55 protein-coding genes and 2 tRNA genes are annotated in these 52,204 nt (G+C 66.4%); 35 read left to right on the top strand and 22 right to left on the bottom strand.

From position 1 onward, the window contains the following. The 6 genes from AC3WJI_RS14210 to AC3WJI_RS14185 form a co-directional block, all read left to right on the top strand. Positions 1-614, top strand: a 614-nt coding sequence (locus AC3WJI_RS14210; RefSeq protein ID WP_492757929.1) for a carbamoyl phosphate synthase small subunit, incomplete at its 5' end; no start/stop codon positions are given. Next, entirely contained in the window at positions 611-1,390 is a 780-nt protein-coding gene (locus tag AC3WJI_RS14205) for a hypothetical protein (RefSeq protein WP_492757928.1), read from the top strand. The genes AC3WJI_RS14210 and AC3WJI_RS14205, both read left to right, overlap by 4 nt. Continuing rightward, positions 1,390-4,716 carry a carbamoyl-phosphate synthase large subunit gene (carB, locus tag AC3WJI_RS14200; RefSeq protein ID WP_492757927.1) on the top strand — a complete coding sequence of 1,109 codons (3,327 nt, stop codon included), beginning with the start codon at positions 1,390-1,392 and terminating at the stop codon, positions 4,714-4,716. Before AC3WJI_RS14205 ends, carB begins: the two co-directional genes overlap by 1 nt. 291 nt (positions 4,717-5,007) lie before the next feature. Beyond that, complete coding sequence (gene greA / locus AC3WJI_RS14195; protein WP_492757926.1) at positions 5,008-5,484, top strand: transcription elongation factor GreA; 477 nt, start codon at positions 5,008-5,010, stop codon at positions 5,482-5,484. A 5-nt stretch (positions 5,485-5,489) separates the two neighbouring features. Beyond that, the gene (locus tag AC3WJI_RS14190) at positions 5,490-6,119 is read left to right on the top strand and encodes a rhomboid family intramembrane serine protease (protein WP_492757925.1); all 630 of its coding nucleotides are present in this window, start codon (positions 5,490-5,492) and stop codon (positions 6,117-6,119) included. 7 nt (positions 6,120-6,126) lie between these two features. Beyond that, entirely contained in the window at positions 6,127-6,774 is a 648-nt protein-coding gene (locus AC3WJI_RS14185) for a rhomboid family intramembrane serine protease (protein ID WP_492757924.1), read from the top strand. Here the strand turns inward: AC3WJI_RS14185 and AC3WJI_RS14180 are convergent. The 5 genes from AC3WJI_RS14180 to AC3WJI_RS14160 form a co-directional block, all read right to left on the bottom strand. Beyond that, complete coding sequence (locus AC3WJI_RS14180) at positions 6,763-6,990, bottom strand: DUF4170 domain-containing protein (protein WP_492757923.1); 228 nt, start codon at positions 6,988-6,990, stop codon at positions 6,763-6,765. The two genes, AC3WJI_RS14185 and AC3WJI_RS14180, sit on opposite strands and share 12 nt — an antisense overlap. A 75-nt stretch (positions 6,991-7,065) precedes the next feature. After that, positions 7,066-7,428: a hypothetical protein gene (locus AC3WJI_RS14175; RefSeq protein WP_492757922.1), complete on the bottom strand. Its 363-nt coding sequence runs from the start codon at positions 7,426-7,428 to the stop codon at positions 7,066-7,068. Between the two features lie 69 nt (positions 7,429-7,497). Then, positions 7,498-7,773 (bottom strand): DUF3618 domain-containing protein, encoded by a 276-nt coding sequence (locus AC3WJI_RS14170; RefSeq protein ID WP_492757921.1) that lies wholly within the window; start codon positions 7,771-7,773, stop codon positions 7,498-7,500. Continuing rightward, the gene (locus tag AC3WJI_RS14165; protein ID WP_492757920.1) at positions 7,770-8,108 is read right to left on the bottom strand and encodes a phage holin family protein; all 339 of its coding nucleotides are present in this window, start codon (positions 8,106-8,108) and stop codon (positions 7,770-7,772) included. Before AC3WJI_RS14165 ends, AC3WJI_RS14170 begins: the two co-directional genes overlap by 4 nt. A gap of 14 nt (positions 8,109-8,122) precedes the next feature. After that, entirely contained in the window at positions 8,123-8,686 is a 564-nt protein-coding gene (locus AC3WJI_RS14160; RefSeq protein WP_492757919.1) for a hypothetical protein, read from the bottom strand. A 146-nt stretch (positions 8,687-8,832) separates the two neighbouring features. Between AC3WJI_RS14160 and eno the strand changes: the two genes are divergently transcribed. Next, the gene (gene eno, locus AC3WJI_RS14155) at positions 8,833-10,110 is read left to right on the top strand and encodes a phosphopyruvate hydratase (RefSeq protein WP_492757918.1); all 1,278 of its coding nucleotides are present in this window, start codon (positions 8,833-8,835) and stop codon (positions 10,108-10,110) included. Positions 10,111-10,204: 94 nt separating this feature from the next. Next, entirely contained in the window at positions 10,205-10,522 is a 318-nt protein-coding gene (locus AC3WJI_RS14150; RefSeq protein WP_492757917.1) for an FtsB family cell division protein, read from the top strand. A gap of 1 nt (position 10,523) precedes the next feature. On the opposite strand, the gene AC3WJI_RS14145 is transcribed toward AC3WJI_RS14150, so the two are convergent. After that, positions 10,524-11,327 (bottom strand): DUF1206 domain-containing protein, encoded by an 804-nt coding sequence (locus tag AC3WJI_RS14145; protein ID WP_492757916.1) that lies wholly within the window; start codon positions 11,325-11,327, stop codon positions 10,524-10,526. Between the two features lie 257 nt (positions 11,328-11,584). Here AC3WJI_RS14145 and pdhA point away from each other — a divergent pair, with 257 nt between their 5' ends. Together pdhA and AC3WJI_RS14135 are read left to right on the top strand one after the other, a co-directional pair. Beyond that, positions 11,585-12,634 (top strand): pyruvate dehydrogenase (acetyl-transferring) E1 component subunit alpha, encoded by a 1,050-nt coding sequence (gene pdhA, locus AC3WJI_RS14140; protein ID WP_492757915.1) that lies wholly within the window; start codon positions 11,585-11,587, stop codon positions 12,632-12,634. 1 nt (position 12,635) lies between these two features. Then, positions 12,636-14,045, top strand: coding sequence for a pyruvate dehydrogenase complex E1 component subunit beta (locus AC3WJI_RS14135; RefSeq protein WP_492757914.1), 1,410 nt, complete (start codon positions 12,636-12,638; stop codon positions 14,043-14,045). Between the two features lie 43 nt (positions 14,046-14,088). On the opposite strand, the gene AC3WJI_RS14130 is transcribed toward AC3WJI_RS14135, so the two are convergent. The 3 genes from AC3WJI_RS14130 to AC3WJI_RS14120 all read right to left on the bottom strand — a co-directional run bounded on the left by AC3WJI_RS14130 (position 14,089) and on the right by AC3WJI_RS14120 (position 17,428). Beyond that, the gene (locus AC3WJI_RS14130) at positions 14,089-14,682 is read right to left on the bottom strand and encodes a TadE/TadG family type IV pilus assembly protein (protein ID WP_492757913.1); all 594 of its coding nucleotides are present in this window, start codon (positions 14,680-14,682) and stop codon (positions 14,089-14,091) included. Positions 14,683-14,771: 89 nt separating this feature from the next. Next, positions 14,772-15,386, bottom strand: a complete 615-nt coding sequence (locus tag AC3WJI_RS14125; protein ID WP_492757912.1) for a TadE/TadG family type IV pilus assembly protein — start codon at positions 15,384-15,386, stop codon at positions 14,772-14,774. Next, the gene (locus tag AC3WJI_RS14120; protein ID WP_492757911.1) at positions 15,386-17,428 is read right to left on the bottom strand and encodes a TadE/TadG family type IV pilus assembly protein; all 2,043 of its coding nucleotides are present in this window, start codon (positions 17,426-17,428) and stop codon (positions 15,386-15,388) included. Before AC3WJI_RS14120 ends, AC3WJI_RS14125 begins: the two co-directional genes overlap by 1 nt. Before the next feature lie 101 nt (positions 17,429-17,529). Here AC3WJI_RS14120 and AC3WJI_RS14115 point away from each other — a divergent pair, with 101 nt between their 5' ends. Together AC3WJI_RS14115 and AC3WJI_RS14110 are read left to right on the top strand one after the other, a co-directional pair. Further along, entirely contained in the window at positions 17,530-18,204 is a 675-nt protein-coding gene (locus tag AC3WJI_RS14115; protein ID WP_492757910.1) for a squalene/phytoene synthase family protein, read from the top strand. Positions 18,205-18,266: 62 nt separating this feature from the next. Beyond that, positions 18,267-18,749, top strand: coding sequence for an EF-hand domain-containing protein (locus AC3WJI_RS14110; RefSeq protein WP_492757909.1), 483 nt, complete (start codon positions 18,267-18,269; stop codon positions 18,747-18,749). Here AC3WJI_RS14110 and trmFO read toward each other — a convergent pair. After that, the gene (gene trmFO / locus AC3WJI_RS14105; RefSeq protein WP_492757908.1) at positions 18,746-20,059 is read right to left on the bottom strand and encodes a methylenetetrahydrofolate--tRNA-(uracil(54)-C(5))-methyltransferase (FADH(2)-oxidizing) TrmFO; all 1,314 of its coding nucleotides are present in this window, start codon (positions 20,057-20,059) and stop codon (positions 18,746-18,748) included. The two genes, AC3WJI_RS14110 and trmFO, sit on opposite strands and share 4 nt — an antisense overlap. Positions 20,060-20,121: 62 nt before the next feature. Here trmFO and AC3WJI_RS14100 point away from each other — a divergent pair, with 62 nt between their 5' ends. The 3 genes from AC3WJI_RS14100 to AC3WJI_RS14090 are packed head-to-tail and all read left to right on the top strand — an operon-like array spanning position 20,122 to position 21,587. Further along, positions 20,122-20,769 (top strand): lysoplasmalogenase family protein, encoded by a 648-nt coding sequence (locus tag AC3WJI_RS14100; protein WP_492757907.1) that lies wholly within the window; start codon positions 20,122-20,124, stop codon positions 20,767-20,769. After that, positions 20,744-21,175, top strand: a complete 432-nt coding sequence (locus tag AC3WJI_RS14095; RefSeq protein WP_492757906.1) for a DUF488 domain-containing protein — start codon at positions 20,744-20,746, stop codon at positions 21,173-21,175. Before AC3WJI_RS14100 ends, AC3WJI_RS14095 begins: the two co-directional genes overlap by 26 nt. A 22-nt stretch (positions 21,176-21,197) precedes the next feature. Further along, complete coding sequence (locus tag AC3WJI_RS14090; protein WP_492757905.1) at positions 21,198-21,587, top strand: VOC family protein; 390 nt, start codon at positions 21,198-21,200, stop codon at positions 21,585-21,587. 146 nt (positions 21,588-21,733) lie between these two features. Here the strand turns inward: AC3WJI_RS14090 and AC3WJI_RS14085 are convergent, their stop codons facing one another. After that, positions 21,734-22,795: a carbohydrate porin gene (locus tag AC3WJI_RS14085; RefSeq protein WP_492757904.1), complete on the bottom strand. Its 1,062-nt coding sequence runs from the start codon at positions 22,793-22,795 to the stop codon at positions 21,734-21,736. Between the two features lie 315 nt (positions 22,796-23,110). Between AC3WJI_RS14085 and AC3WJI_RS14080 the strand changes: the two genes are divergently transcribed. Beyond that, positions 23,111-24,994 carry a methyl-accepting chemotaxis protein gene (locus AC3WJI_RS14080; protein WP_492757903.1) on the top strand — a complete coding sequence of 628 codons (1,884 nt, stop codon included), beginning with the start codon at positions 23,111-23,113 and terminating at the stop codon, positions 24,992-24,994. A 26-nt stretch (positions 24,995-25,020) separates the two neighbouring features. Here AC3WJI_RS14080 and AC3WJI_RS14075 read toward each other — a convergent pair whose 3' ends face one another. Next, positions 25,021-26,385 carry a class II 3-deoxy-7-phosphoheptulonate synthase gene (locus tag AC3WJI_RS14075; RefSeq protein ID WP_492757931.1) on the bottom strand — a complete coding sequence of 455 codons (1,365 nt, stop codon included), beginning with the start codon at positions 26,383-26,385 and terminating at the stop codon, positions 25,021-25,023. Positions 26,386-26,719: 334 nt separating this feature from the next. Between AC3WJI_RS14075 and AC3WJI_RS14070 the strand changes: the two genes are divergently transcribed. Continuing rightward, entirely contained in the window at positions 26,720-27,046 is a 327-nt protein-coding gene (locus AC3WJI_RS14070; RefSeq protein WP_492757902.1) for a hypothetical protein, read from the top strand. Here AC3WJI_RS14070 and AC3WJI_RS14065 read toward each other — a convergent pair. From AC3WJI_RS14065 to cysS, 3 genes are all read right to left on the bottom strand, one after another. Then, positions 27,040-27,975, bottom strand: coding sequence for a D-2-hydroxyacid dehydrogenase (locus AC3WJI_RS14065; RefSeq protein WP_492757901.1), 936 nt, complete (start codon positions 27,973-27,975; stop codon positions 27,040-27,042). The genes AC3WJI_RS14070 and AC3WJI_RS14065 overlap by 7 nt on opposite strands. Then, positions 27,975-28,427 (bottom strand): TM2 domain-containing protein, encoded by a 453-nt coding sequence (locus AC3WJI_RS14060; RefSeq protein WP_492757900.1) that lies wholly within the window; start codon positions 28,425-28,427, stop codon positions 27,975-27,977. The genes AC3WJI_RS14065 and AC3WJI_RS14060 overlap by 1 nt, the downstream gene beginning before the upstream one ends. A 90-nt stretch (positions 28,428-28,517) precedes the next feature. Beyond that, on the bottom strand, positions 28,518-29,942 hold the full coding sequence (cysS, locus tag AC3WJI_RS14055; RefSeq protein ID WP_492757899.1) for a cysteine--tRNA ligase: 1,425 nt from the start codon (positions 29,940-29,942) through the stop codon (positions 28,518-28,520). 223 nt (positions 29,943-30,165) lie between these two features. Here cysS and AC3WJI_RS14050 point away from each other — a divergent pair, with 223 nt between their 5' ends. The 4 genes from AC3WJI_RS14050 to AC3WJI_RS14035 all read left to right on the top strand — a co-directional run bounded on the left by AC3WJI_RS14050 (position 30,166) and on the right by AC3WJI_RS14035 (position 33,074). Further along, positions 30,166-30,321, top strand: coding sequence for a hypothetical protein (locus AC3WJI_RS14050; protein WP_492757898.1), 156 nt, complete (start codon positions 30,166-30,168; stop codon positions 30,319-30,321). 10 nt (positions 30,322-30,331) lie between these two features. Next, a complete protein-coding gene (locus AC3WJI_RS14045) occupies positions 30,332-30,880 on the top strand; it encodes an SRPBCC family protein (protein ID WP_492757897.1) in 549 nt (182 codons plus the stop codon). A 109-nt stretch (positions 30,881-30,989) separates the two neighbouring features. Beyond that, entirely contained in the window at positions 30,990-32,174 is a 1,185-nt protein-coding gene (locus AC3WJI_RS14040) for a zinc-dependent alcohol dehydrogenase (RefSeq protein WP_492757896.1), read from the top strand. Between the two features lie 105 nt (positions 32,175-32,279). Beyond that, positions 32,280-33,074, top strand: coding sequence for an SDR family NAD(P)-dependent oxidoreductase (locus AC3WJI_RS14035; RefSeq protein WP_492757895.1), 795 nt, complete (start codon positions 32,280-32,282; stop codon positions 33,072-33,074). 39 nt (positions 33,075-33,113) lie between these two features. On the opposite strand, the gene AC3WJI_RS14030 is transcribed toward AC3WJI_RS14035, so the two are convergent. After that, positions 33,114-33,389 (bottom strand): hypothetical protein, encoded by a 276-nt coding sequence (locus AC3WJI_RS14030; RefSeq protein ID WP_492757894.1) that lies wholly within the window; start codon positions 33,387-33,389, stop codon positions 33,114-33,116. A gap of 75 nt (positions 33,390-33,464) precedes the next feature. Further along, a complete protein-coding gene (locus tag AC3WJI_RS14025; protein WP_492757893.1) occupies positions 33,465-33,680 on the bottom strand; it encodes a hypothetical protein in 216 nt (71 codons plus the stop codon). A 224-nt stretch (positions 33,681-33,904) separates the two neighbouring features. On the opposite strand from AC3WJI_RS14025, the gene AC3WJI_RS14020 reads away from it, so the two are divergent. Both AC3WJI_RS14020 and AC3WJI_RS14015 read left to right on the top strand, forming a co-directional pair. After that, complete coding sequence (locus tag AC3WJI_RS14020; RefSeq protein WP_492757892.1) at positions 33,905-34,294, top strand: glycine zipper 2TM domain-containing protein; 390 nt, start codon at positions 33,905-33,907, stop codon at positions 34,292-34,294. Positions 34,295-34,393: 99 nt separating this feature from the next. Beyond that, complete coding sequence (locus AC3WJI_RS14015; protein ID WP_492757891.1) at positions 34,394-35,227, top strand: alpha/beta hydrolase; 834 nt, start codon at positions 34,394-34,396, stop codon at positions 35,225-35,227. A gap of 8 nt (positions 35,228-35,235) precedes the next feature. On the opposite strand, the gene AC3WJI_RS14010 is transcribed toward AC3WJI_RS14015, so the two are convergent. Beyond that, positions 35,236-35,309 (bottom strand) — tRNA-Cys (locus AC3WJI_RS14010). Positions 35,310-35,472: 163 nt separating this feature from the next. On the opposite strand from AC3WJI_RS14010, the gene AC3WJI_RS14005 reads away from it, so the two are divergent. From AC3WJI_RS14005 to AC3WJI_RS13985, 5 genes are all read left to right on the top strand, one after another. Next, positions 35,473-36,156 carry a protein-L-isoaspartate O-methyltransferase family protein gene (locus AC3WJI_RS14005; protein WP_492757890.1) on the top strand — a complete coding sequence of 228 codons (684 nt, stop codon included), beginning with the start codon at positions 35,473-35,475 and terminating at the stop codon, positions 36,154-36,156. A 16-nt stretch (positions 36,157-36,172) separates the two neighbouring features. Then, positions 36,173-37,759, top strand: a complete 1,587-nt coding sequence (locus tag AC3WJI_RS14000; protein WP_492757889.1) for a TolC family outer membrane protein — start codon at positions 36,173-36,175, stop codon at positions 37,757-37,759. 34 nt (positions 37,760-37,793) lie between these two features. Next, entirely contained in the window at positions 37,794-38,270 is a 477-nt protein-coding gene (locus tag AC3WJI_RS13995) for a DUF2497 domain-containing protein (protein ID WP_492757888.1), read from the top strand. 68 nt (positions 38,271-38,338) lie between these two features. Further along, complete coding sequence (locus AC3WJI_RS13990; RefSeq protein ID WP_492757887.1) at positions 38,339-40,378, top strand: S9 family peptidase; 2,040 nt, start codon at positions 38,339-38,341, stop codon at positions 40,376-40,378. Between the two features lie 156 nt (positions 40,379-40,534). Continuing rightward, positions 40,535-43,225, top strand: a complete 2,691-nt coding sequence (locus AC3WJI_RS13985) for a valine--tRNA ligase (protein WP_492757886.1) — start codon at positions 40,535-40,537, stop codon at positions 43,223-43,225. Positions 43,226-43,370: 145 nt separating this feature from the next. On the opposite strand, the gene AC3WJI_RS13980 is transcribed toward AC3WJI_RS13985, so the two are convergent. After that, positions 43,371-44,252 carry a diacylglycerol/lipid kinase family protein gene (locus AC3WJI_RS13980; RefSeq protein WP_492757885.1) on the bottom strand — a complete coding sequence of 294 codons (882 nt, stop codon included), beginning with the start codon at positions 44,250-44,252 and terminating at the stop codon, positions 43,371-43,373. Between the two features lie 68 nt (positions 44,253-44,320). Between AC3WJI_RS13980 and hemB the strand changes: the two genes are divergently transcribed. From hemB to AC3WJI_RS13955, 5 genes are read left to right on the top strand one after another with little or no spacing between them, the layout of a single operon-like run. Next, positions 44,321-45,307, top strand: coding sequence for a porphobilinogen synthase (gene hemB / locus AC3WJI_RS13975; protein ID WP_492757884.1), 987 nt, complete (start codon positions 44,321-44,323; stop codon positions 45,305-45,307). Next, positions 45,304-45,834 (top strand): GNAT family N-acetyltransferase, encoded by a 531-nt coding sequence (locus tag AC3WJI_RS13970; RefSeq protein ID WP_492757883.1) that lies wholly within the window; start codon positions 45,304-45,306, stop codon positions 45,832-45,834. The genes hemB and AC3WJI_RS13970 overlap by 4 nt, the downstream gene beginning before the upstream one ends. After that, positions 45,831-46,367 (top strand): GNAT family N-acetyltransferase, encoded by a 537-nt coding sequence (locus tag AC3WJI_RS13965; RefSeq protein ID WP_492757882.1) that lies wholly within the window; start codon positions 45,831-45,833, stop codon positions 46,365-46,367. Before AC3WJI_RS13970 ends, AC3WJI_RS13965 begins: the two co-directional genes overlap by 4 nt. Beyond that, positions 46,364-46,903: a GNAT family N-acetyltransferase gene (locus tag AC3WJI_RS13960; RefSeq protein ID WP_492757881.1), complete on the top strand. Its 540-nt coding sequence runs from the start codon at positions 46,364-46,366 to the stop codon at positions 46,901-46,903. The genes AC3WJI_RS13965 and AC3WJI_RS13960 overlap by 4 nt, the downstream gene beginning before the upstream one ends. A gap of 37 nt (positions 46,904-46,940) precedes the next feature. Beyond that, a complete protein-coding gene (locus AC3WJI_RS13955) occupies positions 46,941-49,175 on the top strand; it encodes a spermidine synthase (RefSeq protein WP_492757880.1) in 2,235 nt (744 codons plus the stop codon). On the opposite strand, the gene AC3WJI_RS13950 is transcribed toward AC3WJI_RS13955, so the two are convergent. Beyond that, on the bottom strand, positions 49,172-49,675 hold the full coding sequence (locus AC3WJI_RS13950) for a hypothetical protein (protein WP_492757879.1): 504 nt from the start codon (positions 49,673-49,675) through the stop codon (positions 49,172-49,174). The genes AC3WJI_RS13955 and AC3WJI_RS13950 overlap by 4 nt on opposite strands. A gap of 84 nt (positions 49,676-49,759) precedes the next feature. Here AC3WJI_RS13950 and AC3WJI_RS13945 point away from each other — a divergent pair. Further along, positions 49,760-49,836, top strand: a tRNA-Arg gene (locus AC3WJI_RS13945). Between the two features lie 30 nt (positions 49,837-49,866). Further along, positions 49,867-50,580, top strand: a complete 714-nt coding sequence (locus tag AC3WJI_RS13940; RefSeq protein ID WP_492757878.1) for a DUF72 domain-containing protein — start codon at positions 49,867-49,869, stop codon at positions 50,578-50,580. 23 nt (positions 50,581-50,603) lie between these two features. Here AC3WJI_RS13940 and AC3WJI_RS13935 read toward each other — a convergent pair whose 3' ends face one another. Together AC3WJI_RS13935 and AC3WJI_RS13930 are read right to left on the bottom strand one after the other, a co-directional pair. Next, entirely contained in the window at positions 50,604-50,816 is a 213-nt protein-coding gene (locus tag AC3WJI_RS13935; RefSeq protein ID WP_492757930.1) for a hypothetical protein, read from the bottom strand. 66 nt (positions 50,817-50,882) lie between these two features. After that, complete coding sequence (locus AC3WJI_RS13930) at positions 50,883-52,136, bottom strand: N-succinylarginine dihydrolase (protein ID WP_492757877.1); 1,254 nt, start codon at positions 52,134-52,136, stop codon at positions 50,883-50,885. Positions 52,137-52,204: the final 68 nt, after the last annotated feature.

Below are 52,204 nucleotides of genomic sequence, written 5' to 3'. Positions count from 1 at the left end.
CCCCCGACCCCTCCCGCTTGCGGGAGGGGAGCGCAGACGGCGAGGCCGACGCCAAACCCCACATCGTCGCGATCGATTACGGCTCGAAGCACAACATCTTCCGCAACCTTGCCCGTGCCGGCGCGCGCGTCACCGTGCTCCCCGCCACGGCCACCTTCGAGCAGGCGATGTCCTTCGCTCCAGACGGCTTCTTCCTGTCGAACGGCCCCGGCGACCCCGCCGCGACCGCCGAATATGCCGTCCCGGTGATCCGGCAGATGCTTGACAGCGGCAAGCCGGTGTTCGGCATTTGCCTCGGCCACCAGCTAATGGCGTTGGCGGTGGGCGCGCAGACCTCGAAAATGTTCCAGGGCCATCGCGGTGCCAACCACCCGGTCAAGCGGCTCGCCGACGGCGCGGTCGAAATCACGTCTATGAACCACGGCTTCGCCGTGCTCGGCGAGACGCTGCCGGCGAATGCGCGCGAGACGCATGTGTCGCTGTTCGACGGGTCGAACGCAGGCTTCGAACTGACCGATCGGCCGGCCTTCGCGGTGCAATATCACCCCGAGGCCAGCCCGGGGCCGCAGGACAGTCTGTATTTGTTCGAGCGGTTCGTGGGGATGATGAAATGAGCGTCGATAAGTACGCAGAATTTCTCTTTTTGAACCATATCATGTCTGGTGACTTTGACCGGCAAGCGGCTGACCGGTGGATGTTAGCTTCAGAGTTGCGACAGCAATTTATCGACGCCCTAGATATTGCTTTTGAGAATCGCGGGTATGACATCGGTGGCCGATACCACGAGATGGTCGATCTACATCTGAAAGGGATGGGCGAGGCAGGTGTCATCGCCAGAGAGGGAGACCGATATACAGGCGAGTTTTCTTCTATCGGTATCAACTCCAAAGATGAATATGCGAAAAGAGTATTGAAGGATAGTGAAGTTGCGAAACGCATTTCTCGGCTGGGTGACGAGGCATTATCACGCGCACTGGCGAGCCTAAGTCTTGAAGAGGGGTGGCGCAGCTCGCTGGAAAATGACTTACCAGGTGCCGCCAAGGAGGGCGCTGCCACCATTGCGCAAATCGAGGTGCCTGCAGCAGACCGAGTTGTACGACTAGATCACAATCAAATTGGGGAGGCAAACGCATCCCTTTCTGAGATTGTTGAGGCATTGGAGCAAGACAATGGTGATCCTGACCAGCCCGGCCTGAGAGAGCGTCTATTGGGACAGATCAAGGCTGGCAGAGAATTGATCCGCGCCGGCGAGTACAAAGCTTATTTGCTGTATGAGGTTCTCGTTCGCGCTCTAGGAGAACTTATCAAACGTTATACCAATCCAGCGATCGTTGCGTTGGCAAATGCTTTGCTCGGCGCCGTCGTTTCACAACTTCTTCAGGCGAGCTAATGCCCAAACGCACCGACATCTCCTCCATCCTCGTCATCGGCGCGGGGCCGATCGTTATCGGCCAGGCGTGCGAGTTCGATTATTCGGGCACGCAGGCCATTAAAGCCCTCAAGGAAGAGGGCTATCGCATCGTCCTGGTCAATTCGAACCCGGCGACGATCATGACCGATCCCGAGCTCGCCGACGCGACCTATGTCGAGCCGATCACCCCGGCGATCGTCGCCAAGATCATCGAGAAGGAGCGCCCCGATGCGGTGCTCCCGACGATGGGCGGGCAGACCGCGCTCAACACCGCGCTGGCGCTGGCCAATGACGGCACGCTGGAGAAGTTCGGCTGCATCATGATCGGCGCCGATGCCGAGGCGATCGACAAGGCCGAGGACCGGCTGAAGTTCAAGGACGCGATGACCAAGATCGGGCTCGAAAGCGCCCGCTCGGCGATCGCGCACACCGAAGCCGAAGCGCTGGCCGGGCTCGAGCATGTCGGGCTGCCGGCGATCATCCGCCCGAGCTTCACCATGGGCGGATCGGGCGGCGGCATCGCCTATAATCGCGAGGAATTCATCGCGATCGTCCGCTCCGGGCTCGACCTGTCGCCGACCACCGAAGTGCTGATCGAGGAATCGCTGCTCGGCTGGAAGGAATATGAGATGGAAGTGGTCCGCGACCGTGCGGACAACGCCATCATCATCTGCAGCATCGAGAATGTCGATGCCATGGGCACGCATACCGGCGACTCGATCACCGTCGCGCCGGCGCTGACGCTGACCGACAAGGAATACCAGATCATGCGCAACGCATCGATCGCGGTGCTTCGCGAAATCGGCGTCGAAACCGGCGGCTCGAACGTGCAGTTCGCAGTGAATCCGAAGGACGGCCGGCTGATCGTCATCGAGATGAACCCGCGCGTGTCGCGCAGCTCGGCGCTGGCATCGAAGGCAACCGGCTTCCCGATCGCCAAGGTCGCGGCCAAGCTGGCGGTCGGCTACACGCTCGACGAGATCACCAACGACATCACCGGGGCGACCCCGGCGTCGTTCGAGCCGACGATCGACTACGTCGTCACCAAGATCCCGCGTTTCGCCTTCGAGAAGTTCAAGGGGGCCGAGGCGACCCTCGGCACTGCGATGAAGTCGGTCGGCGAAGTCATGGCGATCGGCCGCAACATCCATGAATCGATGCAGAAGGCCTTGCGGGGGCTCGAAACGGGCTTGAGCGGGTTCAACAATGTCGATCGCCTCGCCGGCGCGCCGCGCGACGAGATCGAGGCGGCGCTCGCGATCCGCTCGCCGGACCGGCTGCTGATCGCCGCGCAGGCGCTGCGCGAGGGCTTCACCGTTGCCGAAGTCCAGGCGCTGACTGCCTACGATCCCTGGTTCCTTGAGCGGATCGCCGAGATCGTCGAGGCCGAGGAGCAGGTGTGTCGCGGCGGCCTGCCGCAGGACGCCGCGGGGATGCGTAAGCTGAAGGCAATGGGGTTCAGCGACAAGCGCCTCGCCTTCCTCGCGCTCAAGTCGGTCAACATGCGTGCGGGCTCCGAGCGTATGGCGCGCAGCCACGGACTGATCGGCGAGGTCGCCAAGGCGATGTCGGGCGGGGTGACCGAGGGCGACGTGCGCAAGCTGCGCCACAAGCTCGGCGTGCGCCCCGTCTTCAAGCGGATTGACACCTGTGCGGCCGAGTTCGAGGCGAAGACGCCCTACATGTACTCGACCTACGAGGCGCCGAGCTTCGGCGAGCCGGAGAACGAGTCCAATCCGACCGACCGCAAGAAGATCGTCATCCTAGGCGGCGGTCCGAACCGGATCGGGCAGGGAATCGAATTCGACTATTGCTGCTGCCACGCCTGCTTCGCGCTGGCCGACGCCGGCTATGAGACGATCATGGTCAATTGCAACCCGGAGACGGTGAGCACCGACTATGACACTTCGGACCGGCTCTATTTCGAGCCGCTGACCGCGGAAGACGTGCTCGAGATCCTCGAAGTCGAGAAGTCGAACGGCACGCTGGTCGGGGTGATCGTCCAGTTCGGCGGGCAGACCCCGCTCAACCTCGCCAAGGCGCTCGAGGATGCCGGCATCCCGATCCTGGGCACCAGCCCCGACGCGATCGACTTGGCCGAGGACCGCGAGCGCTTCGCCGATCTCGTCGCCAAGCTCGGGCTCAAGCAGCCCGCCAACGGCCTGGCGCGCAGCCGCGACGAGGCGGTGGCGGCGGCCGAGCGGATCGGCTTTCCGGTGCTGATGCGCCCGAGCTACGTGCTCGGCGGGCGCGCGATGGAGATCGTCGACACCCTCCAGCAGCTCGACGATTATATCCAGACCGCGGTCCAGGTCTCGGGCGACAGCCCGGTGCTGATCGACCAGTATCTGCGCGACGCGATCGAAGTCGATGTCGACGCGATCTCGGATGGCGAGGACGTGGTGGTCGCTGGCGTGCTCCAGCATATCGAGGAAGCCGGCGTCCATTCGGGCGACAGCGCCTGCTCGATCCCGCCCTACAGCCTCTCGGCCGAGATCGTCGCCGAGATCGAGAAGCAGACCGAGGCGCTTGCCCGGGCGCTCAAGGTCAAGGGGCTGATGAACATCCAGTTCGCAGTCAAGGATGGCCAGGTCTACCTCATCGAGGTCAACCCGCGCGCCAGCCGCACGGTCCCATTCGTCGCCAAGGCGATCGGGACGCCGGTCGCCAAGATCGCCAGCCGGGTGATGGCGGGGGAGAAGCTTCGCGACTTGCCGAAGATCGATCGAAACATCGACCATATCGCGGTCAAGGAAGCGGTGTTTCCCTGGGCGCGCTTCCCAGGTGTCGATCCAGTGCTCTCGCCAGAGATGAAGTCGACTGGCGAAGTGATGGGGATCGACAGTGATTTCGCCACCGCTTTCGCCAAGTCGCAGCTCGGCGCCGGCACAGTGCTGCCGTCGTCGGGGACCTTGTTCGTCAGCGTCAAGGACAGCGACAAGCCGGTGGTTCTGCCGGGGGTGCAGATCCTCGCGCGGCTGGGCTTCAAGATCATCGCGACCGGCGGGACCGCGGACTATCTCGAGGCCGAGGGCATCGCGGTCGAGCGGGTCAATAAGGTCGCGCAGGGGCGGCCGCACATCGTCGACCGGATCGCCGACGGCGACGTCGCCCTGATCTTCAACACCACCGAAGGCTGGCAGTCGCTCAAGGATTCGTCGAGCATCCGGGCGACCGCGATGGCACAGAAGATCCCATATTTCACCACTGCACCGGCGAGCGTTGCCACCGCCCGCGCGATCGAGGCGCTCGGCAAGCACAGCCTTGGCGTCCAGCCGCTGCAGGCGTTTTACGGGAGCCGGTGACAGGTTCTCCTCCCGCTTGCGGGAGCGGCTAGGGGAGGGTGCGACGAGGCGGTTCTATCCGACCCACGCACGTCAGGCCCTCCCCCGCCCCTCCCGCAGGCGGAAGGGGAGCGAAGGCGGCGCCCGATGGGCTCGACGAATTACGGCATCAATCGGGCGGACGCTTGAAGTTTGCCCTTCGCAGCCTTATTATTCGCAATCGCACAATTGAACTCCCCCAATCGATGTTAATGTGCGGGCGTACCCCATGTGGGACGCTTGGGGATCGAGGCGTTTGAAGGGCGGAATGGAATGGCGACGGTCGATAAGATGCCGATGCTCAAAGAGGGCTATGAGAAGCTCACTGCCGAGCTGAAGCGCCTCAAAACGGAACGCCCGCTGATCGTGGATGCGATCGAGGAAGCCCGCGCGCACGGCGACCTTTCGGAAAACGCCGAATATCATGCCGCCAAGGAGCAGCAGGGCCAGAACGAAGCGACGATCGCGGATATCGAAGGCAAGCTCAGCCGTGCCCAGATCATCGATCCCAAAGACCTGTCGGGCGACAAGGTCGTGTTCGGCGCGACGGTGACCCTGCTCGACGAGGACGACAAGCCGATCAAATATCAGATCGTCGGCGAGACCGAGGCGGACGCCAGCAAGGGCCGCATCTCGTACAATTCGCCGATCGGCCGCGCGCTGATCGGGCGCAAGGTCGATGAAGAGGTGGAGGTCTCGGTGCCCGCGGGCGACCGCTATTACCTCGTCTCCAAGATCGAATTCATCTGAGCGGAGTGCATCTCCCCCGCGGCCGCTTCACCGACGCGCTGATCGCGCTGTCGGCGTTCGTGCTGCTGTTCGTCGGGGTGCTCGTCGGGTTTCGGAACGCCGCGATCACCTTCGGCTTCCTGCCGCTCGAATTCTCGACCGGCGCGTGGCAGAGCCATGTGCTGGGTGCCGCGCTCTCGCCGCTCGCCTCCGCGTTCATCCCGACCGATCCGCTGTCGGCGATCTTCAACCTCGTCTTCCTGCTGATCGCGGGGCGCTTCGTCGAGCGCGCGATCGGCCCGGTGGGGCTGGGGATCACGTTCGTCCTGGCCTGCTATTCCGGCGCGATCGGGCGGCTGCTGTTCACGCCGCAATCGCCGATCCCGAGCGCAGGGCTCGAATCGGCGCTGTTCGGCGTGGTGGGCAGCTATTTCATGCTCTACGGTGTGCCGGCGACCTTGCCGATCTCGCGGCGCTTCGGGCGGGTCGGCCAGATCGCGATCCTCGCCTTGATCTGGATCGGGTTTCAGCTGGTGTTCGCGCTTGCCGCGGGCAGCTTCGATCCGTCGACCGCGGTGGTCGCGCCGGTGTTCGGGCTGATCGCGGGTATCGCGCTGGCGAAGCCGCTGCTGGCGTGGCGCTATCGCGGCGCGTGAGCGTCGAATGCGCACGCCCCCGCTGACCGCTACCGCGACGATCGCGTGTGTCACGATCGTCCTCAGCGTCGCGGCAATGCTCGCGCCGGACTGGGTCGATGCGCCGATGCGCGCCGGTTTCATTCCCGCCCGCGCAAGCGGCACTGCCACCGATTATGCCGCCGTCCCGATGCTGCTCACCCCGCTGAGCTCAGCGTTCGTCCATGCCGGCATGCTGCACCTCGTCAGCAACTTGCTGATCCTCGTCTTCACCGGCTTGCAGTGCGAGCGTGCGATCGGGGCGTGGCGGGTTGCGGGCCTTTATCTCATCGGCGCCTATGCGGCGGCCTTCGCGCAGTGGCTTCCCGACCCGATGGCGGTCACCCCGATGGTCGGCGCGAGCGGCGCGGCGTCGGCGCTGTTCGGCGCTTATTCGCTGTTGTTCGGACGGCCGCGCGCAATCGTGATTCCGCCGCTAAAAGCATGGCAGGTCCACGCGTTGTGGCTCGCGGCGGCGTGGATCGCGATCAGCCTGCTGACCGCTTATGCCTTCCGGCTGGAAGGCGTGGCGGTCGCGGCTGCGGCGCATATCGGCGGTTTCCTCGCCGGGCTCGTGCTCGCACGGCCGCTGCTGCGCTGGCGCAGGCGGCGCGTGCGGCGTGCCTCAGTCGGCTGAGCCGGGCAGCTTGGGTTCGAGCATCCGATGGAGATGGACGACGACATAGCGCATTTCGGCGTCGTCGACGGTGCGCTGCGCGGCGGCGCGCCATGCCTTTTCGGCACTGGCATAATCGGGGAAGATCCCGACGACGTCGAGCTTGGAGGGGTCGACGAAGTCGAGCGTCTGCGGATCGGTCACGCGACCGCCGAAGACGAGGTGCAGCTTGCTCATGGAAACTCCTGGGGAGAGCGATTTGGCGCCGCCCTTAACGGGCAAAGCCGCAACCGCTCAACCCCGAAGTGACCCTTAGGCTTTTTGACCCGAGGTCTTGGCGGCCTCGATGATGTTGCCGAACAGCGCGCCCACGCGCTCCTTGGTGGCATCGCGGTCCGGGATCAGCGAGTCGATCTCCTGCCGTCCGGCATCCTTGGCGGCCTGGACAGCGGCAGTGGCGCGCTCGGCCAGCTGGCGGCCGACCGGCGCGAGCAGCTCGCGCTCCTTCGCCGCACGCGGCAGCAGAACGCCCGCCAGCACGCCCAGCGCGGCGCCGCCGGCGAGCAATGCGGCGGGATTGTTGCCGATGCCGTCTACGCTCTGGCGCGCGCTTTTCGGTGCGCCGGCATTACGGGTGGCGGCGCCGGGCTTCGCAGTGCTGCTCTCGGTGCTCATAGGGAGTTTCCTTTCTTCGCGTTCTTCGCGGGTGACTTGCGGTTCAAACCATCGACGGGGGAGGCGGTTTCATCGGGAGCGGTGAAGCAGCTTGCCGATCCACCCTCGCGCGAAGACGAGGCCGACCGCACCCGCGACGGCCGCCGCGGCGAGCGGGCGGCTGCGGACCGCTTCGGCGCCCTTGCGGGCAGTGGAGGCGACGCCCTGCGCCGCGGTTTCGACGGCATTCTGCGCGAGGTTCGCGGGCTTCAATCGCTCCTGCACCTCGCCGAGCGTGGCGAACATCCGGGCGCGCGCGATCTCGATCTGCGCCTCGGCCGCGAGCAACTCGGGATCGGTGCTCATGGCTTGCTCCCAAACAAGCGCTGGACATGTTTGGCCGCCAGCCACCCGAGCAGACCCGACACGGCCAGCGCGCCGAGGATCACGATCAACGTTGCCCACCAAGGCCCCACCAGCGGCGTCAGCGCGAGGATGAGGCCGACCAGCAGCGCAGTGACCGCGCATAGCGCGATCACCAGCGCCACGACGCCGAAGATCAGTCCGAGCTTCGCCTCGCCGAGCTTGCTCGCCGCGAGCTTGCGGTAATAGCCGATTTCGGCGCGGGCATAGGCCTTGCCGTCTTCGACCAGACGCCCGATCAGGACGCCGATGCTTTCTTCGCTCTCCGGCTCGGCCACCCCCCGGCGTCCTGTCAGGCGTCGGTCGTGTCGACGGGCACGCGCTCGCCGAGATCGGAGGCGGCATCGACGCCGGACTTGATCAACCGCGCCAGCACGAAGCCCACCGCGGCGGCAGCGCCGACCGCGATGACCGGGCTCTTTCGCACCAATTCACTGGCGTCCGCGATCAAGTCGTCGATTTCCTTGCCGCGCAGGCCATCGGCGAGGCTGGTGACCCCCTGAGCAGCCGACCGCGCATATTTGCCATATTCCTCGCCGAGCCGGGCGTCGACGTCGAGTGCTGCACCCTCGAACATCTTGGCAACTTCGTCGAGCGCGCTCGTCGCGCGATCCTTGCCTTGGCCGGCGAACTCGCGAGCGCGATCCGCAGCCTGAGTGCCAAATTTGGCAGCTTCATCCTTGAGATGCTGCGTCGAGCTGCGCTTCGGCTCGCCGAGGTCGTCCGCCGCGTCGAAATTGATCGCCGCGGGACCGTCGTTGCTTGCAGTCGCCTCCAGTTTGGGATCCGCTTCGAAGCTCACCTGCTCGCTACCCGTGGAAGCGCCGCCAGTGGAATTGTTCGTCTCGTCAGCCATGCGATGGGCCCTTTCCGTTACTCGTGCAGAGAACCATGGCCGTGCGCGCCGGTTCCATCCTCTGCGTTGCCCGGGGGCGTGGGAGCGGTTAGAGGCTCGCGCGCGCCTTCGGGCAATCCGACATACCCTGATAGGGAGACCGTTACGTGACCGCAATCATCGACATCCATGCCCGCCAGATCCTCGATAGCCGCGGCAACCCGACGGTCGAGGTCGACGTGCTGCTCGAGGACGGCAGCTTCGGCCGCGCCGCGGTACCTTCGGGAGCGTCGACCGGGGCGCACGAGGCGGTCGAGAAGCGCGACGGCGACAAGTCGCGCTGGCTGGGCAAGGGCGTCGAAGCGGCGGTGCAGGCTGTCAACAGCGAGATCGCCGAGGAAGTGCTCGGGCTCGACGCCGAGGACCAGCCCGATCTCGATCGCGCGATGATCGAGCTGGACGGCACCGAGAATAAGGGCCGGCTGGGCGCCAACGCGATCCTAGGGGTCAGTCTCGCCGCAGCCAAGGCGGCGGCGGATGCGCGCGGGCTGCCACTCTATCGCTATGTTGGCGGGGTCAACGCGCATGTCCTGCCGGTGCCGATGATGAACATCATCAATGGCGGCGAGCATGCCGACAATCCGATCGACTTCCAGGAATTCATGATCGTCCCCGTCGGTGCCGAGAACATCGTCGAGGCGGTGCGCTGCGGCTCGGAGATCTTTCACACGCTCAAGAAGAAGCTGTCCGAGAAGGGTCTCGCGACCGGCGTCGGCGACGAGGGCGGCTTCGCGCCCAATCTCAGCTCGACCACCGACGCGCTCGACTTCATCATGTCGAGCATCGAGGCGGCGGGCTACAAGCCCGGCGATGACGTGATGCTCGCGCTCGATTGCGCAGCGACCGAATATTACAAGGACGGCGCCTACAAGATGGTGGGCGAGGGCAAGACCTTCTCTAGCCAGGAGAATGTCGAATTCCTCGCCGGCCTCGCGGCCAAATACCCGATCTTCTCGATCGAGGACGGCATGGCCGAGGACGATTGGGAGGGCTGGAAGGCGCTGACCGACGCGATCGGCGGCAAGGTCCAGCTGGTCGGCGACGATCTCTTCGTGACCAACCCCAAGCGCCTGCAGCGCGGGATCGAGAGCGGCACCGCCAATTCGCTGCTGGTCAAGGTCAACCAGATCGGGACGCTGACCGAGACGCTCGCCGCGGTGAGCCTGGCGCAGCGCTCTTCCTATACCGCGGTGATGTCGCACCGCTCGGGCGAGACCGAGGACGCGACGATCGCCGACCTCGCGGTTGCGACCAATTGCGGACAGATCAAGACGGGCAGCCTCGCGCGCTCGGACCGGCTCGCCAAGTACAACCAGCTGATTCGCATCGAGGAAGAGCTGGGCGACGCTGCGCGTTATGCCGGGCGTTCGGTCCTCAAGGCCTGACCAAACCTCGTCACCCCCGGCCCGAGGCCGGGGTGACGGGGTAAGGGAAAACCGAACCTTGATCTCTCCTCATGGTTAAGCCAGAATCAACCACATGGCGCGCACCTCTCCGATCAACACCCTTTTGCGCCGCGCGGGGCTCCCTGCCGCGGTGCTGATCGCCATCGGCTTTTTCGGCTATAATGCGGTGCTCGGACCGACCGGCATCGTCGCCGCGCGCGCGACCAAGGCCGAGCTCGCGCAGAAGAATGTCGAATATGCCGCGCTCGCCAAGAAGCGCGCCGAGCTCAAGAATCGCGTCGACCTGCTCGATCCGAAGCGGGGCGCCGATCCCGACATGGTCGACGAACTGGTGCGCAAGCAGCTCAACGTCGCGCGCCCCGACGAAGTGATCGTCCCGCTCAACAACTGAGTCACTTGCCGACGCGAATCCGCCGGAAGCGGGCTTCGACCAAGCTATAGGCACCGAACAGCATCAGCCCGAGCGCCACGATCGCGAGCAACAGCGGCCCCTGCGGCTGTTCGCGCAGCGTGCGCAACGCCTGGCCGATCCCGCCGGCTTCGTCGGGGCTCGCCTCGATCGCGGCGTGGAGCAGGAACCAGCCGACCAGCAGGAAGACGATCGCGCGGGCGGCATAGCCGATTTGTCCGGTGAGGCACACATAGCGCGGCAAGGGCACGTCGCCGGCCAGCTCGCGGGCGAATCTGCCGCGATACGCCTTCCATGCCTGCGCGCCGGCGCCCGCGATCAGCAGCAATCCGATCGCGCCGAGCAGCCATTCGCCGCCGGGCTGATCGAGTAGCCAGCCCGACCAGCTGCGGGTGCGCGCCTCGCTCGGGTTGGTCTCGGGGCGGGTGAGTTGCAGCGCGAGCTTGCCGGCATAGACCGCGAGAAAGCAGTGGACGAGTGCGCTCCAGCCAAAGCCGATGCGCTCGACCAGCGCCTTGGGTTCGGTGCCGCGGCGATCGGGATCGAGTATGGCCTCGCTGAAGCGCCAGATCGCGTAACCGGCAAGGCCGACAGCGATCGCCGCAACGAGAATGTGGCCGAGCGGCTTGTCGAGCAGCGACCCCATTGCCTGCTGATTGTCGGCAGGCGCACTGCCCAGCCGCGCGGCGTCGAGCGCGAACCAGCCGACGAGCAGATAGACCAGTCCCCGCGCCGCGAACCCGATGCGGGCGGCGAGCGTGGCAACGGCGCGCGGCTTCTCGGTCATGGAACCGCCAAGCACGGCGCGGGCGGGGGAGGGGCTTTGGTCATCGATGCGGCTCCCGCGGATCAGGCCGAGGTAACGGCGCAGCATTCCATCCGTTGCGTCGGGACCGAAATCTTACTTGGCAGCACGTTGCGTCGGGGCAGGAGGGAGGACGTTCTCGATCGAACGCCGTGCTTCTCCGCGCGTTGACGTTGCGTCCCGGCCAAGAACGCGCTTATAGGCGCCGCACTGACCTCCCCCGGGCATGAGGATTTCCTGTGGCCAAAGCACCGGCACGCATCGCGTCCACCGAACCTGCGGTACCGAACCGCGAACGTCCCAACGAACCAGAGCGGTACAAAGCCTCGAAGGAGCAGCTGCTCGAATTCTACAAGCAGATGCTGCTCATCCGCCGTTTCGAAGAGAAGGCCGGACAGCTGTACGGGCTCGGCTTCATCGGCGGCTTCTGCCACCTCTATATCGGCCAGGAAGCCGTCGCGGTCGGCCTGCAGTCGGCGCTCAACGGCGACACGGACTCGGTGATCACCGGCTATCGCGATCACGGCCACATGCTCGCTTACGGCATCGACCCCAAGGTGATCATGGCCGAGCTCACCGGGCGCGGCGCGGGCATCAGCCGCGGCAAGGGCGGCTCGATGCACATGTTCTCCACCGAGCATAAATTCTATGGCGGCCATGGCATCGTCGGCGCGCAGGTCTCGCTCGGCACCGGGCTCGCCTTCGCGCACAAATATAACGAGGACGGCGGCGTCGCCATGGCCTATTTCGGCGACGGCGCGTCGAACCAGGGCCAGGTCTACGAATCGTTCAACATGGCCGAGCTGTGGAAGCTCCCGATCATCTACGTGATCGAGAACAACCAGTACGCCATGGGCACCTCGGTCAACCGCAGCTCGTCGGAAGACCAGCTCTACAAGCGCGGCGAGAGCTTCCGCATCCCCGGCATCCAGGTCGACGGCATGGACGTGCTCGCCTGCCGCGGTGCCGCCGAGGAGGCGTTGGCGTGGGTCCGCGCGGGCAAGGGTCCGATCATCCTCGAGATGAAGACGTACCGCTATCGCGGCCACTCGATGTCCGATCCGGCCAAATATCGCAGCCGCGAGGAAGTCCAGTCGGTGCGCGACAAGTCCGATCCCATCGAGGCGGTCAAGCGCGAGCTCGCGACGATGGGCGTGAAGGAAGAGGATCTCAAGCCGCTCGAGGCCGAGATCCGCAAGGTGGTCGCCGAGGCCGCCGACTTCGCCGAGCAGACCCCCGAACCCGACCCCGCGGAATTGTACACCGACGTCCTGGTGGAGACTTATTGAGATGGCGATCGAACTCAAGATGCCGGCGCTCTCGCCGACCATGGAAGAGGGCACGCTCGCAAAGTGGCTGGTCAAGCAGGGCGACGTGGTGAAATCGGGCGACATCCTCGCCGAGATCGAGACCGACAAGGCGACGATGGAATTCGAAGCCGTCGACGAAGGCACGATCGCGCAGATCCTCGTCACCGAGGGCACCGACAACGTGAAGGTCGGCACGGTGATCGCGCTGATCGCGGCCGAGGGCGAGGATGCCTCCGCAGCCGCCGCTCCGGCGCCGGCCGGGGCGCCCAAGGCCGAAGCCCCCGCAACCCAGCAGAAGGCCGAAGAGTCCGAGGCGCCCGCGCCGAAAAAGGCCGACAGCGGTACGTCGCAGCTCGCCAGCGACAAGGCCGCGATGGTCAGCGATCCTGCGATCCCCGAGGGCACCGAGATGGTCAAGACGACCGTCCGCGAGGCGCTGCGCGACGCGATGGCCGAGGAAATGCGGGCCGACCAGCGCATCTTCGTGATGGGCGAGGAAGTCGCCGAATATCAGGGCGCCTACAAGGTCACCCAGGGGCTGCTCGACGAGTTTGGCCCGAAGCGGGTCATCGACACGCCGATCACCGAATATGGCTTTGCCGGCGTCGGCACCGGCGCGGCAATGGGCGGGCTCAAGCCGATCATCGAGTTCATGACCTTCAACTTCGCCATGCAGGCGATCGACCACATCATCAATTCGGCCGCGAAGACCAACTACATGTCGGGCGGCCAGATGCGTTGCCCGATCGTGTTCCGCGGTCCCAACGGCGCGGCGAGCCGCGTCGGCGCGCAGCACAGCCAGAATTACGGCCCCTGGTATGCCAGCGTCCCCGGCCTTATCGTGATCGCGCCCTATGACGCGGCGGACGCCAAGGGGCTGCTCAAGGCAGCGATCCGCAGCGAGGATCCGGTCGTGTTCCTCGAGAACGAGCTGCTCTACGGCCGCCACTTCGAGGTCCCCAAGCTCGATGACTACGTCCTGCCGATCGGTAAGGCGCGGATCGTTCGCGAGGGCAAGGACGTCACGATCGTGTCCTATTCGATCGGCGTCGGCGTCGCGCTCGAGGCCGCCGAGACGCTGGCGGGCGAGGGCGTCGAGGCCGAGGTCATCGACCTGCGCACCTTGCGTCCGCTCGACACCGCGACGGTGCTCGAGAGCCTCAAGAAGACCAATCGCCTCGTCGTGGTCGAAGAGGGTTGGCCGACCTGCTCGATCGCGTCGGAGATCGCCGCGATGGTGATGGAGCAGGGCTTCGACGACCTCGACGCGCCGGTGCTGCGCGTGACCAACGAAGACGTGCCGCTGCCTTATGCCGCGAACCTCGAGAAGCTCGCGCTCGTCGATGCGGCGCGCGTCGTCGCGGCGGTGAAGAAAGTGACCTACCGCTGATGTTGGCGGGGCGGCCCCTCCGTTCGAAAGGGCCGCCCCCCGGTCAGCAGGTCGAAGGCGTTACGCCGGCCACTTTGTAGATCCCATTGGGATGCTGCGGGTTAGGGTTCGTGTTGCCGTTGGCGAGCTTGGTGTCGTCGCTCATGTCGCGACGGTCCCGAACCATCATCGACGCAGTCTCGGTCAGCGTCGTCGACGGCGAGAGCGAGGTTTTCACCAGCGGCTGATATTCGTAATAGACTTCGACGAACATCGTCCCGCCGTCCGGGGGCGCGATGATCTGGGGTGTCGGACCTATGCCGGCCAGATTCTTCGCGCCCGCCACGCCCCAGCTCGAAGCATGGCTGATCTTGGCTCCGCCACAGCGCTGCCAGCGGATCGTGTACTTGCCGGTATTCGTGCTGTCGGGTTCGAGTGACGATAGGATCACGCGGCCGCGGTTCAACAAGTCGAGTTCGCCGCTCTGCAGCCCGGAACCGACCAGCAGATCGTTGATGTCTGCCTCGGTGATCTTTTTTGCCTCCAGCTGCGTCCCACTGCCGATGCGAGCGGCGTTGTCGGCCACTTGAAGCGCGATCTGGCTGACCCGCATGCGCGTGATGATGTAGTTGGTCAGCTCGGCGCCGGTCAGCGACATCGCCAGGAAGATCGGCAGTGAGAATGCGAACTCGAGCAATGCGAGACCGCTTTGATCGCGACGCAGCCTATGGGCAAAGGTTCGCAGGTTCATGGGCAATTTCCTGGCTTTGGCCCACCATAAGAGCCTTGATCGGCATAAGGCTGATTGCGCAGAACCGTGGCCGCGGAAATCTTCGTCACGTCCGATCCGCCGATCATGCGATAGATCGGAAAGAAACGTGGGTAGGTCACGGTCACGGTATAGAGGGTAGAATCGCGGGCGCCGCCCTGTCCGCCATTGCCGCCGTCCGCGTCCCAGACATCATTGCCGTTGGTGTCGGTGAAGGACTCGCCGGAATCGCATCTTCCATTGCCATTGCTGTCGTTCCAGTCCTCGGCCCGGGCGGCGGCAACATCCTGGAACGTCCGATAATAGCGGCGTTTGATGTCGATGGTGGCGTTGTTGGCAAGTGCGTAGACCTGCCTCTTCACCTTGTTGTCGATCAAGGTGAGCTGCGCCTCTTGCGTCGCCGACTCGAGCGCGGAGTCACGCGCTGCTTTCTGCAACACGCCCTGCAAGACCGCGCGCGTGTAAAGCGAGTGGCCGATATCGAAGGCGCCCAACAGCACCAGGCCCATGACCGGTGCGATGATCGCAAATTCGATCACGGTGGCGCCACGAATATCCGCGTGCAGCCTGCGGAGAAGGGCCGCGCCGCCCATCAGTTGATCAACCTCAAGCCGGAGATCTGGTTTGCGATATCGCGAAACGCCTTTTGCAAGGCCGGCGGATCGCCGGCGTCGAAGAAATAGGTGCTGGCGGTGGCGCAGTTGGTGAGACGGGTCTTGGTGGCCTGGTTCACACCGGCGCCGAAGGAAATCACCCAGAGTGTGATCCGGAAGCTCGCCGGATCGCCGGGATCGGTACCGATCTTCTTCACCGCAGTGCACAAGGCGTCGAGGCGCTTGTTGATCTGCGCGTCGAGGTTGGAGCTCTCGGTACCGCAATTCGAGGCCGTGCCGACATTGTCGGTGGTGCGCCGATCGTACCAGGCGACGCCATAGGCAGAATAGTCGCAGGGATTGGCTTGCGCGAAGCCGTCAGTGAAGAAGATCAGATGCCGTTCGATCTCGCCACCCTGCGGGGTATAGGCATTTTGTGAAGCGAAGATACCCTTCGGCGACATCAGCCGCGCACCCCAGATCATGCCGATATCGTGATAGGTCTGGCCGACCGGCTGGAGACTGTCGACGTAATCGTCGAAGGCGCTGGCGGAGGGCCAGGACTGCAACTTTCTGGCGGCCGTTGGGCAGGCGTTGTTCGGCGAATTGAAGGTGCTGATCGATTCGACCTCCGACTGCGTCGCGTTCTGAAAGCGGCTGCCGCTGCTGCCGGTCACCGAGCGCAGGTAGATCAAAGGGGCCAATGCCGGCTTCCACTGAGTCTCGGGGTTGCCGTTCGGGACCATGTTCAGGTCAAGGTCAAGCGCATCCGCTGGCCGGGGATAGTAAGTCGCCGCATCCTTCGCCGTCTGGCGCTCCTCGATGCAACCGTCCCAGTTGATCGTGCGCGGGGAACCATTGGCGCCATCTGGCCAGCTGAAGCTGTTATTCCAGCCTTCACCGCCGCCCTTCAGACCACTGAAATTGATCGGTGTGCTCTCATATTTCCAGCCCTGATAATAGGTCGTCGTATCCGTCCGCTTACGGCGGCAGCTGCGGTTGTTGCCCGAGTTGACGATCCCGGTACCGTTCCAACCCCATTCGGAGCCGGAATTTGCATTGTTATCGCTGTTGAACGAAATCGCCGTGATGACGGGGGAGGGGGCCGTGCCGATAGGCGCCCTCGTCGGGACGAAGGTGCCGAACGACTGATTGTTCATGAACTTGACGCAGTCCGACTGGCTGATTGCCGCGCCATTGGAATAGACATCCCAATATTCAGTGCCGGTGATTGTCTGCGGCGAGGAAAACGTCGCCCAGCGCCGCGACTGGTAGTTGGCGGTGTCGGGGAAATACGCGTTCGGAAGCAGCCGTCCGACATTGACGTTCATCGAATAGGGCACGAATCCGAAGCGGATCTGCGTATTACTGCCGGTGCCGCCGCTTGGCGCCGGCCCATCGCAATCGGCGTCTGGAATGTCGAGGCGGGCAACGATTTCGTAGAAGCATTTCACCGCGAGGCGAAGCATCTGTATCTTGGATCCGCCGGCGCTGACGCAGGCTGCGTCGCACGCAGTGTTGTCCGGCTTGGCGGTCATCGATCCGGTGTTGTCGAGCACGAACATCACGTCGGTGTTCGGCAGACGCATCTCGGCCTCGCAGCTCACCGAAAGCGTCTCGGAGACATGGCCGAAGATGCGCATCAGGGTCATCGGCACGACGGCGGTGGCCGTGCCCGTGACCTTGCCGGCGGCTTCGGTGAAGGTGCGAACCGGGTTGGTGCCTCCATAGGCGTTGCGATCGAAATTCGCGTCGAAGAACTTCTCGGCGGTGGCCTTGGGATATTCGGCGGTGCCATTCGCGGTTTGGGACCAGCTGCCGCCGCCCATTGCCTTTCGGCCGGCGAGCGCTCCGGCGTCGCAGCCATGTTGCAGACGCGTCTTGACGATGTACATGCGGCTGATGTCGATGCCGCCGCCCACCATGCCCGCCAGCGGGATCAGCGCAATCGCCATGATCGCGAGGGTATTGCCGCGCGTGTCGCGAAGGAGCCGTTTCAGAAGCTTCCGCGCCTGCGTCCAGCCTAGACGATTCCCCACCATGTTTGCGATCCCGGTCCCCGAACGACGCGGTGTGATGGCATGCACACACCTAACGCGACCTAAAATGGGTTGGTTAACGTGGCGGTCACGGAGTCCCCATCGTGGCTGAGGATGCCGGAGCCGACCTCGAACGTTCGCTAGCGCTGTCTTACGCCCGGCCCGATGCGCGCGAGGCGCTTGCCGCGCTGCTGGCGCTGGACGACGCGTTGGCGTTGCTGCTGCGTACCACGCGCGAGCCGGTGCTCGGCCAGATGCGCCTGGCCTGGTGGCGCGAAGCGCTCGAGCGGCTGGACCACGCCCCCGCGCCTGCCGAGCCGGTATTGCGGTCGCTGGCCGAGCAGGTGCTGTCGCGGGGTGTCCGTGGGGCGGCGCTGGTCTCGATCGTCCATGGCTGGGAAGTCCTGATCGAGGAGGAGGTGCTCGATCGCGATGCGCTTCAGCGTTTCGGTGAGGGGCGTGCCAACGTGTTCGTAGCCGCGGGGGCGGCGATCCAAGCCGGGCCCGGAGACCCGCTAGCCGCGGCGGGGCAGGGCTGGGCGCTCGCCGACTTATCGCGCAACCTGCGCGGCTCGGCGGAGGCCGGCTTGGCCGCTAGCCTAGCCGCCCCGCTGCTCACACAGGCGACACGCGCACGCTGGAGTCGTAACGGCCGGGCGCTCGGGGCGCTTGCCCATCTGGCGCGCCTCGACTTGCGCCTGCCCGAGGGCGCGCAGCCGCCGATCGGCGCACCGCACCGGGTCGGCCGGCTGCTCTGGCATCGGCTGACCGGCAAGTAAGGGCTTGCCTCGGCGCGCCATAGGCGTAGCCTGCCGCGATCGACAATCGAGGGGGACCTTCGATGTGGCGTTACTTCGCAGGCGCGGGGGCGGCGGTGCTGCTGATGCTCGCGGGCATGTTCCTGTTTCGCGGTTCGGCCGCTCCGGAGTTCAGGCTGCCCGCCGCGCCGGCGGCGCGCGCGGCGGTGACGACGGCGGACGCGCCGTTGCCGGCGGACGTGCCCAAGGCGAGCGCCAAGACCCGCGAGCAGAAGCGGTTCGACCGCTACGACAAGGACCGCAACGATGCGGTCAGCCGCGAGGAATATCTGCTGTCGCGGCGCAAGGCCTATGCCAAGCTCGACGCCAACCATGACGGCCGGCTCGACTTCGACGAATGGGCGGTCAAGACTACCGCCAAGTTCGCCGGCGCCGATGCCGACAAATCGGGCACGCTGACCCGCGCCGAATTCCTCGCCACCGCACCCAAGACGCGCGCCGGCGCCAAGCCGCGTTGCGCATGTCCTGCGGCGGCCACTCCTGCGAAGGAAGAGGCCGACGACTAGGCGGCCGTCCACGCGCTGAACGCGGCGCGGGCGCGGCTGGTGTACATCAGCTTGCGGTCGGCCTTCTTCGTGCGGCCCTCGATCGGCGGGAACAGCCCGAAATTGACGTTCATCGGCTGGTAGGTTTCGACCTCGGCCTCGCCGGTGATGTGCGCCAGCAAGGCGCCGAGCGCGGTCTCGCGCGGCGGCGGTGCCAGCGTCCGGCCGGCAAGCTCCGCCGCGGCGAAGCGGCCGGCGAGCAGGCCGATCGCGGCGCTTTCGACATAGCCCTCGCAACCGGTGATCTGCCCGGCGAAGCGGATATTGGGGCGCGACTTGAGGCGCAGGGTCGGGTCGAGCAGTTCGGGCGAGCGGATGAAGGTATTGCGATGCAGCCCGCCCAGCCGCGCGAACTCGGCCTTCTCCAGCCCGGGGATCGTACGGAACAGCTCGACCTGCGCGCCATATTTGAGCTTGGTCTGGAAGCCGACCATGTTCCACAGGGTCCCCGAGGCATTGTCCTGGCGGAGCTGGACGACGGCATAGGGCCAGCGCCCGGTGCGCGGATCGTCGAGGCCGACGCCCTTCATCGGGCCGTAGCGCAAGGTGTCGACGCCGCGCTCGGCCATCACCTCGACCGGCATGCAGCCTTCGAAATAGGGGACATCCTCCCATTCGCGGAATTCGGTCTTTTCGCCCGCAATCAGCCCGGCGTGGAAGGCGAGATACTCGTCCTTCGACATCGGGCAGTTGATATAGTCCTTACCCTCGCCCTTGTTCCAGCGCGACTGATACCAGGCGGTGGTGAAGTCGATACTCTCGAAGTGCACGATCGGGGCGATCGCGTCGAAGAAGGCGAGCTGCTCCTTACCCGTCGCGCTGCCGATGCTCTCTGCGAGGCCGGGCCCGGTGAGCGGGCCGGTGGCGACAATCGTCAGCCCCTCGGCCGGCAGCTGGTCAATGCGTTCGCGGACGATGGTGATGTTGGGATGGGCTGCCAGCGCCGCCGTCACGCCGTCGGCGAAGCCGTCGCGGTCGACCGCGAGCGCCGAGCCGGCGGGGACCTTGTGGATGTCGCCCTGCGTCAGGATCAGCGAGCCGAGGTCACGCATCTCCCGGTGGAGCAGCCCGACGGCATTGCGCTCGGCATCGTCGCTGCGGAAGCTGTTCGAACAGACCAGTTCGGCGAGGCGATCGCTCTGGTGCGCGGGGGTCATGTCGCCCGAGCCGCGCATTTCGGAAAGCTTGACCTTGTAGCCCGCCGAAGCGAGCTGCCATGCGGCTTCGGAACCAGCGAGACCGCCGCCGATGATATGGATGTCGTGAGTCACGCCGGGCGAATAGCCCGATGTGCAGCACATGACAAAGGGCAGGGCGGCGCTATGCTCGCGCGATGAAGTTCGGTGCGCATCGTCTGCTCCTCCTCGCCGCCTTGATCGCGGGGGCGAGCTATTATGCGGCGCAATGGATCCCCGTCGCGCCGGCGCTCCATGTCGCGTGGAAGGGGGCGGGCGTCGGGTTGCTCGCGCTCTGGGCGGCGACGCAGGCGCGGTCGGTCGACGGTTGGCTGATCGCCGGGGCGCTGGCGCTGGGCGCGCTGGGCGACATTTTGCTCGAGACGCACGGCCTGACGATCGGCGCGATCGCCTTTCTTGCTGGCCATGTTGTCGCGACATGCTTGTACCTGCGCAATCGCGCCGGCGCGGCGTGGCAGGCGGCGTTGCTCGCATTGGCGGTGACGGCGACCGCCTGGGCGCTGCCCGCGGATCGGACTGCCGCACCGGGGATCGCCTTGTACGCCGCTGGGCTGGGCGCAATGTTCGGCAGCGCTGCGACAAGCCGCTTCCCGCGGGCAAGCGTCGGCCTGGGCGCGGCACTGTTCGTGCTTTCGGACCTGCTCCTCTTCGGGCAGCTCGGGCCGCTGGCCGGGTCGCCATTGCCGGTGCTGCTGATCTGGCCGACCTATTTCGCCGGACAGGCGTTGGTCGCCTGGGGCGTAGTGCGGAGCTTGACGGATGAAGATCTTCACGATCGGCTATGAAGCGACGACGATGGACGAGTTCATCGCCGCGCTCCGCAACGCCGGCGTCGAGCGGGTGATCGACGTCCGCGCCGTCCCGCTGTCGCGGCGTCCGGGCTTCTCGAAGAACATACTCGCGGCGAGCCTGAAGGACGCCGGGATCGACTATGTCCTGCTCAAGAATCTCGGCACGCCCAAGCCCGGGCGCGACGCCGCCAAGAAAGGCGATGTCGCGACGCTCACCGCAGTGTACGAGACGCAGCTCGGCCTGCCCGAGGCGCAGGCGGAGGCGGCGAAGATGCGCGCCCTGGCCGCCGAGAAGCCGAGCGCGTTGCTCTGTTTCGAGCGCAATCCCGAACATTGCCACCGCACCCTGTTGCTCGATGCCGAGGGCGAAGGCATGGAGGTCGTCGACTTGTTTCCCTGAAGCCCGGAAAGGAGTGCGCCTCATGCTCGACCATGTCGGCTTCGCCGTCTGCGACCTCGCCAAATCGAGCGCCTTCTACGCTGCCGCACTTGCGCCGCTCGGCATCGCCGAGCTGATGCGCGTCGGCCCCGAACAGACCGAGGCCGAAGGCACTGCGATCGGATATGGCAAGGACGGCAAGCCCTTCTTCTGGATCGGAGATAATGAGCGCGTCGGCCACGGCACCCATGTCGCCTTCGCCGTCGAGAGCCGCGCCGAGGTCGACGCGTTCCACGCCGCCGCGCTCGCCGCGGGCGGCACCGATCACGGTGCGCCGGGCGTCCGGGCGCACTATCACCCCGATTATTATGCCGCGTTCGTGCTCGATCCCGACGGGCAGAATATCGAAGCGGTCTGCCACCGGTCCGAATGAAAAAAGCGGGGCGGCCGAAGCCGCCCCGTAGTTCGGGGAGAGCCGGCGCAGAAGGAGGGGACCTAGCGCCGGCAGCGCTCCAATGGCGGGATCGTGTTACGGCGGTGTGTCGCTTTGTTGCAGCGCCGCGAATTTGTTCTCGGGTCTCAGCCCCGGGTAAAGGTCAAGCGCAGACCGAACACGACGGTGCCTCGGCTCTTGCCTTCGCCATAAGCGCGCCGGACATATTGCAGGTCGGGTTGCAGCGAGACCCAGGGGCCCAGCTTGTCGGAATAGGTCAGCTCGAGGCCATATTCGGCCGGATCGGTCCGATAGCCGTCATCCTGGAGGACTCGGCGGAAGCCGCGCGACAACAGGCCCTGCTGGATGCCGAACGACAGCTGCCCCTCGGACCGGCCAGGGATCGGCGCGAGCAGCAGGACGCCCGCCTGGAAGCCGCCGCGGAACGGCGTGGTCTTGCCCTCGGAGAGGCCGACGCGCAGGAAGAGGTTGGCGGCATGGGCGTCGTCGCCGGCGATGCGGTGGTCGGCTAGCAGATAGGCGCCGTGGGCGACGCGCTTCACCGGCAGGCCGTCGGGGCCGATCGCGTGGACGTCGTCCTGCTTCTCGGTATAGCGCCAGACGCCGAGGGCGAGCTTGCCGGACGTCGCCACGCCAGCCTCGGCGATGAGGAGCGCACCGTCGCGCATCGAGAAATCGACGCCGTCGGGATCGCCGATCACGCCGGCCTTGGCGTCGACCACCGCGACCTTTGCATAGCCGGATTCGCCGAGTTGCAGCGCGAGCCGGGCGGTCAGCGCGGTCGACGGGAAGATCGACGGCCCGTTGGGGCCGGTCGCCGCGAGCTCCGAGCCGATCCCGAAGGCGGGGGCAACGAGCAGGCCCGCCGAGTCATTCTGGTAGAAATCGGCGTTGAGGTCGGTGAGGCCGAGGCGCAGGCTGCCGCGTCCGCCGGCGAACGCCTGTTCGAGCCAGGCTTCGTACAGCTTCACGCGGTGCGCGGCGACTTCGATATTGTCGGTGCCCTGGAGCGTTCCCGCGGCATTGTTCGGCTGGCCGCCGCTCGTTCCGAGGAAATGGACTCCGGCGGTCGTGCCGCGCGCGCCGATCAGGCGATCGAGATCGAAGCCAGCGTTCAATTCGGCGTCGTGCACCAGAAATGTTCGGTTGCCGTCGGCGCCCTTGGCGACATGGATCGTATCGACCACATATTTGGCACTGATCTCGATAGGAGGAGTAGGGGCGCCCTCCGCCTGTTGCGCATGTGCAGCACTTGTCGATACGGCCGCGATTACGGATGCAGCGCCGAGCGATCGATATAGTAAACTGCGCATTTACCTAGAGTCCGAAAGACAAATTTGAAACGTTCAAAGATGAGAACTCTATTTTAGGTCGCTTTGTTGAAGTTCAGCCCGCTGCGTATTCCTACGGAGGGCTCGGTTTGGCCTATATCCCATCCTATAATGATCTCGGGCCGGTCTCCGGCGCTAGGACATCTGCGTGCAGGTGGATCGGGAGCATCAATGAAACACCTCGCCAATATGCGGATCGCGTCGAAGATCCTGCTCGCCGTGCTTCTGCTCGGCGCGCTCACCTTCGCCGTCGCCGGCGCGGGGTCGCTCCAGATCACGCGGCTCTCCGCGACGACGGGTGGCCTGATCAATGACCAGGCGGAAAGCCTCAAGCTGGCATCGGCGGCGAACGAGAAGCTCGCGCACCTCCACCAGCTCTGGCTGGAGCGCCTGATCGAGACAGACACCGACAAGCTCGGCCATCTCCGCAGCGAGATCGCCGGCGATCGCGCCGAACTCGGCAAGCTGCTGGGCGACCTCAAGCCGTTCATGAGCGGCCCGGACGTGACCGATTACGACGCCATTCAAGCCGGGGTGTCGCAATATGATGCGCTGATGGCACCGGTGGAGCAGCTCGTCACGAGCGGAGATCGGCGCCAGGCGGAGACGCGGGCCCAGGATCAGGGCGGCGATCTCTATGCGAAGATCGACGGCGCGTTCAACAACCTCGTCGATCGCCAGGACAAGGACCTCGACCAGGGCGCTGAGGACGCTGCCGCCAGCGCTAGCAGCACGACCTTCTGGATGCTCGCCGCGTCGCTCGGGGCGCTGATCGTCGTCGCCATCGGCACGCTTACGCTGGTCCGCAAGACGATCACCGGCCCGCTCGGCCAGAGCGTCGAAGTGATGGGCGCGCTCGCCAAGGGCGACAACAACATCGAGGTGGCCGGCGCCGAGCGCGCCGACGAGGTCGGCCAGATCGCCAAGGCGCTGATCGTGTTCCGCCAGGCCGCGATCGAGAAGGCTGCGGCGGATGCCGCCAGCCAGGCCGCCGAGGCCGAGCAGAAGATCGTGGTGGAAACGCTCAGCAGCGGGCTGGAGCGCCTGTCACGCGGCGATCTCACCACCGATATCCGCACCGAATTCTCGCCGAGCTATGCCGCGGTGAAGACCAATTTCAATGCCGCCCTCGTCAGCCTGCGCGACCTGATCGGCGCGGTGGCCGAGAGCACGACGAGCATCCGCACCGGCTCGAGCGAAATCGCCCAGGCGTCGGAAGACCTCGCGCGCCGCACGGAAGCCAATGCCGCAAGCCTGGAGCAGACCTCGGCCGCGGTCACCCAGATGGACCAGCGCCTCAAAGCGACCGCAACCGCGGCGACGCGTACGGTCGAGCGCGCCGACGGCGCGATCGGCACGGTCTCGGCGGGCCGCGGGATTGCCGACGAAGCGGTCCAGGCGATGAGCCGCGTCGCGGATGGCGCCAAGGGCATCGACAGCGTGATCGAAGGCTTGGACAAGATCGCGTTCCAGACCCGCGTTCTCGCGATGAACGCCGCGGTCGAGGCCGGGCGCGCGGGGGAAGCGGGCCGGGGCTTCGCCGTCGTCGCCGATCTGGTCTCGGCGCTGGCGATGCGCTCGGAAGAGGAAGCCGCCCGTGCCCGCGACCAGCTTACCGCGACGCAGACCGACATCGTCGCAGCCGTGGAGATGGTGCAGAAGGTCGACCATGCGCTCGCTGATATTTCAGGCGGCGTTGGCGAGGTGCATGCCCTGCTCGGCCAGATGGCCAGCGACAATCAGGCCCAATCGACCGCGATCACCGAAATCTCGATCGCGATCGGCACGATGGACCAATCGACCCAGCAGAATGCCGCGATGGTCGAAGAGACGTCGGCCGCTGCACGCAACCTCAGCTCGGAAGTCTCGGTGCTCGCCGATCAGGCCGGCAAGTTCAACATCGGCAATGGCGGCTATGTCGCGGCGGTACGCTCCCCAGCGACGAACCGGAGCCCCGCGCGTGCGAAGCCCGAAGCCTATGTGTCGCCGGTGCGGCCGCTCGCGGCTGCGCCAGTCGCGAGTAGCGCGGGCGCGGACGGCTGGGCGAGCTTCTGAGCGCGTAGCGTCCGGGCAGAAGCGGCTCAGGCCGCTTTGCGCCGCTCCGCCATTTCGGCGTTGAGCATCTCGGCCAGCAGGAACGCCAGTTCGAGGCTCTGGCCGGCATTGAGCCGCGGGTCGCAATGGGTGTGGTAGCGGTCGGCCAGCGACTGCTCGGTGACGTCGATCGCGCCGCCGGTGCATTCGGTGACGTTCTGGCCGGTCATCTCGGCGTGGATGCCGCCGGCAAAGGTGCCCTCGGCGCGGTGGACCGCGAAGAAGCCGCGGACTTCGGCCAGGATGCGTTCGAAGGGCCGCGTCTTATAGCCGTTGGCGGCCTTGACGACGTTGCCGTGCATCGGGTCGCAGCTCCACACCACCGGATGCCCCTCGCGCTTGACCGCGCGGACCAGCGCGGGAAGGCCCTTCTCGATCTTGTCGTGGCCGTAGCGGGTGATCAACGTCATGCGGCCGGGGACGCGCGCGGGGTTGAGCGTGTCGAGCAGGCGCAGCAGCGCGTCGGGCTCTAGGCTGGGGCCGCATTTCATCCCGATCGGATTGCCGATGCCGCGGAGGAACTCGACATGCGCGCTGCCCTCGAAGCGGGTGCGGTCGCCGATCCACAGGAAATGCGCGCTGGTGTCGTACCAGTCGCCGGTGAGGCTGTCCTGCCGCGTGAGTGCCTGCTCATAGGGAAGCAGCAGCGCTTCGTGGCTGGTGTAGAATTGCGTGCCCTTCAATTGCGGGACGGTGTCGGGATTTATGCCGCACGCCTCCATGAAATCGAGAGATTCCCCGATTCGGTCGGCCATTTCGGCGAACTTCTTCGTCCAGGGGCTGCGGCCCATGAAGTCGAGCGTCCATTTATGGACCTGATGGAGGTTGGCATAGCCGCCGGTGGCGAAGGCGCGCAGCAGATTGAGCGTCGCGGCGGACTGGCTGTAGCCCTGGACCATGCGCTGGGGGTCGGGGATGCGCGACTGCGGGGTGAAGGCGATGTCGTTGACGTTGTCGCCGCGGTAGCTTGGCAACTCGACGCCATCGATCGTCTCGGTATCGGCGCTGCGCGGCTTGGCGAACTGGCCGGCCATGCGGCCGAGCTTCACCGTGGGGAGCTTCGACGCGAAAGTGAGGACCACCGCCATCTGGAGGATGACGCGGAAGGTGTCGCGGATGTTGTTGGGATGGAACTCCGCGAAGCTCTCGGCGCAGTCGCCGCCCTGGAGCAGGAAGGCCTCGCCGCGCGAGACCTTGGCGAGCTCGGTGGTGAGGTCGCGCGCCTCGCCGGCGAAGACCAGGGGCGGGAAGGACGCGATCTGCGTGGTCGCGGCGTTCAGCGCGGCGGGATCGGGGTAAGTCGGGAGCTGGCGCGCCTCGGCCTGCGTCCAGCTGTCAGGGGTCCAGCCCATGGTCTGCTCCAGGTTGCGGACATGGACGTACCAGTCCTGGTGATGCGCGATGCCATTGGCGGCGATCTGATTAAGCACTGCGGCGGACGCACGCTTGCCGTCCTCTTCCCAGCCCTGGACGGTCGATCCCGGCGTGTCGAACCAGGCGCCGAAAGCGGCGCGGGACAGGGCGCGTTCCTCGCGGAAGCGACGGATCTTGGAACCGGCGAGCGTCGTCATGATGCGGATGCCTTACCCTTGGCGGGTAAATCTTCGCAAGGGGAAAGTTACCCTGGCTGGGTAAAGGAGCGAAACGGCATGGCTTCGCGTTGATGCAGCAACGAAGGAGAGGCGCATGGACGGCGTGTTGAACATCGACTCGGAGGACGCGCTCGACAACGAGTTCGTCATGGACGCGGAAATCGAGGATGCCGACGATCATGACTATGTCCCCGATCCGCGCTCCTTATGGGGATCCGAAGCGGCGCGGGCGATGCTCGTGGTACTGACTCGCCGGCTCGGCCCCGATTTCGCGCGCGAAGTGAGCGACGAGATGGCGGCGCGGACCTTCGCCTATCAGGCGGGCTGCCCCGACGACCGCAGCGACGGCAAGACAATGGAATATCTGCTCAACGACGCGTTCTGGGACCGGCTGTTCGCGATGAAATCCCCCGCTCAATAGCCGGCGGCGAGGTCAACTTCGTTCTTGAGCGGGCGACCGTCGAGGAAAGCATGCAAATTCTCGACGAACAACGCGGCGGCGCGGACGAACATCCGGGTCTGGCTGCGGCCCGAGAGATGCATCGACAGGATGATGTTGGGCGTGGTCCATAGCGGATGTTCGGGCAGGAGCGGCTCGGGGGTGACGGTGTCGAGGAACGCGCCGGCGATGCGGCGCTTGGTCACGGCTTCGATCAGTGCTTCCTGGTCGATCAGCTCGCCACGGCCGACATTGATGATCCAGGCCGAGGGCTTCATCGCGCGGAGCTCGCTTTCGCCGATCATCGCGCGGCTCTGATCGGTGGCGGGGGCAGCGAGGAAGACCCAGTCGAATTCCGAGAGGCGATCGCGCCACGCATCGGGGCCGATCGTCCCTGGCGTGCCACTGCGGGTGACTCCGGTGACGGTCACTCCGAAAGCGGCCAGACGCTCGCCGATCAACCGGCCGATCGTGCCGTACCCGAGGACGAGCGCGTTCGTCTCGAACAGTTCGAGTTTGCCTGGCGCCTCGAACGGCCAGACACGCGTGTCGGCGATGCGGACGACCTGGTCGTAGCGCTTGGCGGCGACCAGCGCGCCCATCACGGCATATTCGGCGACGGTGTGCGCGTTGACTCCGCTGCCGTTGGTGACGCGGGTGCCGCGGGCGCGGAGTGCATCCTTGTCGAGCGGATCGAGCCCGGCATAAATCGTCGAGAGCCATTGCAGCTTTTGCCCAGCCGCAACCGCGCGCGCCCAATTGGCCGGGCCATTGCTGTCGACCCAGCCGATATCGGCGTCGGCGACCATCGCGACCGCCTCGTCGAGGTCGGCGAACCAGTGCACGTCCAGCCCCGCCGGCAGCTGCGCCTCGACCAGCGGCCGGGCGAGCGCGGGCAGGACGAGTTTCATCAGGCGTAGTGGCGGGTGTAGCGGTGGTCGAATTCGGCGTCGGACATGATCAGATAGCGCACCGCATCGATGAACGCCCACAGCCCGGTGACGAGCAGCCCGACGATGGTGATCGACATCACGACCATCAGCACCCCGGTGCCGTTGCGGCCGAGATAGAAGCGATGGATGCCGAGCGTGCCCAGGAAGAAGGCGAGCAGGGCCGCGACATATTTGTTGCGATCATTGGCCCGCGGCTGGCGCGCAGGCGCAGCGGCGAGGGCTTGGGCTTCGGGCAGGCGAAAGATGCGGATCGCGCGGCTGCCCTCGATCGCGAAATCGACGCGTGCGCCGACCGCGGGGCCCTTCTCATCGCTCCAGTCGCCCGGGCGGAAGGTGTAGCGCTGGCCGTCCTCGCCCGAAATCTGCCCGTCGCCGCTGGTGCGATCGACGCCCAGTACCTGTCCCCGCATGCATGCCTCCCGTGTTGCGCACTTTTTGGGGAAGGCGGCGTGGGGAGGCAAGGGGATGTCGATAAAATCCTCCCCGTGCCGGGGAGGGTGTTAAAGCGCCGGCTTCCAGTCCCAGCCCAGGGGGTCGCCGTCCATCACCTCGACACCGGCCGCGGCGAGTTCGTCGCGGATCGTGTCGCTGCGCTGGAAGTCCTTCACGGCGCGTGCCTGCTGGCGTTCGACAAGGCGGTCGCCGATCTGCTCGGCAGTGAGCGTGACACTGGTGGGGCGCATGCGGAGTTCCTCGCGGGTCAGCGCGAAGAGGTCGAGGCCGAGGACGTCGTCAAATTCCGCCAGCGCAGCGAGGCGGTCGGCGGGCGACAGCGTCTTCTCGGCCAGCAGCTCGTCGAGAATGGGCAATGCCTTGGGGGTGTTGAGGTCGTCGGATACGGCTTCATCGAGCCGCTTGATCCACGGCGCCGGCGCAGTGCCTTCGCCCTGGGCTCTTGCCTTCAGCGCGGCCACGGTCATCACCAGCCGCTTGAGCCGCGTCAGCGCCGCCGCGAGGTTCTCGGCGCTGAACTCGAGCTCGCTGCGATACTGCGCCTGGAGGCAGAGCAAGCGATAGGCGAGGGGGTGAACGCCTGCGTCGATCAGCGACTGGAGCGTGGTGAAGCCGGCCTTGGACTTGCTCATCTTGCCCTGGCGATCGACCAGGAAATTGTTGTGCATCCAGAAATGCGCACCGGTGTCGCTACAACCGCAATAGGCTTGGTTTTGGGCGATCTCGTTGGGGTGGTGGATCTCGCGGTGGTCGATCCCGCCGGTATGGATGTCGAACGGCGCGCCGAGATATTGGAGGCTCATCACCGAGCATTCGAGATGCCAGCCCGGCGCACCCTTGCCCCAGGGGCTGTCCCATTCCATCTGGCGCTGCTCGCCGGGGGGCGACTTGCGCCAGATCGCGAAGTCCTGCGGGTGGCGCTTGCCTTCGACCGCTTCGATCCGGCCCTCGCGGGTGTCGTCCTGCGATCCGGCGAGGCGGCCATAATCGGCGACGGTGCTGGTGTCGAAATAGAGGCCGGTGTCGAGCTCGTAGCAATGCGGCGCAATCTGCTTGGCGAAGGCGAGCATCTCGTCGATATGGTCGGTGGCGACCGACCAACGGCTGGGCTCGCGGATGTTGAGGTCGGCCACGTTCTGTTTGAACGCCGCGGTATAGTGTGCGGCGATGTCCCAGATGCTCTTCGCCTGGGCCTTGGCGGCGGCTTCCATCTTGTCGTCGCCGGCATCGGCGTCGCTGGTCAGATGGCCGACATCGGTGATGTTGATGACGTGCGTGAGAGGATAGCCCTTCCAGCGCAGCACTCGGCTAAGTGTGTCGGTGAAGACATAGGCGCGCAGATTGCCGAGATGGGCGTAATTATAGACCGTCGGCCCGCACGAATAGACGCGCACGCCCTTGGCGGGATCGAGCGGGGCAAAGGGCTCGAGGCTGCGCGTAAGCGAATTGTAGAGTGTCAGGGCGGCGGACATGCGCTGCCCATAGCCGCTCGATCTCGCCGCGTCATCCATGCTCCCGCGTCAGCTCGGCACCAGGCGGGTGACGATGGTTTCATGCGAGCGCCCGCAAATCGGCCGGGAACGCCCTTCGTTTCCGGGGGTTAACCCTCCCGAAGCACCCGCCTTCCTGCGGGAGCCTGAAAACTGATTTAGATCAGTCGGATAGCGGGGCTCTCGCTTTCCGAAAGGAGGGAGCATGTCGAAGGATCTTTCCGAAGGCGGCGCCAAGGACGAGAGCGCCGAACTCGAGCCGGGATCCGATCCCGCGCTCCAAAACGAGGGCCGCCAGGCGGTCAAGAACCAGGGCAAGGCCGAGCCGGAGGATTATCCCGGCCGTCACGAACAGAATTGAGGAGCCGCAGATGAGCGACATACGCGATGACGCGCCGTCTTACGTGTCGAAGGACAGCGACGTGCAGACCAGCGCGGCGCAGAATGGCGAGGGCACGGTGTGGGGCCATACGGTCACGATCATGCGCCCGCGCGAAGAGCTATACGCTTATTGGCGCGACTTCGGGAACCTCGCGACCTTCATGGAGAATATCGTCTCAGTGGACGCCGTCGATTCGACGCGCTCGCACTGGACGGTGCGGGGTCCGAACGGGAATTACGAATGGGATTCTGTGGTGACCGAGGAACGTCCTGGCGAGCTGATCGCCTGGGAAGCGCAGGGCGACGTCAAGAATAGCGGCCGCGTCGAATTCCGCGACGGCCCCTCGGGCCACGGCACGCACGTTCGCGCGGTGCTGGCCTACGACCCGCCCGCCGGGTTCATCGGCAAGGCGATCGCGACGCTGACCCAGAAGGAGCCGCAGACCTCGTCGCGGCGCGACCTCCGGCGCTTCAAGCAATTGATGGAAACCGGCGAGATCGCGACAACCACGCCGCCCAATCGCGAGCCCCATTCCTGATGCCCTCACCCGTTCGCCCTGAGCTTGTCGAAGGGCGGGCTCGCGATCGTGAGCCGGGCTTCGACAAGCTCAGCCCGAACGGTCTTTCCAGCTCTACCGGAGAAGTTTGATGCGCGCACTCACCTGGCACGGAAAGCACGACGTGCGGATGGAGACGGTCCCGGACCCCGAGATCCTCAACCCGCGCGACGCGATCATCAAGATCACTTCGACCGCGATCTGCGGATCGGATTTGCACCTCTACGACGCCTATATCCCGACCCTCCAGAAAGGCGACATCCTCGGCCATGAGTTCATGGGCGAAGTCGTCGATGTCGGCCCCAAGTCGACGCTCAAAAAAGGCCAGCGCGTCGTGGTGCCGTTCACGATCTCGTGCGGGCAGTGTTTCCATTGCTCAAAGCAGCAATATTCGGCGTGCGACAACGGCAATCCGGCCGAGAACCAGGATCTCGGCATGGAGCTGTACGGCGAGCCGATGTCCGGGCTGTTCGGCTATACCCACCTGACCGGCGGCTATCCCGGCGGGCAGGCCGAATATGTCCGCGTGCCGTTCAGCGATGTCGGGCCGATCGTGATTCCCGACGGCATGCCCGACGACGACGTGCTATTCCTTTCGGACATCCTGCCGACCGGCTGGATGGCGGCGGAGAATGCCCAGATCGAGCCGGGCGATACCGTCGCGGTGTGGGGCTGCGGCCCGGTCGGGCTGTTCGCAGTACAATCGGCGTTCAAGATGGGCGCAGAGCGGGTGATCGCGATCGATCATTTCCCGCACCGGCTCGAACTCGCCAAGCAGTTCGGCGCGCTGACGATCAATTACGAGCAGACCGACACCTATCATGCGCTGATGGAGCTGACCGGTGGGATCGGGCCAGACGCCGTGATCGACGCCGTAGGCCTGGAGGCGCACGGTTTCTTTGCCGATAATGTCGTCGACCAGATCAAGGCGTCGACCTTCCTCGGCACCGATCGCCCGCACGCTTTGCGCCAGGCGATCGTCGCGTGCCGCAAGGGCGGGCGCGTCTCGATCCCCGGCGTCTATGGCGGGTTTGTCGACAAGTTCCCGGCCGGCGCGATGATGGAGAAGGGACTGCAGGTGCGGACCGGCCAGACCCATGTCCAGAAGTACCTGCCGCAACTGCTCGAGATGATCGGCAATGGCGAGCTCGATACCACCTTCCTGATCAGCCACCGGCTGCCGCTCGAGCAGGCGCCCGAGGGCTACAAGATGTTCAAGGACGAGCAGGACACCTGCACCAAGGTGGTGCTCAAGCCGGGCATGGTTGCGGCGTAATCGAAACCGTCATCCCGGCGAGCGCCGGAACCTCGTGCCGCGGGCCGTGTGCGCGTCGCCTGAGGTCTCAGCTTTCGCCGGGATGACGATCATTGGAGAGAGACGATGGCGAACAAATTGGCAGTGATCACCGGCGCCTCGACGGGCATCGGACGGGAAATCGCGAAGCTCGCGGCGGAGGAAGGCTATGACCTCGTCCTCGTCGCGGACGAACCCCAGATCGATGCGGCAGCCGGCGAGCTGAACGGCTACGGAGTCGACGTGCAATCGCTCGAGGCGGATCTTTCGACCTTCGAGGGCAACGATCAGTTGCTCGCCGCAGTCGGCGGCCGGCCGATCGATGTGCTGGTGGCGAATGCGGGGCGCGGGCTGGGGCAGGGCTTCCTCGTCCAGGACGTCGCGGCGTGGCGCAAGGTGATCGACACCAACGTCACCGGCACCACCTATCTGCTCCAGAAGGTGCTCCAGCAGATGGTGACGCGCAACGAAGGCAATGTGCTGATCACCGGTTCGATCGCCGGGCTGATCCCGGGTGCGTGGCAGGCGGTGTACAACGCCACCAAGGCCTATCTCGACAGCCTGTCTTACGCCTTGCGCGAGGAGGTAAAGGACACCGAGGTCAACGTCACCGTGCTGATGCCGGGGCCGACCGAGACCGAATTCTTCCACCGCGGCGACCTCGACAACACCCCTGTCGGCCAGGCCGAGAAGGCCGACGCCGCCAAGGTGGCGAAGGACGGATGGGACGCGATGAAGTCGCATACCCCGCATGTCGTCTCGGGGCTGATGAACAAGCTTCAGGCGGCGATGAGCCACATCACTCCCGACACGATCAACGCCAAGCTGCACACGGCGCAGGCCAAGCCCGACGATGTCGAGGAAAGCCGCGGCGGGCTGTAAGGCGCATTCCTCCCCGAGCCTTGCTCGGGGAGGAATTTCTCAGACGGTTTCTTCCTGCCCGATCGCGGCGCGGACCATCGCGTTCCAGATCTCGGCGGGGTCGCTGCCCGCGGCGCGGCCGGCCTCGACCATTTCGGGGGTCGGCTCGCGCAGGGTGCGGAGCACCGACATCGCGCGTCCGCGCTCCTGCTCCCACACCGCGTCGACCGCGCCGCCGGCGCTCTCATCCCGTCCCTCGCCGTTGATGCTCAGCGCCTCGGCGGCGATCACGCGGGCGATTCGCTCGATGGGCGAGGTGACGGAAATATCGGTCATTATGGGTTGCTCCTGGCGCGGGTTCTCGCGTCGTGCAACGCGTGCCGCGACAGCGGCGTTCCGGCGTGCCGCGTTTCAGGCGGCGAGGGGAGGCACCGTGCGCGGTCGCACCCCGTTGCCCGAACTGGCTCCGGCGATCAGCGGCAGCGCGGTACCGCAGAATGCGCATTCGGCCGTGAGGCGGCCGATCATCCAGTGCGACTTGCCGCAACCGGGGCAATGATTGGGCTCCTGCGGATGATAGGCGATTCGATACCCTGACAGCGCCTGGCGAATGCCGAAATCATACATAGCTGCTCTCCCCGTACTCGCAGCTGAAACGAGCGAGAAACCAGCGCGTTCCACCGAGACGTGCGGCGAAGCGTGCATTTCCATCGTTAGGTGACCTGTTTGCCACAACATGGATCCGCGTTGGATGAACGGCGGCTAACCGAGGCGTTCAGGCTCGTTGCACATCGGGAATGGCAGAAGAGTCGGCATGTGGAGGCAACGATTCGCCCCCGAAGGAGGATGAAATGATCAAGTCCCTGTTCAGCGCAGCGCTTGCCGCTACCGTCACTCTCGGCGGCATGGCTGCCACCCCCGCCGCCGCGCAGGATTATGGCCGAGGTTATTACGAGCGCCACTATCGCGACGGCTATTATCGTGGCGACCGCGGCTATCGCGAGGACCGGGGCTATCGCCGCGACTATCGCGGCTATCGCAACCGCGGCTATCGTGGCTGCTCGAGCGGCACCACCGGCACGATCCTCGGCGCAGTCGCCGGCGGCCTGCTCGGCGGCGAGATCGGCCGCGGCAGCTCGTGGAGGGGGCGCAGCACCACCGGCACGATCATCGGTGCGGGCGCCGGCGCCCTGCTCGGCCGCGAAGTCGACGGCGGCGATTGCCGCGGCCGCCGCCGCTAAACCGGGCCAAGCCAATCAAAGGGCGTCCGCAATGCGGGCGCCCTTTCGCTTGCCCGCTCCCGATCCGAACCCGCATAAGGCGGCGCGAGGAGACGGAGCATGCGGCTGTTGATGATCGCGTGGTTGGCCATGCTCGTGGCGATGCCGTCCAGCGCGCAGCTCTATCGGCCGAAGGACCATCTCGAAAACGTGTCGGCGCCCTGGAATCGGGAGCCGCCTGTCGAGATCGACGTGCGTACCCGGGACGGGCTGCCGTTGAAAGGCCTCTACTGGGGCGGCGATTCGCGATTGCCCATCCTAATGTTCCTCCACGGCCGCTCGGGGGACCGTGTTGATGCGGCGCATTATGTCGAGCCGCTCGCCGCGGCGGGCTATACCGTGGTGATCGCGGACTATCGCGGCTATGGCGGCAATCCCGGCAAGCCGGACGAGAAAGGGCTCAATCTCGACGGCGCGGCCTTTGCCGAGTTCGCCAAGCGGCTGCGCCCTGGCGCGACGGTCTATGCGCTGGGGCATTCGCTCGGCGCGTCGGTGGCGCTGACATTGGCGGCAGACGGCGCGGTCGATGGAGAGATCACCCTCGGCGCGTTCCCCGACCTGCGCTCGGTCGCGCCGAAGATCACGCGCGCATTCCTGCCGGACCGCTTCTCGAACCTCGACACGGTTGCGCGGCTGGCGAAGCCCGCGATCCTGATCCAGGGCCGCTACGACGCGACGGTCAGCATGCAGCAAGGTGAGAAACTGCTCGGCGCGGCGCCAATGGGCTCGGTGCTGCTCGTCTTAGACAAGCAGGACCACCGGCCCGACATGGCCGAGGTGGCGGCGATCCTGCCGGCGATCCTCGACTTCGCGGCGGGGCGGATCGAACCGCTCGCGGCGCAGGCACGCGCACGGGGATTCGCGATGTTCCGAAAGACGCCGACCGGCCGCTGATGCGGCGCTGGAGGCCCGACCGGGAATCGAACCCGGGTGCAAGGATTTGCAGTCCTCTGCGTCACCACTCCGCCATCGGGCCCCGAAAGCGAGGCGGCGAGATGCGCGAGGGGCGGCGCGGTGTCAACATAGTTTCAAAATGATCGCAGCCTCGCTTGGCGGCGACGCTGCAGCGCGATAGAAGCAGCGCAACGTTCAACAAGTGTATTGCGCAGATAATACGGCTGTGCAAGAAAGCCGGAGTAATGATGGCTCTTATGGTCGATCCTGCGCCCGTCGAAGCCGGCCGCTTCGAAGCGATGCGCCACGCGATGGTGGCAAGCCAGCTGCGGACCAACGCGGTCAACGATGCGCGCGTGGTCGAGGCGATGGCGCGGGTGCCGCGCGAAAACTATTTGCCGTCCGAGCATCGCAGCATGGCCTATCGCGATACGCTGCTGCCGCTCGTCGGCGGGCGCCGCCACAATTCGCCGCTGGTGATCGGGCGGCTGCTCACCGAGGCGCAGGTCCAGCCGACCGACCATGTCCTGCTCGTCGGTGCGGCGGGCGGCTATGCCGCGGCGCTGCTCGCACTGCTGGCGAAGTCGGTGGTGGCGCTCGAGGAGGAGGATGCCCTGGTCGGCCTGGCGCGTACCGCACTTGCCGGCGAGTCGAAGGTCGAGGTGGCGCAGGGGCCGCTCAACGCCGGCTGGCCCGCGGGCGCGCCCTATGACCTGGTCGTCGTCGACGGCGCGGTCGAGCAGCTTCCCGATGCGTTGATCGCGCAGGTCAAGCCGGGCGGCCGCGTGCTCACCGGACTGGTCGACCGCGGGGTGACTCGGCTCGCCGCCGGCCGCCGCAGCGAAGGCGGCTTTGGCCTTATCGACTTCATGGACATCGAATGCGCTGAACTGCCTGGTTTCCGACGCCTACGGACCTTCACCTTCTGACATAAAGAAGAGACTGATGCGATTGACCACTTTGCTGCTGGGCGTGAGCCTGACTGCACTCGCCGTGCCTGCCGCCGCGCAGACCACGACGACGCGCTCCGGCACGTCGACTCCGGTGCGGGTGCAGACCGCACCGCCGAGCGCCACGCCGGCGCTCGCGCCCGCGGCGCAGCCTACCACGACTCTGCGCGACGCCCTGGTCCAGGCCTATAACACCAATCCCGATCTCGCCGGCGAGCGCGCCAACCAGCGCGCCAATGACGAGAACGTCCCGATCGCGCGCTCGCGCGGGCTGCCCGGAGTCACCTCGACCGGTTCGCTCAGCAATAGCCTGTACGATACCGACGCGACCCTTGGGCCGACCCGCACAGGGCGACTGGGCCTCGACCTTTCGGTTCCCGTGTTCAGCGGCGGCGCGGTGCGCAATTCGGTGCGCGCGGCCGAGACGCGAGTCGAGGCGGGGCAGGCCAATCTGCGCGGCGCCGAGTCGGACGTCTTCACTCAGGCGGTAACCACCTATGTCGACGTCTTGCGCGACGAGGCGATCGTCCGGCTCAACCAGCAGAACGTCCACGTCCTCGAGGTCAACCTCCAGGCGACGCGAGACCGTTTCGAAGTCGGCGACCTGACGCGCACCGACGTCGCCCAGTCCGAGGCGCGACTCGCACTGGCGCAGAGCCAGCTGCGCAGCGCCGAGGCTCGGCTGATCGGCAGCCGCGAGAGCTATATCCGCGTTGTCGGCGCGCCGCCGGGAGTGCTCGCCGCGCCGCCGCCTCTGCCCAATCTGCCGGACGAGGTGCAGACCGCCGAGCAGACCGCGCTCGCCAACAATCCGTTTCTCGAGGCGGCGCAGCTCAGCCGCGACGCCTCGCGCTACGACGTCAGCGTCGCGCGTGCCGGGCGCCTGCCGCAGGTGAGCGTCGGCGTCGGCGGCGACTATTATAATTATCTCGGATCGGTCGGCTCGCAGGCGCGTGCGCTAGGCACCAATAGCGACGGCTTTGCCACCACCCTGGGGGCGCAGTTGAGCGTGCCGCTCTTCCAGGGCGGCCGTCCGGCGGCGCAGGTTCGCCAGGCGCAGGCCCGCCAGGCCGCGGCGATCGAGCAGGTCACGCTCACGGAGCGCGGCGTGATCGCGCAGGCGCGGTCGGCCTATGCCTCCTATCAGAGCTCGCTGCGCGTGATCGAATCGTCGCGTGTCGCGGTCCAGGCCAACCAGTTGAGCCTCGAAGGCGTCCGCGCCGAGAACAGCGTCGGCACGCGTACGATCCTCGACATCCTCAACGCCGAGCAGGAACTGCTCAACAGCCAAGTCAATTACGTGACCGCCGAGCGCGATGCCTATGTCGCGGGCTTCACCCTGTTGGCGGCGATGGGCCGCGCCGAGGCCAAGGATCTCGGGCTCGATGGCGGGCCGCTCTACGATCCCGCGGTCAACTACAAGCGCGTCCGCGGCCGGATCAGCGACTGGGGCGACGATCCCACGCCGGTCGGCACGAGCACCTCGACCACCGGTACGCCGGCCCAGGGCGCGATCGTGCCGCCGGGGCAGCTGGATCCTTTGCTGCAGCGATCGGTTGACACAACGCCCCGAAATCCCTGATTTAACCATATCAGCCACTGGAGACGTGTCGGCGATGGGGGATATCAGTACCGAGCCGTCGATGGAGGAGATCCTCTCCTCGATCAAACGCATCATCGCCGAGGAAGGCGATGCGGCGACGGCTTCGCGTACCCGTAGCCGCCGTCCCGGCGCGGCGACGACCGCGCCCGCACGGGCGCTGCGCGTCGACGAAGATCCTGAGGAAGAGGCCGTGCTCGAGCTGCGCGACCAGGTCGACGAGATCCCCGTCGAGCGGCCGGCTGCGGCGCCTGCTCAGGCACCGCGCGCCGAGCCGATCCTGTCCGAGCGTGCGGTCGAGGCGACGCGCGGACCGCTCGAGGCCTTGTCGCGGATCGTGGTCAAACCCGAGGTCGCCGGGTCTGACACGCTCGAAGGGCTGGTCCGCGAGATGCTCAAGCCGATGCTGCGCGACTGGCTCGACGCGAACCTGCCGCAGATCGTCGAGGCGATGGTCGCGCGCGAGATCACTCGGATTACCGGACGAGATTAGACGCCTTCTTCCGATGGGAGAGGGATTGGGCGATTGTCTCAATCGCAACCATCTGCTTATCTCACGCCATGAAATCTCTCCTGCTCGCGAGCGTCGCGCTCGCTTCCGCTGCTGCGCCGGCTCTGGCGCGGGATCTCACCATCCAGGACGTCGCCACGCTTTCGCGGGTGAGCGCGCCTGCCGTGTCGCCGGACGGCAAATGGCTCGTCTGGCAGCAGCGCGAGACCGATCTCGCCGCCAATCGCGGACGCTACGACCTGTGGCGGCTCGACCTGACCAAGAAGGGCGCCGTGCCCGAGAAGCTAGTCGCAGAGGCCCAGGTCAACGAGACCGCGCCGCAATTCTCCGCCGACGGCGCGACGGTCTGGTTCCAGTCGGACAAGGGCGGCGACGACGCGGTGTGGGGCGTACCGGTTGCCGGCGGCACGCCGACTCAGCTGACGCACATCCCGGGCGGGTTCAGCGGCTTCAAGGTCGCGCCGACCGGCGACAAGGTGCTCATCTGGGCCGATCGCAAGCCGGGCGCGCCGAGCCTCGAGCCGGCGCAGGTCAAGAAGGATCCCAACGCTGGATCGGGCCGGGTCTATGACCAGCTGTTCGTTCGCCACTGGGATAGCTGGGCGAATGGTGATCGCTCGCAATTGTTCGTGCTGCCATTTGGGCCGAACGGCGCGACGGGCAACGGCGTCGCGATCGGCGGGCAGTTGGTCGGCGACACCCCCTCCAAGCCGTACGGCGGCGGCGAGGAGCTGAGCTGGAGCGCCGACGGCAAGACCGTCTATTTCGCGCTGCGCGAGGCGGGGCGGATCGAATCGACCTCGACCAATCTCGACATCTTCTCCGCACCCGCCGACGGATCGGCGGCACCAACCAACCTCACCGCCGACAATGACGGGATGGATAATCTCCCGACGGTCTCGCCCGACGGCAAGTGGCTGGCCTATTTCGCAATGGCGCGGCCGACCTACGAGGCCGACCGCCAGGTGCTGATGCTGCGCGACCTCGCCACGGGCCAGGTTCGCGCGCTGACCGAGGGCTGGGACCGCTCGGTGGCGTCGATCGCCTGGGCGCCCGATTCGAAGAAGCTCTACATCACGGCGCAGGACACGCAGGAAGAGCCGATCTTCAGTGTCGACGCCAAGAGCGGCAAAGTGACGCGGCTGACGCAGGAGGGCGTGGTCTCGGCAGTGGTACCGACCAGGAGCGGGTTGGTGTTCAGCATGAATAGCCTGACTGCACCGGACGATTTCTATCGGCTCTCGGGCAAGAAGGTGTCGCGGCTGACTTCGGTCAACGCCGCCAAGCTCGCGGGCATCGACTTGCCCAAGGTCGAACGGTTCAGCTTCGCCGGCGCGAATAACGACAAGGTGTGGGGCTATGCGGTACGTCCCGCCAGCCTCGCTGAGGGCGCCAAGGCGCCGATCGCGTTCATCGTCCATGGCGGGCCGCAGGGTTCGAGCAACAACAGCTGGTCATATCGCTGGAACCCCGCGGTGTTTGCGGGCGCGGGCTATGCGGTCGTGTCGATCGATTTCCACGGCAGCACCGGCTACGGTCAGGCCTTTACCGACGCGATCCGCAACAATTGGGGCGGCTGGCCGCTCGAGGACCTGCAAAAGGGGCTGAAGGCGGCGACCGACAAGTTCGCCTATCTCGACGCCGACAATGCCTGCGCTCTCGGCGCCTCGTACGGCGGCTATATGATGAACTGGATCGAGGGGCAGTGGCCGGGCCGGTTCAAGTGCATCGTCCAGCATGACGGCGTGTTCGACGCGCGCGCGATGGCATACGAGACCGAGGAGCTCTGGTTCGACGAGTGGGAACATGGCGGCAAGACCTATTATGAGGACCCCGCCGCGTTCGAGAAATGGAACCCGGTCAACCATGTTACTGCGTGGAAAACCCCGCAGCTGGTGATCACCAGCGAGAAGGACTTCCGCATCCCCTACACGCAGGGGCTTGCGGCGTTCACTGCGCTCCAGCGGCGCGAGATCGAGTCGAAGCTCCTGGTATTCCCCGACGAGAACCATTGGGTGCTCAAGCCGAAGAACAGCCTGCAATGGTATGGCGAAGTGCTGGGCTGGCTGGGGAAGTATACGGCGAAATAGCTGTCTTCGTTCCCCTCCCGCTAGCGCGAGGGGCTAGGGGAGGAGCTGATGCGGCGAGTCCATTCGACTCACGCACGTCAGGCCCTCCCCCGACCCCTCCCGCAAGCGGGAGGGGAGCGCTTGTGTCCGGAGCTAGCCCAAGGCTAAAGCCGCCGCATGACCGAGCTTCCCAAGACCTTCGACCCCGCCGAAATCGAATCCCGCTGGTACCGGCATTGGGAGCAGAACGGCCTGTTCGCGCCCGAGCGGCCTGGCGCCGATCCGTGGACTTTGGTCAATCCGCCGCCCAACGTCACCGGCAGCCTGCATATCGGCCATGCGCTCGACAACACGCTGCAGGACGTGCTCGTCCGCCACGCGCGGCTCAAGGGCAAGGATGCGCGCTGGGTGGTCGGTACCGATCACGCCGGCATCGCGACGCAAATGGTGGTCGAGCGCCAGCTCAACGCGCGCCAGCAGAAGCGCACCGACTTCACCCGCGAGGAATTCGTCGCGAAGGTTTGGCAGTGGAAGGAAGAGAGCGGGGGCGAGATCACCCAGCAGCTCCGCCGGCTCGGCTGCTCGATGGACTGGGCGAACGAGCGCTTCACGATGGACGAGGGCTTCTCCAAGGCCGTCCTCAAGGTGTTCGTCGAGCTGCACAAGCAGGGGCTGATCTACCGCGACAAGCGCCTGGTGAACTGGGATCCTGGCCTCGGAACCGCGATCAGCGACCTCGAGGTCGAGACGCGCGAGATCAAGGGCAATTTCTGGCATCTGCGCTACCCGCTCGCGGACGGCAGCGGCTTCATCCAGGTCGCGACGACGCGGCCCGAGACGATGCTCGCCGACATGGCGGTGGCGGTGAACGCCAGCGACGAACGCTATGCGGCGCTGGTCGGCAAGCAGGTGCGGCTGCCGATCACCGGACGGCTGGTGCCGATCATCACCGACGACCATGCCGATCCCGAACTGGGTTCGGGCGCGGTGAAGATCACGCCGGGGCATGACTTCAACGATTTCGAGGTCGGCCGCCGCGCCGGGATCGAGGCGCGCGACATGCTCAACATGCTCGACGCCAAGGCGCAGATCACCCAGACCTCGGACGGGCTGATCCCGGCCGAGCTGCTCGGACTCGACCGGTTCGAAGCGCGCAAGCTGGTGGTCGCGCGGCTCAAGGACGAGGGCTTCCTTGTCCCGCACGTCGACAAGGACGGCGAGGAACATGATTCCGAGCCGCGCACGATCCAGACGCCCTATGGCGACCGCTCGGGGGTGGTGATCGAGCCCTGGCTGACCGACCAATGGTATGTCGACGCGGCGACCTTGGCCAAGCCGGCGATCGAGGCGGTCCGCTCGGGCGCGACCAAGATCGTCCCGAAGAGCTGGGAAAAGACCTATTTCAACTGGATGGAGAACATCCAGCCCTGGTGCGTTAGCCGGCAGCTTTGGTGGGGACACCGTATCCCGGCATGGTTCGCCGATGACGGCAGCATCTACGTCGCCGAGAGCGCGGCCGAGGCGCAGGCCCAGGCCGGCGCGGGCGTGTCGCTCACCCAGGACAGCGACGTCCTCGACACCTGGTTCTCCTCGGCGCTGTGGCCGTTCGCGACGATGGGGTGGCCTGACGAGGACGTGAAGGCGCTCGGCCGCTACCCCAACGACGTGCTGATCTCGGGCTTCGACATCCTGTTCTTCTGGGATGCGCGGATGATGATGCAGGGTTTGCACTTCCTGAAGGACGTGCCGTTCAAGACCCTGTATCTCCACGGTTTGGTGCGCGCGGCGGACGGGCAGAAGATGTCCAAGTCCAAGGGCAATGTCGTCAATCCGCTCGGGCTGATCGACCAGTACGGGGCGGACGCGCTGCGCTTCTTCATGGCGGCGATGGAGAGCCAGGGCCGCGACATCAAGATGGATGAGCGGCGGATCGAGGGCTATCGCAATTTCGCGACCAAGCTGTGGAACGCCGCGCGCTTCTGCCAGTCGAACGGGATCGGTGCGAGCGCGACGCTCGAGCCGCCGGTGGCGAGCCTCGCGGTCAATCGCTGGATCATCGCCGAGACCGTTGCGACGGTGCAGGCGCTCGACCTCGCGCTCGCCGACCTGCGCTTCGACGAGGCGGCGAACACGATCTACCAATTCACCTGGAGCCGCTTCTGCGACTGGTATCTCGAGCTGATCAAGCCGGTGATCCAGGGCGAAGGCGGGGTGCCCGCAGCGGGCGAAGGTGCCGAGGAGACGCGCGCGGTGGCGGGCTGGGTGCTCGACCAGATCCTCGTCCTGCTCCACCCGTTCATGCCCTTCATCACCGAAGAGCTTTGGTCGAAGATGGGGACGCGCGAGCATGCGCTGATCGTCGCGAAATGGCCGATGGCCGACGCGCGGGCGCTCGATCCCGACGCGGCGAAGGAAGTCGACTGGCTGATCCGGTTGGTCGGCGAGATCCGCGCGGCGCGAACCGAGCTCAATGTGCCGCCGGGCGCGCGGCTGCCGCTGCATGTCCGCGATGCCTCGGGCGAGACAGCCTCGCGGCTCGACCGCCAGTCGGCGGCGCTGGCGCGGCTGGCGCGCGTCGATCAGGCGGCAGGGGATGCGCCGGCGGGCGGATCGCTCCAGATCGTCGTCGACGAAGCGACCTTCGTGCTGCCGATCGCCGGCGTGGTAGATCTGGAGGCCGAGAAGGCGCGCCTGACCAAGGCGATCGCCGCGGCCGAGAAGGAGCGCGACGGGCTCTCGGGCCGGCTCGGCAATCCGAGCTTCGTCGAGCGGGCCAAGCCCGAGGCAGTCGAGAAGGCGCGCGCGGACCATGCCGAGAAGGCGGCCGAGGCCGAGCGGCTGGGCGCGGCGCTTGCGCGGCTGGGGTAGATTGCGAGGGATGCTGTTCCCCGGCGGAGGCCGGGGCCCAGCTTCCATCAAATCGGCGAGGTTAGACTAGCCTCTCGAAGATATCGTAACTGGGCCCCGGCCTTCGCCGGGGAACAGGTTGACAGGCGTCCAATAGAGGTCCCGCTCACCGCTTCGGCACCATGACGTCGATCACCGCCGCCGCGATCCGCGCGGTGACGGGCGTGTGCGCCAGAACTTCGCCGTCGATCGACACCGGCAGCGGCGGCTCGGTAGCGATGCGCAGCGACTTGCCGCGGAAGCTCACGGTGTCCTCGTGGCGCGCCTCGCGTCGCAGCACGCCGTTCACCCAATTGCGCAGCAGCCGGCGGCGGGCGTGGCCGCGCACCGCCTGGACGACGATCTCGCCGCTGTCGACTTCGGCCTCGTCGATCAGCTCGGTGCCGCCGTGGAACGGGCCGTTGGCGATGCGGACCTCGACGACGCGCAGCCTTTGCGCGTCTTTGCCTTCGCCGATGATCAAGGTGAAGGGGTGGAAGCGCGTGAATTCGAACGCCGCCCAGGACAGATAGCCCGCGCGCCCGAACCAGCGCTTGAGCCCTGAGGGCACGTTCTCCGCAATCTGCGGCGACAGCCCCAATGCCGCGCAATTGGCGAAATAGTCGTCGTCGATCATGCCGAGGTCGATCCGGCGCAATTCACCCTTCGCGATGACCTCGATCGCGCCGTCGATGTCGAGCGGGATGCCGAGCGAGCGGGCGAAGCTGTTGGCGGTGCCCAGCGGTAGCACTGCGATCGCCGCGCCGGTGCCCTTGATGAAGTCGACCAGTCCGCTGATCGTCCCATCGCCGCCCCCAAGGATGACGAGATCGGGCTGGGCGGCGAGCGCGCGCTTGAGCGTGGGCTCGAGCTGGGCGGGGTCTTCGACGGCATGCGCGTCGACGGTAAAGGGCAGGCCGCTCAGGCGCTTGCATGCCGCTTCGAACAAATCCTGGCCACGTCGCGACTGGGCATTGACGATCATCGTGGCGGAGCGAAAATCGGGCATTGTCACTCCTGGGACGTTTCAGCTGTGCAACGCTTGCACCGGCTCGCGCGATCCCGCAAACGACCGCGATGAGTCAGTATCCCGCACTTCGCCTTCGTCGCACGCGTGCCGCCGGCTGGAGCCGGCGCATGCACGCCGAAACCGTGCTCACCCCCGCCGATCTGATCTGGCCGCTGTTCGTCACCGAAGGCGATGCCGAGGAGCCGATCGCGTCGCTGCCCGGCGTGTCGCGCTGGTCGGTCGCGGGGATCGGCGAGCGGGCTAAGGAGGCTGCGGCGCTCGACATCCCGTGCCTGGCCTTGTTCCCCAATACGCCTGCGAGGCTGCGCAGCGACGATGGGCGCGAGGCCCTCAACCCCGACAATCTGATGTGCCGCGCGATCCGATCGATCAAGGATGCGGTGCCCGAGATCGGCGTGCTCACCGATGTCGCGCTCGATCCCTATACCAGCCACGGCCATGACGGGATCGTCGACGCCGCCGGCTATGTGCTCAACGACGAGACCGCGAACGTGCTCACCGACCAGGCGCTGGTCCAGGCCGAGGCCGGTGCGGACATCGTCGCGCCGTCGGACATGATGGACGGCCGCGTCGGGCTGATCCGCGCCGCGCTCGAGGCCAATGGCCATGTCAATGTCCAGATCATGGCCTATGCCGCGAAGTACGCCAGCGCGTTTTACGGGCCGTTCCGCGATGCGGTTGGCAGCCGCGGACTGCTGAAGGGCGACAAGAAGACCTATCAGATGGACCCGGCCAATGCCGAGGAGGCGCTGCGCGAAGTCGCGCTCGACCTGGCCGAGGGCGCGGACAGCGTGATGGTCAAGCCGGGCTTGCCATATCTCGACATCATAACGCGTGTGAAGAACGCGTTCGAAGTGCCGGTATTCGCCTATCAGGTGTCGGGCGAATATGCGATGATCGAGGCAGCGGCGGCAGCCGGGGCGGGGGACCGCGAGGCACTGGTAATGGAGACGCTGATGGCGTTCAAACGCGCCGGCTGTTCGGGTGTGCTCACTTACCACGCGCCGCTGGCCGCGCGACTGCTGGGCGCGTGATCGAGACCGAACGCCTGATTCTGCGCGTCCCCGAGCCGCGCGACCGCGATGCGCTGGTCGGGATGTTCATCGACCAGCAGGTGATGGCGCTGCTCTTTCCCGGCATGGACGCAGCGGCTGCCGAGGCAGTGATCGCCAAGCATGCGCAGTGGCGGGGCGAAGGTCTCGGCTTCCTCGCCGTCGAGCGCCGCGAGGACGGTGCGGTCATCGGGTTCTGCGGACTGAAGCGCGGCGAACCGCATCTTCCGATCCACGGCAAGATCGAAGCGGGCTGGATCATCGATCTCCCCTGGTGGCGCCACGGCTATGCGCGCGAGGCGATGCAGGCGGTGCTCGCCGACGCATGGGGGCGGATCGCCGAGGACCGGATCTACGCGATCACTTCGGCGGTCAATCTGCCCAGCCAGGGACTGATGGCGCGGCTGGGCATGCACCGGCTCGCCGACGGCGATTTCCTCAGCGCGACCTTTCCAGAAGGCCACCAATTGGCTCCCAGCGTCACCTACGCGATAGATCGCCCGGCATGATCGAGACCGAACGCCTCCGGCTTCGCCCGTGGTGCGCGGCGGACAAGCCCGGCTTTCACGCACTGGTGAACACGCCGGCGATGATGGCGCATTTCGGGGGCCCGGTCGCGCAGGCAAAGCACGATCTGCTCATCGACCGCCAGATCGACCAGCAGACGCGCTACGGCCATTCGATGTGGGCGGTCGAACGCAAGGAGACGGGCGAACTTGCCGGCGTGTGCGGGCTGCGTATCGGCGGGCATCCGGACACGCCGGTGCCCGAGGAACTCGAGATCGGCTGGCGGATCGGCGAGAAGCATTGGGGGCAGGGCATCGCGCGCGAGGCGGCGGAGGCGAGCCTCGCCTGGGGCTGGGCGAATACCGGGCGGCCGCGCGTTGCCGCCTGGACGACGATCGACAATATCCGGTCCTGGGGTCTGATGGAGCGGCTCGGCATGCGCCGCCGCGCCGATCTCGACTTCCGCCATCCCGATTACGCCGCTGGCAACCCCTTCGGCGCGATGATCGTCTACGCGATCGACCGGCCGGCATGATCGAGTCCGAGCGCCTGATCCTGCGCGGCTGGCGCGATTCCGACCGCGCACCGTTTCACGCGATGGGGCAGGACGAGCGCGTGATGGCGACACTCGGCCCCCTGCTGTGGCGCGACGAGACCGACGCGATGATCGACCGGATGCAGCGCATCCTCGATGCCAATGGCTACACCTTCTGGGCGATCGAGCGGCGGACCGACGGCGCGTTTCTCGGCTTTTGCGGGCTCAAGCCGGGCGCCGAGGAGACGCCGATCGAGGGGGAGATCGAAATCGGCTGGCGGCTTGCCCACGAATTCTGGGGACAAGGCTATGCCCGCGAGGCGGCGCAGGCCAGCCTCGACTGGGGCTGGGCCCATCTCGACGTGGCGCATATCGCCGCGATCACGAATGTGGACAATGTCCGCAGTTGGGGGCTGATGGAGCGGCTCGGCATGGTCCGCGCGGCCGAGGACGATTTCGACCATCCCAAGGCGATCGAGCGGCTGCGCCCGCACGTCACCTATCGCATCGCGCGGCCGGCGGTTAAGCCTGCCTAAACCGATCGAGCGCCAGGACGGCCGGGGAGAACCACGCATGGACGACGAAATCGAGCAGCAGGCCGTGCCGCGAACGCGGTACCGCGCGCTGTTCGTCGTCGCGATCCTCACCGGATCGTTCCTGCTGTTCCTCGTCCAGCCGATGGTCGCGCGGATGGCACTGCCGCGGCTCGGCGGCGCGCCGGCGGTGTGGAACAGCGCGATGCTGGTCTACCAAGCGCTGCTGCTCGGCGGATATGCCTATGCCCATTGGCTCGGGCGCGTGCCGGTGCGGATGCAGGCGGGGATTCACCTCGCAGTGCTCGCGGTAGCCGCGCTCTGGCTGCCGATCGGACTCACCGCGATGGAATTGCCCGCCGACGCCGAGCCGGCGCTTTGGGTTCCCTGGCTGTTCGGCGCGTCGATCGGGCCTCTGTTCTTCGCGATCTCGGCACAGGCGCCTTTGCTCCAGCGCTGGTACAGCGTCGCGAGCGGCGGACGGGATCCCTATGCGCTCTACGCCGCCTCCAATATCGGCAGCTTCGGCGGGTTGATCGCCTATCCGCTGGTCGTCGAGCCCGGCCTCGCGCTCCGCGGGCAGAGCATGCTGTGGACGGTCGGCTACGCACTGGTCTTCGTGCTGGTCGCGGCGTGCGCGACTTTGCTGCCCCGGAAGACATCCGAGGAACCGCATGTAGCGCATCACAGCCCCGCGCCGGGCGCACGCCGGGTGCTGCACTGGGTGATCCTCGCCTTCGTTCCCTCGGGGCTGATGCTCGCGACGACGACCTTCCTCACTACCGACATCGTCGCGATGCCGATGCTGTGGGTGCTGCCGCTCGGCCTGTATCTGCTGAGCTTCTCGGTGGCGTTTCGCGAGGGCGACGCGATCCCCGACCTGCTCGCGCGCATCGCGCCCCTCATCGTTCTGCTGTTCGGCGCGACTCTGATCGCCGGACACCAGAAACTCGCTTACCTCAATGCGTTGATCGGGCTGGTCCTGCTGTTCGTCGTCGCGGTGGCGCTGCATTCGTGCATGTACCGGCTGCGTCCCGCGCCCGATAGGCTGACCGGCTTCTATCTGGCGATGTCGGTCGGCGGCGCCCTGGGCGGCGTATTCTCCGGCCTGCTCGCTCCGGTGCTGTTCGACTGGACCTATGAATATCCGCTGCTGATCCTCGCGGCCGGATGGCTGATGCCCCAGGCATTCCTGTTCCCGGCGATCGGCCGGCTCTGGAATAGCGATGGACGGGTGCTGGCCGCCAAGACGCTCGGCGCGGCGCTGCTGGTCGCGCTGCTGGTATGGCTCGGCATCGCCAATCCGAGCCGCATCTTCGGCGAGATGCACGAGCAGATTGCGTTTCTCGCCGTCGCGACGGTCGGGTTGCTCGCCACGGGCAGCCGTATCCCCTACGTCGTCGCGCTGGCGGGCGGGCTGTTCCTGTTCGGCGGCTATCGCGCGATCGACACCTCGCTGAGCGGCGACCGGACGCGCAGCTATTTCGGCGTCTACACGGTGACCGATACGCCCGGCGAGCGCCGGCTGGCGCACGGCACCACGCTGCACGGCATCCAGCTTCAGGGCGTGCGCTCGCGCCTCCCGACCACCTATTACGTCCCCGGTTCGGGCGTGGGGCAGGCGATGCGCGCTGCGCCCGCTCTCTACGGTCCCGGCGCCCGCATCGGCGTGGTCGGGCTCGGGACCGGCACGCTCGCTTGCTATGCCCAGCCGGGGCAGCATTGGCGCTTCTACGAGATCGATCCCGAAGTGGTCGATCTGTCGCGCAATTCGGGCAAGTTCAGCTTCCTGCGGCAATGCGCGCCGCAGGCCGAGATCGCGATCGGCGATGCCCGGCTGCGCCTCGGCGAGGCGGCGCCCGCGAGCCTCGACCTGCTTGCGCTCGACGCCTTCTCCTCGGACGCAGTGCCGATGCACCTGATGACCACCGAGGCGTTCGGCACCTATGCCCGCGTGCTCGCGCCCAACGGGCTGCTGCTCGTCCACATCTCGAACCGGTTCCTGGCGCTGTCGCCGGTAGTCGCGGCCGCGGCGACGCAGGGCGGCTGGCACGCCGCGCGGCTGGTCTACCAGCCGACCGCGCTAGAGGAACGCGCCGAGGCCACGGTGTCGGACTGGATCGCACTCACGCGCGACGAGTCGACATTGGCACGGCTGACCGGCGGGCGATGGCAGCCGCTGGTGCTCAAGCCGGGCTTCACGCCCTGGACCGACGATTATGCCTCGGTGATGCCGGTGATGCGCGCGCTCCACCCGTCGCTGGCGGACGATTAGGCGCCGCCGAGCGCTGCTTCGAGTGCGCCGATCCGCTCACTCTGCGACTTGGTCGCGGCATTGGCGGCGGCGAGCTGGGCGTCGAGGGCGGGATAGGCCGGTTTGCCCGCTTCGCCGCGCTCGATCGCCAGGCGCTCGAACTCGGCGACGGCGGCCTGGGTGGAGGTGCGCAGCGATTCGAGGCTCGCCAGCGCGATCTGGGCGTCGAGCCAGGCGTCCGACCCTTCGCGCAGACCGCGGGCGACCGCGACCTTGGCCTCGGTCGCCTGCGCCGCGGCGGCGAAGCGCTGATTGCCCGACTGGAGCTGGGCGGCGAGTTCGGCGATCCGCTTGTCGAGCGCGGGATCGGGCGTGACGACCGCCGCGGGCCTTACCGGCTCGGCGAGGCTCTGCTTCTCGATTGGCCGCGGGAGCAACGACGGATAGACCTCGCTGCTCTGGGTGCACCCCGCGAGCCCGAGGGCGAGGGCGGGAAGGGCGGCGAAAAGAGGGCTGCGCATGCCCGGCTGCTTAAGCTTGTGGAAAACCTCGCGCAACGGGGTTGCGTTCTCCAAAAGTCGCTTCTATCAGCGCCACTCCAATGCGCGCCCGTAGCTCAGCTGGATAGAGCATCAGACTACGAATCTGAGGGTCGGACGTTCGAATCGTTCCGGGCGCGCCACTTTCCTCCATCGGTGGAAACCTGGCTTTGGTGAGGATCGGCACCGCTGGTTGGTCGATCCCGCGACAGGTTGCCGAGAGGGTGCCCGGGGAGGGCACGCATCTCCAACGCTATGCGCGGCGGTTTTGTATCGCCGAGATCAATAGCAGCTTCCATCGTCCGCACCGCACCGCGACCTATGCGCGCTGGGCAGAGGCCGTGCCCCGGGATTTTCGTTTTGCGGTAAAGCTGCCCAAGACGATCACGCATCAGGCGCGGCTGGTCGATTGCGAGGATCTGCTCGCGGTGTTCGCGGACGAAGTGGCGGGGCTGGGCGACAAGCGCGGGCCATTGCTCGTCCAGCTTCCGCCGAGCTTTGCCTTTCCCGGCGCGGTTGCCACGCGCTTCTTCGATTCGTGCGATCGGCGGCTCGGCGGGCAGGTGGTGATCGAGCCGCGCCACGCCAGCTGGTACACCGACGAGGTCGACCGATTGCTCGTCGAGCGCCACATCGCCCGTGTGCTCGCCGACCCGCCGGTGCCCGAGGCGGCGCGCGCGCCGGGCGGATGGCGAGGGCTCACTTATATCCGGCTCCACGGCACGCCGCGTGTTTATTGGTCGCCCTACGAGCCTGCGGCGCTCGAGGCGCTGGCCGGCCGCATCGCCGGTTGGGCGGCGAAGAGTGAGGTCTGGACGATCTTCGACAACACCGCGTCGGGCGCGGCGCTCGGCAATGCACTAGACCTGATTGAGACTCTGTCTTAGCGGCATGCCCCGAAGCAGTTGGCTCACTGCGGAATATCGAAGGTGTCGAGGATCTTGGCGCCGGCCATGAACACCGCGACCGGGCAGAGCAGGAACAGCAGCTTGCCGCCCAGGCCCGGGAAGCGGTCGAGATAATGCATCCCGCGCTCCACTGCACCGGTGCCCAGGCCGTAGATCACGAGATAGGCCTCGAACTTGGTCTTGATGGTGAAGAGGCGGCGGATGCGGCTGTACATGCGCGGCATCTAAGCAAGCGCCGGGCCAAGCGCGGAGATCCGCCATTTCCGGTTGGGCGGATATGGTTACCTGTCAATTAACTCGACAGTCCCGAGCGCTTCGAGCAGCACGCGGCGGGCGGATTCGATCTGCGCGATCAGTGCCGGATCGCCGATCTGGTCGGCGGCGATTGTTTCCGGCCAGTACGCTTCGATGACCTTCGCGACGGCGTCGAGCCGGGTTTCGTCGACCAGGAAGCGCGGATCGACCGTCGCCGGATCGGCGACGACGCGCAGCCGCAGGCAGGCCGGGCCGCCGCCATTCGCCATCGACTGGCGAACGTCGACCGTCTCGACGCGGCGGATCGGGCCGTTGCCGGCGACATGCGCGTCGAGCCAGGCCGACACGCTCGGCGTCTCGCGCACTTCCTCCGGGGCGATCAACGCGGTCTCGCCTGAGGGGAGAGTGACCAACTGGGCATTGAACAGATAGGAGGCGATGGCGTCTTCCAGGCTGACCTGGTCGGCTGGCACCTCGACGATCTCTACCTCGGGAAAAGCGGTGCGGAGATCGTCGTAGAAGCGCGCCTTGTCGGCGAAGGCGTATTCGTGCGCGAACAGGACGCGGCCATTGGCAACCGCGACGACGTCATTGTGGAAGGCACCGGCAGCGATCGCCGCTTCGGATTGCTGGACAAAGAGCGTGCGCGCCGGATCGAGGCCATGACGTCGCGCGATCGCCGCGCTGGCATCGGTATGCTGGCGGGCAGGGAAGGGGCCGCCGGACTTGCCGTAGACGAAGATCTCGACCCCTGGCGCGTCGTGCGCCGCTGCCAGCCGCATATGGTTGGCGGCGCCTTCGTCGCCGAGCGGCGCGGGGACGGGGGCGTGGACCGAAAAGGCGGGGTGGGCAAAGGCGAGGCGGAGCTGCGCCAGCGTCTCGGGCCATTCGTGGCTCCGATGCGGCATCGTCGCGAGGTTGGCGACGGTGAGGTGGCAGCGACCGTCGGCGGTGTCGGGGGCAGGCGATACCGTCGCAGCGTTGGCGGCCCACATCGCCGACGCCGACAGTGCCTGCGCCTGCAGGTGGCGCGGCGCCGTGGCGTAATCGGTGGCGAGGGCTGCGAGCCAGTGATGGTCGGGCCGGGCGTGGGGCAGCAGCACCCCCTGGGTCAGTCCCAGCCGCAGATTCGCGCGCATTTTGGCGAGGCCTTGGAGAGCAGCGGCGCGCGGGCTCGCGGTGCGTCCGCAATTACGCGTTGCGGCGAGATTGCCGGGGCTGAGGCCGGCGTAATTGTGGCTGGGCCCGATGATGCCGTCGAAGTTGATTTCGGTCAGCATGGAAGCCCCTCCCTTTCAGGGGAGGGGTTGGGGTGGGGCATGTACGCGGGCGCGCGCTCTGTGAGACA

This window comes from Sphingomonas sp. FW306-1B-B10E (assembly GCF_058782005.1).
This window is presented reverse-complemented; position numbering and strand designations above follow the sequence as displayed.

Bases quoted from the DNA above. Each gene is read 5' to 3' on its own strand.
- AC3WJI_RS14065 (WP_492757901.1), bottom strand. From the start codon at position 27,975: ATGAAACTCGTCCTGCCCGCGCTCGCCCGGCCGCTGGTCGAGGCGCAG.
- AC3WJI_RS14095 (WP_492757906.1), top strand. From the start codon at position 20,744: ATGAAGATCTTCACGATCGGCTATGAAGCGACGACGATGGACGAGTTC.
- AC3WJI_RS13930 (WP_492757877.1), bottom strand. From the start codon at position 52,136: ATGCTGACCGAAATCAACTTCGACGGCATCATCGGGCCCAGCCACAAT.
- AC3WJI_RS14205 (WP_492757928.1), top strand. From the start codon at position 611: ATGAGCGTCGATAAGTACGCAGAATTTCTCTTTTTGAACCATATCATG.
- cysS (WP_492757899.1), bottom strand. From the start codon at position 29,942: ATGTCCGCCGCCCTGACACTCTACAATTCGCTTACGCGCAGCCTCGAG.
- AC3WJI_RS14015 (WP_492757891.1), top strand. From the start codon at position 34,394: ATGCGGCTGTTGATGATCGCGTGGTTGGCCATGCTCGTGGCGATGCCG.
- AC3WJI_RS14125 (WP_492757912.1), bottom strand. From the start codon at position 15,386: ATGGGCGGCGCGGCCCTTCTCCGCAGGCTGCACGCGGATATTCGTGGC.
- AC3WJI_RS14110 (WP_492757909.1), top strand. From the start codon at position 18,267: ATGTGGCGTTACTTCGCAGGCGCGGGGGCGGCGGTGCTGCTGATGCTC.
- carB (WP_492757927.1), top strand. From the start codon at position 1,390: ATGCCCAAACGCACCGACATCTCCTCCATCCTCGTCATCGGCGCGGGG.
- greA (WP_492757926.1), top strand. From the start codon at position 5,008: ATGGCGACGGTCGATAAGATGCCGATGCTCAAAGAGGGCTATGAGAAG.
- AC3WJI_RS14040 (WP_492757896.1), top strand. From the start codon at position 30,990: ATGCGCGCACTCACCTGGCACGGAAAGCACGACGTGCGGATGGAGACG.
- AC3WJI_RS14000 (WP_492757889.1), top strand. From the start codon at position 36,173: ATGCGATTGACCACTTTGCTGCTGGGCGTGAGCCTGACTGCACTCGCC.
- AC3WJI_RS14005 (WP_492757890.1), top strand. From the start codon at position 35,473: ATGATGGCTCTTATGGTCGATCCTGCGCCCGTCGAAGCCGGCCGCTTC.
- AC3WJI_RS13990 (WP_492757887.1), top strand. From the start codon at position 38,339: ATGAAATCTCTCCTGCTCGCGAGCGTCGCGCTCGCTTCCGCTGCTGCG.
- AC3WJI_RS14175 (WP_492757922.1), bottom strand. From the start codon at position 7,428: ATGAGCACCGAGAGCAGCACTGCGAAGCCCGGCGCCGCCACCCGTAAT.
- AC3WJI_RS13980 (WP_492757885.1), bottom strand. From the start codon at position 44,252: ATGCCCGATTTTCGCTCCGCCACGATGATCGTCAATGCCCAGTCGCGA.
- AC3WJI_RS14080 (WP_492757903.1), top strand. From the start codon at position 23,111: ATGAAACACCTCGCCAATATGCGGATCGCGTCGAAGATCCTGCTCGCC.
- AC3WJI_RS14020 (WP_492757892.1), top strand. From the start codon at position 33,905: ATGATCAAGTCCCTGTTCAGCGCAGCGCTTGCCGCTACCGTCACTCTC.
- AC3WJI_RS14170 (WP_492757921.1), bottom strand. From the start codon at position 7,773: ATGAGCACCGATCCCGAGTTGCTCGCGGCCGAGGCGCAGATCGAGATC.
- AC3WJI_RS14025 (WP_492757893.1), bottom strand. From the start codon at position 33,680: ATGTATGATTTCGGCATTCGCCAGGCGCTGTCAGGGTATCGAATCGCC.
- AC3WJI_RS13935 (WP_492757930.1), bottom strand. From the start codon at position 50,816: ATGTACAGCCGCATCCGCCGCCTCTTCACCATCAAGACCAAGTTCGAG.
- AC3WJI_RS13965 (WP_492757882.1), top strand. From the start codon at position 45,831: ATGATCGAGACCGAACGCCTCCGGCTTCGCCCGTGGTGCGCGGCGGAC.
- AC3WJI_RS14160 (WP_492757919.1), bottom strand. From the start codon at position 8,686: ATGGCTGACGAGACGAACAATTCCACTGGCGGCGCTTCCACGGGTAGC.
- AC3WJI_RS14035 (WP_492757895.1), top strand. From the start codon at position 32,280: ATGGCGAACAAATTGGCAGTGATCACCGGCGCCTCGACGGGCATCGGA.
- AC3WJI_RS14150 (WP_492757917.1), top strand. From the start codon at position 10,205: ATGGCGCGCACCTCTCCGATCAACACCCTTTTGCGCCGCGCGGGGCTC.
- AC3WJI_RS14045 (WP_492757897.1), top strand. From the start codon at position 30,332: ATGAGCGACATACGCGATGACGCGCCGTCTTACGTGTCGAAGGACAGC.
- AC3WJI_RS14090 (WP_492757905.1), top strand. From the start codon at position 21,198: ATGCTCGACCATGTCGGCTTCGCCGTCTGCGACCTCGCCAAATCGAGC.
- AC3WJI_RS14145 (WP_492757916.1), bottom strand. From the start codon at position 11,327: ATGACCGAGAAGCCGCGCGCCGTTGCCACGCTCGCCGCCCGCATCGGG.
- AC3WJI_RS14070 (WP_492757902.1), top strand. From the start codon at position 26,720: ATGGACGGCGTGTTGAACATCGACTCGGAGGACGCGCTCGACAACGAG.
- AC3WJI_RS13955 (WP_492757880.1), top strand. From the start codon at position 46,941: ATGGACGACGAAATCGAGCAGCAGGCCGTGCCGCGAACGCGGTACCGC.
- AC3WJI_RS14100 (WP_492757907.1), top strand. From the start codon at position 20,122: ATGAAGTTCGGTGCGCATCGTCTGCTCCTCCTCGCCGCCTTGATCGCG.
- AC3WJI_RS14120 (WP_492757911.1), bottom strand. From the start codon at position 17,428: ATGGTGGGGAATCGTCTAGGCTGGACGCAGGCGCGGAAGCTTCTGAAA.
- AC3WJI_RS13995 (WP_492757888.1), top strand. From the start codon at position 37,794: ATGGGGGATATCAGTACCGAGCCGTCGATGGAGGAGATCCTCTCCTCG.
- hemB (WP_492757884.1), top strand. From the start codon at position 44,321: ATGAGTCAGTATCCCGCACTTCGCCTTCGTCGCACGCGTGCCGCCGGC.
- AC3WJI_RS13960 (WP_492757881.1), top strand. From the start codon at position 46,364: ATGATCGAGTCCGAGCGCCTGATCCTGCGCGGCTGGCGCGATTCCGAC.
- AC3WJI_RS14130 (WP_492757913.1), bottom strand. From the start codon at position 14,682: ATGTCGCTGACCGGCGCCGAGCTGACCAACTACATCATCACGCGCATG.
- AC3WJI_RS14185 (WP_492757924.1), top strand. From the start codon at position 6,127: ATGCGCACGCCCCCGCTGACCGCTACCGCGACGATCGCGTGTGTCACG.
- AC3WJI_RS14180 (WP_492757923.1), bottom strand. From the start codon at position 6,990: ATGAGCAAGCTGCACCTCGTCTTCGGCGGTCGCGTGACCGATCCGCAG.
- AC3WJI_RS14050 (WP_492757898.1), top strand. From the start codon at position 30,166: ATGTCGAAGGATCTTTCCGAAGGCGGCGCCAAGGACGAGAGCGCCGAA.
- AC3WJI_RS14135 (WP_492757914.1), top strand. From the start codon at position 12,636: ATGGCGATCGAACTCAAGATGCCGGCGCTCTCGCCGACCATGGAAGAG.
- AC3WJI_RS13950 (WP_492757879.1), bottom strand. From the start codon at position 49,675: ATGCGCAGCCCTCTTTTCGCCGCCCTTCCCGCCCTCGCCCTCGGGCTC.
- AC3WJI_RS14060 (WP_492757900.1), bottom strand. From the start codon at position 28,427: ATGCGGGGACAGGTACTGGGCGTCGATCGCACCAGCGGCGACGGGCAG.
- AC3WJI_RS14030 (WP_492757894.1), bottom strand. From the start codon at position 33,389: ATGACCGATATTTCCGTCACCTCGCCCATCGAGCGAATCGCCCGCGTG.
- AC3WJI_RS13985 (WP_492757886.1), top strand. From the start codon at position 40,535: ATGACCGAGCTTCCCAAGACCTTCGACCCCGCCGAAATCGAATCCCGC.
- AC3WJI_RS14075 (WP_492757931.1), bottom strand. From the start codon at position 26,385: ATGGGCTGGACCCCTGACAGCTGGACGCAGGCCGAGGCGCGCCAGCTC.